Raw genomic sequence first — 57,671 nt, 5'->3', positions numbered from 1 at the left:
GCTGACCAATGTCAGTGACTCAATTGGTCAGATTGCCCTGCAGGGACCGAATTCCGAGGTTATTCTCGCCGGGTTGACCGATTATGAACTCGGGTCAATTAAATTTTATCATTTTGCCGAAGACAAGGTCGATGGAATAGCTTGTATTATCTCCCGGACTGGGTACACCGGAGAAGATGGTTTCGAACTTTATTGTCCGTCAACCGAAACAGCGAAACTCTGGAACCGATTGATGGAGGCCGGCAAGCAACATGGTCTCGTTCCGGTTGGCCTGGGAGCGCGCGACACCCTCAGACTGGAGAAGAAATATGCGCTATATGGGCATGAGCTTTCTCCGGATATCACTCCGCTGGAAGCCGGTCTAGGCTGGATTACCAAACTTGATAAGGATGACTTTGTCGGCCGGGATGCCTTGCTCGCCACAAAAGAGAAGGGGGTTCCGCGTAAACTGGTCGCGATAAAAATGAAGGTCCCCGGCATTCCGCGAGAAAATTACCCGGTCTTTGCCGGTGAGTCGGAGGTCGGTGTGGTGACCAGCGGAACCATGTCGCCGTCACTCAAGGTCGGAATTGCCCTGGCCCTGGTTCACCCCGAGCACTCAGCGGTCGGAACCGAACTGGAGATCGGCATTCGCGCCAAAAAAGTTAGTGCCGAAGTCGTCAAGCCGCCATTTGTTTGAAAAAAATGGCAGTCGGCAGAATACTAAAGACTGAAAACTTCAAATTTATTGATTATACTGGCTACCGGTGACTGATTAATTCTTAGCCATCCCCTGTAGGCTGTGCATAGTCTTTATGCAATTGTCTACAGGCTGTTTTTTGCAGTTCATTTTGCAAAGATTTTTTTTGATAAAAAAAGACTTTAAATCAAGAGGTTACAGCTTCTGTTCAGGCAGTACCCAAATTAGGCAGGGTCCTTGCTTTGTAGAAGTACGAATATTAACGGCCGGACTGCTTGCATTACCTGATCATTATCGATAAGGTCATGTCAGTCGGTTCCAAAACAAATAGCCGGGAGGTTAACAAGATGCGTAAGGTTGAGGCAATTATCAAACCGTTCAAGCTGGACGAAGTCAAGGAAGCGTTGAACGAGATCGGTATTCAAGGCATCACAGTCAGCGAAGTCAAGGGATTTGGTCTGCAGAAAGGCCACACCGAGCTTTATCGCGGTGCGGAATATGTCGTCGACTTTATTCCGAAGATCAAGATGGAAATCATCGTTGCTGATGACATGGCCACCAAGGTTGTCGAGGTTGTCGGCGAGGCCGCCAAAACCGGCCGGATCGGCGATGGCAAGATTTTCGTTACCGCGGTTGATGAAGTTCTGCGTATCCGCACGGGTGAAACCGGCGACGATGCCCTTTGATTTAATCAGTTTGTATTTCGACAATAACCGTAGTTAATAAGAAAAGTCTTGCCCTTTACAGGGTGGACGAAATGACAAAAGGAGATTGTACATGACACCGAAAGAAGTATTGGCTTTTGCCCAGGAAAACAACTGCCAGATGGTAGATTTCAAGTTCCTCGACTTTGTCGGGATCTGGCAACACTTTTCAACCCCGATGAGCGAATTCAGTGAAGAGACTTTTGAAGAAGGTATCGGTTTTGACGGTTCCTCGATCCGTGGGTGGCAACCGATTCATAATTCCGACATGCTGATCATGCCGGATCCGTCGACTGCCAAGGTCGATCCTTTCCCGGAAGTACCGACCCTCAGCCTGATCTGTAACATTATCGACCCGCTGACCCGCGAAGGCTATTCGCGCGACCCGCGCTTCATCGCCCAGAAGGCTGAAGCCTATCTTAAGTCTTCGGGTATCGGCGATACCGCTTTCTTCGGCCCGGAGCCGGAATTCTTTATCCTTGATGATGTCCGTTACGTACTGTCTCAGAACGAGTCGTTCTACAGCATCGATTCAGATGAGGGCATCTGGAACACCGGTCGTGACGAGTTTCCGAACCTCGGTTACAAACCGCGCAACAAGGAAGGTTATTTCCCCTGTGCACCGACCGATTCAATGATTGATCTGCGTAACGAGATGGTTCAGGTTCTGCAGAGCGTTGGGATGCGTATTGAAGCTGTTCACCACGAGGTTGCAACCGGTGGCCAGGCTGAAATCGATATGCGTTTCGATTCGCTGCTCAATATGGGTGATACCCTGCAGTGGTTCAAGTACATCATCAAGAACGTCGCTGTCCGTAACGGCAAGACCGTTACTTTTATGCCGAAGCCGATTTTTGACGACAACGGTTCCGGTATGCACTGTCACCAGTCGATCTGGAAAAATGGCGAAAATCTCTTCGCCGGCGACGGCTACGGCGGCCTTTCCAAGATGGCCATGTATTACATCGGCGGTATTATCAAGCATGCCGAGGCCCTCTGCGCCTTCACCAACCCGAGCACCATTTCCTACAAGCGTCTGGTTCCCGGTTTTGAAGCTCCGGTTAACCTTGCTTATTCGAACCGTAATCGTTCGGCTTCACTGCGGATTCCGTCGACTGACAATCCGAAATCGAAGCGTGTTGAATACCGGACTCCGGACCCGAGCTGCAACGGCTATCTTGCCTTTGCCGCTATGTTGATGGCCGGCCTTGACGGGATCGAAAACAAGATCGATCCAGGTCAGCCGCTCGACAAGGATATCTATGGTCTGTCGCCGGAAGAACTCAAAGACGTTCCGACTGTTGCCGGTTCTCTTGAAGATGCTCTTAAAGCTCTCAAGGAAGACCACGCATTCCTGCTTAAGGGCGATGTCTTCACCGAAGACGTTATCGAAATGTGGATTGACTACAAGATGGAAAACGAAGTTGATCCGGTTCGCATGCGTCCGACCCCGACCGAATTTGCTCTCTATTTCGATTGCTAATTCGTTCAGAATGTTACATGCAAAAGCCCCGGCCAATCGGCCGGGGTTTTTTTTGTGATGAGGGTCAAACTGCTCGAAAGTCGTTGGCCCGGTCTGTGAGTTCGCACCTAGATACTGTTCCGAGCCAGATAATCCTTGATGCTATGAATGTCGGCATTCAGCACTTCGCAGTGACTTGGTCGGGATTCAATGTCTTTAAGGGAGTCTGGTCTGGGTGGTTTTTCGCCGATGGCCTTTTCGACCGCACTGTCAAATTTTGCCGGGTGGGCAGTGGCCAGGCAGATGACCGGAATAGATCCGTCTGTTAACTCTTTTCCTGCATGGACACCGACGGCTGTATGTGGGTCGAGGATATAGCCAGATTCCTTGTAGAAACTGGAGATTGTGCTGATCGTTTGATCATCGTCGACCGATAGTGACAGGAAGTCTTCTGAAACCCGTTTGATTTCTTCAGGAGAAAATAACAATTTATCGCCGTCGGCGAATCTTTGCATGGCGGCTGCAACTTTGTGACAATCTTCATGGTAAAGATAGAACAGATAACGCTCGAAGTTACTCGCTTTTTGAATGTCCATTGACGGTGAAAGCGAAGGATGAACGTCTCCGATTGAGTAATCACCCGCCTGAATAAAGCGTGTCAGGATATTATTTTCATTAGTGGCCAGTATCAGTTTTTTGACCGGTAAACCCATTCGCATGGCGATATAGCCGGCAAAAATATCTCCGAAATTTCCAGTCGGAACCGAAAAATAGACCTCTTTGCAACCTGTTTCCTTTCGGATTCGGGCCCATGCATAAAAGTAGTAAACAATCTGCGCCAGTACGCGTGCCCAGTTGATTGAATTGACTGCGCCGAGAGCGTAGCGGCTCTTGAATGCCAGGTCGCCGAAGGCGTCCTTGACAATCTGTTGACCGTCATCAAAGGTCCCCTCGATGGCGATATTGAAAACATTCGGATCGGTCACCGTCGTCATCTGCAGTTCCTGAATTGGCGAGACCTTTTTGTGCGGGTGCAGAATGAAGATGTTGATGTTCTTCTTGCCGCGCACTCCGTAGATCGCTGCCGATCCGGTATCTCCACTGGTGGCGCCAAGTATATTCATTTTTTCGCCACGCTCGGCCAGCAGGTATTCGAACAGGTTGCCGAGAAACTGCAGGGCGACGTCCTTGAAGGCGAGAGTCGGTCCGTGGAAAAGCTCAAGGATATAAACACCATCCTTGTGGACAACCGGAGTGACCTCATCGTGGGTAAAGGTCGCGTACGATCGGTCAATTAAATCCTTGAGATCGGATGAAGGTATGTCGGTCGCATAGCTGGAGATGATCTGGAATGCGAGTTCCGGATATTCAAGGTGCCCTAAAGCATCGAGATCGCCTTCCGTCAACACCGGAATATCTTCCGGAATTATGAGGCCGCCGTCATCGGCAAGGCCCATCATCACCGCGTCCTTGAACGCAATATTTTTAACCCCGCCACGGGTACTGATATATTTCATAATAGTTCTCCTTGAAACCGGCATATCATATCAGGAACATTATTGCAGGGGAAGGGAAGAAAAGTCTATTTACCCCGGATCGAATATGGAATTTTACTCGTGCTGATCCTGTGATATATATGTCTCTGCTTTTTCGCTGGTTAAACGCTTTGCAAGGGAGATTTTCCTGTCCGGGACATGCCGGCCGTAAGGAATAAATATTCTGTCTGAGATGAAATCCACTTTTTCAGTTGTTACGTTGGGCTGCAAGACCAATCAGTTCGAATCGGTTTCGATGGAAGAGAAGCTTGCGGCCGCCGGTTATCGTCCTGTGCCATTTGAGGAAGGCGCTGATCTGGTGATCGTTAACACCTGTACCGTCACCGCGGCAACTGATTCACAGTCGCGCAACCTGATCCGCCGCGCCCGACGGCAGAATCTCGATTGTCGAATCATTGTTACCGGCTGCTATGCCCAGGTCGACCCGGAAGCGATTCGCACCATCCCTGGCGTCACGGTCGTGCTTGGCAACGATGATAAAAAGGATCTGATCCGCTATCTGGGAGCGGGCTCCGGCGATCCGGTTGTGGCCGTATCGGATATCCGTGGTGTTGCCGGGGCCGTACCGCATGAAATAAACAGCTTTTCCGAACGGAGCCGGGCCTTTGTTCAGATCCAGAATGGTTGTAACGCATTCTGTTCCTACTGCATTATCCCTTATGCGCGTGGCAGCAGCAGATCGGCACAACCTGCGCAGGTTGTCGAACAGGTACGGAGACTGGTTGGAAAAGGTTATCCTGAACTTGTATTGACCGGTATTCATATCGGCGCATATGGCTCAGATCTTGACCCCGTGGGCTCGCTTGTCGAATTATTGCAGCGAATCGAAAAGGAAACGGAGGTAAGGCGTTTGCGTCTCGGATCGATTGAACCGAATGAAATTACCGATGAACTGATTGACGCCATTGATCAATCCGCCATTATCTGTCCGCATCTGCATATTCCGTTGCAATCAGGAGACGATCAGGTCCTGCAACGGATGAATCGTCATTACAGTGCCAACGACTTTTATCGACTCATCGAAAAAATTCACGCACGTTTGCCCGATATCGCTTTCGGCTTTGATGTGATAACCGGTTTCCCCGTCGAGACAGAGGAAGAATTCAACAATACTCGTCGTCTTGTTGAGGCGCTGCCGGTCTCTTATCTGCATGTCTTTCCCTATAGTCGGCGTCCGGGAACACCGGCGGCCGATCTTTCTGGGCAGGTACCCGGGAATATTGCCAAAGAGAGAGCGGCAACACTGAGAATTATTGCTGATGAAAAAAATAGTCAGTTTGCTCGGCGCTTTATCGGCCAACAACTTGACGTGGTTGTTGAATCGGTCTCCCGGGAAGATAATGTCTGGAAAGGATTGACCCGCCATTATCTTCCGGTAAGCTTCAAAGGCACTGCTGAACTTGCTGGATCTCTGGCCGATATTGAAATAACCGGATGGCAAGCCGGACAACTCGTTGGTTCTTACGTCGGTAAATCGTCAAATTTTTAGTCCGGCTGTTTCTCAAAGGTTTTCCTGCTCCTTCTGGAGGGTCCGATTCCTTGAATTCATCTGCCTTTAAAAGCTCGTCGAAAAAGGGGTTGGGTGCTTTTGTCGGTGTGTTCACTCCGACGATTCTGACAATTCTCGGCGTTATCATGTACCTCCGTTTTGGCTGGGTTGTCGGCCAGGTCGGACTCTTGAAAACCCTTGTTATTGTCGCTATTGCTAATCTTATTACTCTGGCAACCTCTTTAAGCCTCTCTTCGATTGCGACCAATACACGGGTAGGCGGTGGTGGTGCCTATTTCATGATTTCCCGCAGCCTCGGACTCGAGATCGGTGGCGCTATCGGTTTGCCCCTGTTCCTGTCACAGGCATTTTCTGTAACTCTCTATGCCTATGGTCTGGCCGAGTCACTCCGTATCTTGTGGCCGAAACTCCCTTTACTGCCAGTCAGCTTGACCGTTATCGTTGCTGTCGCCCTGATATCTTACCGTGGTGCGTCTTTTGCCCTGAAAGCTCAGATTCCGATCATGATTCTGATCGGACTTTCCATTTTTGCTCTGGGTGCCGGAGCATTGACGTCGGCTCCGGCCTTAACCGTTGAAAAAATAACCGACTTTACGCCGGTGTCTTTCTGGCATGTATTTGCTGTATTTTTTCCGGCAGTGACCGGCATTATGGCCGGTTTGAGTTTGTCCGGTGATTTAGCCGATCCGCGCAAATCTCTCCCCCGCGGAACGCTGGCTGCAGTTTTATGCGGTTTTGTCGTTTATCTGGTGGTCCCGGTATTTTTAACCGTCGGTGCTGATTCTCAGACTTTGCGCACCGATTCTCTTGTCTGGACAAGAATATCGGTTTTCGGGCCATGGCTCATTCTTCCCGGCTTGTGGGGTGCTATCTTTTCTTCCGCCGTCGGTTCAATGCTTGGCGCTCCACGGACGTTGTCAGCATTGGCATCAGACAAACTCGTTGCAAAATTCCTGAAGCCGAAAGCTTCAGCTCACGGCAAGGAGTCGCTGGCCGGTTATGCCGTCACTCTGTTTTTGGCGTTAGCGGCTGCTCTTCTGGGCGATCTGAATACCGTCGCGACTGTGGTCACAATGTTTTTTCTCAGTGTGTACGGCCTGGTTAACCTGGTTGCCGCAATTGAAAGAATTGCCGGTAATCCATTCTGGCGGCCGACGCTGCATACGCCATGGTATATAAGTCTGCCGGCGGCATTTGCCTGTTTCGGTGTCATGCTTCTGATCCATTGGCCGGCAACTATTATCGCATTATCTGTAGAGTTTTTTCTCTGGCTCTTTTTTAAACAGAGAATTCGCAAAGAGAGTTGGGGTGACGTCCGTCGCGATCTTTATGAAGCGATGATTCGCTGGGCCCTGATCCGCCTTTCCAAAAGGCCGATGACAGCCCGCAACTGGCGGCCGCATATTCTGATTTTCACCAGTAACCTTGAAAAACGTCTCGACCTGGTGCAGTACGGCATCTGGTTCAGCGAGAATCGAGGCGTGGTAACCGCCTGCGAACTGGTCGAAGGCGATATTATGAAGATGGAGATCGATACAGCCGCGCGGCAACGTAAGCTTGAATCGGTTTTACAGGAAGAAGGGATTTGTGCTTTCGCAGAAGTCAACGTGGTCTGGAACGTAGAACGGGGAATCCTGGCGGTTTCCCAGGCCAACGGCCTGGCTGGCCTTGAGAGTAATACGATTCTGCTCGGGTGGCCGGATGATCCGGAAAGGCTTGCATCTTTTTTGCGACTGGGACGCCATCTGGTTCAATTTGAACGTAGTCTGGTGATCGGCAACCCCGGTTTTATCAAGCTGTCGCATGAAGGGCATACACGTTCTATCGATGTCTGGTGGGGAGGATTGAAAAGAAATGGCGACCTGATGTTGTTGCTTGCCTACCTGTTGTCGCAAAACCCGGAATGGCATAATGCCCGGATCAGAATCCTCAGCCTCGCTTCGAATGAATTGATGCACAGGAGTACCAGTCAGTTTCTCGAACAGTTGATCAGCGAAATTCGCATCGATGCCGATATTATTGTCAGTCTGAAACCGAAGGACAAAACAGTCTTCGAGGTGATGTGCGAAGAGAGTAAAGATGCCGATATCGTCCTGCTAGGCCTGGCATTGCCGGAAGAAGGCGAAGAGGGGCCCTATGTCGAACGAATGATCGAAATGGCTGAATGTTTGCCGAATTGTTTTTTCGTCAACAACGGGAGCTTGTTTATTGGTGACCTGGTGACGCCTGAACTTGCGGATGATGAAAAGGTTGAAGATGTGGACGATGATTCTGCAGATGAGGCGAGAAGCGCCGATTGAAGTCAATCGGCTTCCCAGGTTTTATGCCGCCTGTTGCCGACCCTGTTCGATATCGACCTTTGCCAGAATAAACGTGCCGATAATAAAAAATCCACTTAAAGCAAGGATGGAAAGTCTGGCTGATCCGGTCACGTCGGAGATGATAGCAAAGACCAATGGCCCGAATATAGAAGCAAACTTGCCGCTGACGGCATAGAAGCCGAAAAACTCGGCGCTTCTTGATTTCGGGACCATCGTGGCAAAGAGCGAACGGCTGATCGCCTGGCTGCCACCCAGAATCAGGGCGACAACAAAACCGAGAAACCAGAATTCAGCAGCAGAATCAATAATGAAAGCATAAACAGTCACCCCGACAAAAAGAAGCAGGCTGAGCATGACAGTTTTTTTTGCTCCGATCCGGGCGGCGAGGGCGGCAAAGATCAGAGCGCCGGGCATTGCAATGAACTGTATCATCAAAAAACAACCGAGGATTGAGGCCTGCGACATGCCGAGTTCGACACTTGCGAATATTGCCGAGACCGCTATAACTGTTTGAATGCCATCATTGTAAAACAGAAAAGCGACCAGGAAACGGAGCAGGTGCGGATAGTGTCTGATCCGGCTGAAGGTTTTAAAGTAGCCTTTCAGGCCATACAGCAGCGGTTCGGGGTCATGAATAAAAACCTCTTCGCGGATATGGCGAAATGCCGGTATGGCGAAACCGGCCCACCAGAGACCGGTTAGCAGAAAGCCGATCCGGGTTGCCGTTGCCCGGTCGGCCAGGCCAAACAACTGATATTGCTGAATCAGTATGAAAACAGCGAGCAGGGCGAGTCCGCCGCCGAGATAACCTGCGGCAAATCCACGTGCTGAGAGCCGATCGAGGTCGGAAGCTTCGGCCAGGGCCGGTAAGAAGGAATTGTAAAAAATATTGCCGGTGGCGAACCCGATATTGCCAATGATAAAGAGCCCGGCCGCCAAAAGGTATTGCCCCGGTCCGGTAACGCTGAGCATGGCCGTCGCGGTGGCTCCAATAAGGCAGCAGAGAATAAGAGAGCGGCGGCGCGCGCGGTGAGCATCGGCCCGGGCTCCGATGTAAGGTGCGAGCAGGGCAACGGCAAGCATCGACAATGAGATGACATAACCCCAGAGGGCCGTTGCCGGCATCCGGTGCTTCATGCCGAAGAATGTGAGTTCCGCTCCATCCGCAGGAACCAGTGAGGCAAAATAGACCGTGAGAACGGCGGCGAGAATCACCGTAGCGAAGGCCGAGTTGGCCCAGTCATAAAGACACCAGCCCCGCCAGGCTTTTCTGAGGTTTGCGTTTGTCCCGGTTTGGTTCAATTGTCGGGGTCCCTTCCGGGGCGTTGTCGGATATGTTCAACATAAGCACAGTCTTCCGGCAGCCAGATAGCATTTTTAACGACATCCGGCGTCAATTTGATGCACTCTTCACCGGTTTCAAACCGTTTGTGGTAAACCTTGCATGAGCGATCCGCCATGTCGAAGTACCGGCACGGAATCGGTGTCGCATATACCGTTCCATCATCTTCAATGATTTTATTGAAACAACACTAGCCGCAACGGCGACAGATGCTATCCCACAGTTGATCATCCATGCTCAACACTCCGGCGAATAGACCGTTTTGATGGTTTTATACTCAGGTAGCGTAATCATTGATTAACGATAGCCAACTTCCTCGCTCAGCTTGAGTCGGCTCGGCATGAAACTGCCGTTGCCGGTTGCAACGAGGCGGTTCTTTTGATCGAAAATTTCACCTGAAGCGAAACGGACATTTCGAGTGGTCGCATTGACCTGTGCCCTGACCAGCATAATACCAGAGGTGACTGGTGCAATGAACTGGATGTTGAAATTCGAGGTGACCAGAAAACACTCCTTTTCAATGGATTGACAGGCAAAATAGCAGGCATCATCAAGCATCTTGAAATAGACTGAACAGTGTACGGTTCGTCAGGAATGGAAGAACTTCGGGTTGACCTCGATTGTTATTTCGGCACAGTTTTCGGAAACGGTTATTTCCGGATTGAAAAATGTGTTGATTGCAGCGGTCCGAAACATGTTTTCGAGTTTTGTGTAATGACTCCGGTCTGTCATTGTTCTGTTTCTTGTCCTTTCGAGATAAGGATTTCGGTAAAAGATCCGATGTGAAATCGGGCTTAAACTAACGGTTGCACACCCGGTGGATCCCCGTAACGACTGGCGTACAGATGACCCGATGCCGCAAGGTGGGGAGGTGACTGCCGGTGCCGGTACTGTTGAGACTCTCTGTGTCTAATTATTGAAGGGGAATCTCCTGTTCGGTCAGGACGATACCATTGTTATCGATAACCTGAACTTTCAGCATGCCTGGAGTCAAATGCCATACCTGCTTGGTAGACCAGGTCCGCCAGCGGTCATCTCCGATTCTCAGCGGGACCTCGGCAATCGGAACATTATTGTAAAACCACTTGTGTGTCAGTAACTGATCTTTACCGTTACGGACTTCGGTAAAGAAATAGACCGTCTGCTCGCCAACACTGATTTTTTCAGGACTGTTGATCGGTTCGTGGTCACTGATTCCGGTGCAGAATGTCGCTCTGGAGATTTGTGCCGGATTGGCAGCAATCAGCAACGTCGGTGAGGCCATAATGGTGAGGGCCAGGAGGATTGCGATAATATACTTCATAGTATTTTCTCCTCATTGTGTTTTCATTAAATGTAACAGAATGAATGATGAACGCAAAAAGTAAATCAATTACGATCGGAGATGAGTTCTCCTCCGACGGCAACCTGGTCCGGGCTGTTTTCCCGTATCAGAATGATGATTTTTTCCTTTGCCATGCCGTAGGTTCGGGCAGCAGCAGTGGTGATCGCCTCAACCATATCGCGTCTCTGTTTAATATCTTCCACAGGTGGCCCTTCAATCGTAATAACAGGCATTTACTCCTCCTTGTCAAGGTAGAATGTCAGCCATCGACTTTCCAATAAAATCAGCCGCCAATATGTAAACTGATCCCGAGAATTAACATGAAACTGATCTGGTCAGACGAGTGCCGCCGAGAAAAGAAAGAAGGATCTTGCGGGCCGGTGCAGCTGATAGCGGATCCCGCGGTATTACGCCAACGTTAACTGCCGAACATCTGGCGGCGAAGGTTCGACTTCATCAATGAAAACAAAATCACCTTCTTCGTACCCTCAGTTGTTGCTGCTCGCCAAATTCAAAACTCGATCTTCCAGCTCATTAAGGCGGGTTGTGGGCTCCTGCTCATGTTGAGTGATAAAGTCTCCACCAGTGCGTATTACTTTTTTTGTACTGGCCGGTTACTCAGGCGCTTTGCCGGATTGATGTAGGAAATAGTTGTTTCCTCTGGCTGCGATGTTGTGCTTATAAAACCCTGCCCGTTTTTGTTGATGCTGAGTGTCAGTGGACCATTGCCGGATGTTGATTTGACTTCACAGCTGTCGATATTGTGTCCCTGGATACTTACCGGATTCATTCTGCCGTCGGCGCTGTAGAGTTCGACGCGCAGCAACGAACTGTTGCCGATATTGATATCACACCACCCGACAAATTCGGCCTGACTGTCCGAACCTCCATTCACTGATATCTCGAATGTATTGGAGCGATAGGCATGACCGGCAGATACAATAATGAAGACGAGAAAAAGCAGTATGGACGCAGGTCTTATTACGGTTTTATTGACCATTTTTTTTCTGCCCATTCCAGGTAGCGATCAATAGTCGGTTTTTCGGAGTAATATCGGCCGGAATGATTCCGGTCCAGACATTGTAGCCGGCCGTCTGCAGCCTGGCAACACGCATTACATCGACAGCCAGGGTCGGCTCCATCCATCCTTCGAGTTGACCGGTTGCCGATTGCTTCAGGTCGTGGCAGCAGGGGAGCAGGGCAAGTGCTGCGTTATTATCAACAGCCAGATCAATCACCTGGTCGGTTAACGCCCCGCAGGCATGGACTGAAACCAACAGGTCTTCACTGGAAACGGTCGCCTTGTCCATATTTGTCTCCTGGAAACTGACTCTGCCAGCCAGTGCCGGCCACTTCACGGTCAGTACTGACGATAGTCTGGCCGCCGAAGGAGGAATCGTTCGGTCGATGGCCGTAGCGGCCGGAATTGAACTGTCGAGCAGCAGGAGGATATGGGAAAGGAGGGCGTGACCACAGGCGAGTTCAACGATATTCCGACCTTTTATCCGACGATGAATACGCCGGGCGACCTCCCAGGATTCGAAAAATTCCTTGCGCGGCAGGCACTCGGCTTCGCAGACGGTGCGGGCAAGGCGGCTGAACAGATTTTGTTGCGGGAAAAGCTCGAGATGTCGTCTGTTCAGTCGATTACGAGAAGATCGCTTCATTGTCGGCTACTCATCGTGATCCGAATTGTTCTGGTGCATCATCTCGGGGAAGGCATCCATCAACCGCGTAAATCCGAGCAGCAGCATGTAAAAAACCACGCAGATTGGCAGGAGCATGACAACCGATACCAGGATGCCTCGACCGCCAAAGAAATCGATAATCCCTTCATGAAGAAAAAGGCAGGACGCTATCCAGAGGAGGGTGAGAAATGTGCCGCCGACTGCCTTGATGATCTCGATGTAGATGATGAAAATTTTGAGCCCGATACCGCAGCCGCGGTAAAGCTTGAAATGGCGAGAAATATTGTCCCCAAACAGCAGGATAGCTGCCAGGATGCCGAGGTAAATGATGATTTCCGTCCATTCCATCACGATTGTTGATCCCTGACTTTGCCACGTAGAGACTTGGTCCTGCCGCGCCGCGATTTTTTATCAAGTCGACGCTCTTTTGAGGCGGTGGTTGGCCTGGTCGGCCTCCGTTTCTTGCGTGGTGTCGCGACACTCTTGACCAGTTGCTTCAACCGTTCGAGAGCAGCCGACCGGTTCTGTTCCTGCGAACGCGTCGATTGCGCCTTGATAACAAGGACGCCTTCGGCGTTGATCCGTTGATCGGCGAGGGCGAGCAGACGTTCTTTCAACGGTTCGGGTAATGATGAATTCTTGATGTCAAAACGGAGGTGCGCTGCAGTGGCAACCTTGTTCACATTCTGGCCTCCGGCGCCCTGGGCCGTGACATACGAAAGTTCGATTTCGCTCAGTGGGATCGAAATATGACGAGTGATCTGCAACATTGAGCAACCGGATTAATCAGGCAGCGGGATGAATTCGGTTTCACCCGGTACGCCGGGAAATTTGTTGTCCTGCCAGTCCTGTTTGGCCTGTTCGATCCGTTCCGGACGACTCGAGACAAAATTCCAGTAGATCTTGCGCACGCCGAGAGGCTCTCCGCCGATGATGACCAGTCGGGTTGTTTCAACTGCCTCGAGTTCAATTTCTGCCGATTGATCGAATACATACATCTGCTCGGGCTGCAGAAGATGTTTTCCGGTTCTGACCTGCCCGGAGATGATATAAAGCCCGCGTTCATTGGTATCGTTCGGCAATTGCAGGCGGGCATTTTCTGCCATGGTCGCTTCGATATACAGGGTTGGAGAAAATGTCCGGACCGGTGATTTAAGGCCGTATGCTGCGCCGATCATGAGTCGCAGTGAAACGCCATCTTCTTCCAGTGTCGGCAACTCGTCGCTTTCGTAATGGTGAAAGGAGGGGTCCGTCTCTTCATCTTTTTCAGGCAGGGCTATCCAGAGTTGAAGGGCATGCAGAGTGTGTCCTCCCGAGCGGATTTGCGGGGGCGTTCGCTCGGAATGGACGATCCCTTTACCGGCAATCATCAGGTTGATTTCACCCGGCCGGATCGATTGAACCATACCGAGATTGTCCCGATGCAGGATTTCTCCTGAAAACAGGTAGGTGATCGTTGCCAGGTTGATATGAGGGTGCGGCCTGACGTCAATCCCCTCGCCGGATGCAAAAGTCGCCGGTCCGGCATGATCGAAAAAAATAAAAGGGCCGATCATCTTTCGTTCCGGCGCCGGAAGGCAACGGCGAACGGTGAAACCTCCGAGGTCCTTCTCGTGTGGTTCGATGATCATCTCGATTGCCTTACAGGGGTTGTGCGTACATTTTTCGTCCATTGCATTTTTGAGCAGATCACTCATTATTCCCCCAAAGTCATTTGAATTGTTTAAATTGTAATTTCGACAGGCTGAAAGATATCATTGTCGATGTCCATTCATGTGATCATATCAGATTAAATGGCAGCTCATTGTCATTTTCAATGATTGGTCAATTATTAATGTCTACCGACTGCGTCGGCCAGCATTTCGTTGAGCCGAGGTGTGCAGCGACGGCCGCCGCAAGGACCGGAGCCGGCGCCGGTTGCTTTACGCAACTCCTCGATGGTTTTTTTTCCGTCGGCGATCAGCTCCTTGAAAACTTTCTTTTTGATCCCTTTGCAGATGCAGATTGTTTTCAGTCCGTCGATAATTTCCTGTTCGTCCATGGCTGTTCCTGTTCAGTTTGGATTTTATTGTACAATCACGGTGTAAGGCATTATAGCGCCAGCGGAGGTTCTTGCAAAGCCCCAAGCTGTTCGCGGAGCTGGAGAATCTGCTCACCCCAGTACTGAACGGTATTGAACCAGGGGAAGGCAACCGGGAAGGCCGGGTCATCCCAACGTTTGGCAAGCCAAGCCGAAAAATAGAGCATCCGCAGGGTCCGGAGCGATTCGATCAGCTTCAATTCGCTAATGTTGAATTCGCAAAACTGTTCGTATCCTTCGAGGATGATGTCGAGTTGTCGGGTCTGGCGTGCCCGATTACCGGAAAGCAGCATCCAGAGGTCCTGAACGGCCGGGCCCATCCGCGAATCGTCAAAGTCGACAAAATGCGGATTGTCGTCCCGCCAGAGCATGTTTCCGGAGTGGCAATCACCATGGATCCGGATATTCCTGAGCTCGGCTGCTTCGGAGAAGATACGGCCTATGGTCTGCAGCAGTTGCGTTGTCAGCACCTCATAACTTTCAAGATATTCAGCCGGAATGAAGCTTTCACGGATCAGGCTGACCGATTCATGACCGTACTGCTCAATACTGATTGCCGGTCGATGAATGAAGGTTCGCTGGCGGCCGATTTGATGCATCCGCCCGAGCAGGCGGCCGATAATCAACAGGTTGTCGTCATTGTCGAACTCTGGGGCATGACCGCCCTTTCTCGGAAACAGGGCAAACTGGAAACCCCGGTATGCAAAGACCGATCGGTTGTCTCCGCCGGTGAGTGGGGCTACGACCGGCAGTTCCTGTTCGATCAGCTCATAGCAAAACTGGTGCTCCTCGATAATCTGCTCTACGGTCCATCGGTCCGGACGGTAAAACTTGGCAATGAGCGGTTCGCCCTCCTCGATACCGATTTGGTAGACCCGGTTTTCATAACTGTTGAGGGCGAGGGTCCGGCAATCGCACCTGTAGCCGACACTTTCAACCGCATCCATGATGAAATCGGGGGTCAGCCGCTCAAAAGGATGGCGGGAATTTTCCATCGGCTACTGGCCCTGTTCCCGGCCAAGCATCTCCAGAATCCGGTTGCTCCGGTCGAGGAATGCTTCCATCTGTTTACGGTCGAAACCCCGGTGTGAAAGCATCGCCAGGTCATATACCTGCTCGGCGATAACTGCAGCGTCTTCGTCCCGTCCCTGACTCTGCATCTCGAGCAGGCTCTTGATCACCGGATTCGAAAGATTAACCAGCATGGTATGCTCGCTCGGCAGATCAATCTTTTCCTGGCCCATGCTCCGGGCCATTTCCTGAAAACGTCGGGACTGTTCGGACAGCAGGATCATCCCCGGAACCGACGTGTCCTTGAGGTTTTCGACCCGAATGGTCAGATCCTTTTTGCCGGTACATTTCTCGAAGAGATTACGAACCCGTTCCTCGCGGCTTTTCTCATCCTTGCCCTCGACGATTTGACTGCTTTTGTCGTCTTCAACCAGGTTTTGCGTCAGGTCCGCATCGACCCGCTGGAACTTGAGGTCATTGTTTTTCATTTCGAGAAATGAGATGAAGTGACTGTCGATCACCTGGTCAAGAATGATGACTTCATTCCCCTGGCTTTTGAACAGTTTCAGATAGGTGGCCTGCAGCGATTCGTCGTTGGCATAGTATATTGTGTTCTCGTGTTTCTCCTTAGCTCTTTCGAGGTAGGCGTCAAGGGTCGTATGGCCCGATTCTTCGGTTGTTCGATAAAGTATCTGGTCCTTGACCTTGTCGTAAAACTTGTCATCGCGCATGCAGCCGTACTTGACGAAGGTATGAATGTCATCCCAGATCGGGGTGAAAGTTTCTTTGTCCTTTTTTGCCAGGTCAACAACCTTGCCGGCGACCCGCCCGGAGAGGACCTCATTGATTTTACGGACCTGTGGCTCGTTCTGCAGATAGGATCTTGAGACGTTAAGCGGCAGGTCTGGTGCATCGAGGCAACCCTGCAGCGGGGTCAGGAATTCAGGGATCAGTTCCGGGCAATTGTCGGAAACAAAAACCTGGTTGCAGAAGAGCTTGATATGGCTCTTGGTGACATCGAATTCGGTCGTCAGTTTCGGAAAATAGACGATTCCCTTGAGATTGAAGGGGTAGTCAATATTGAGATGAATCCAGAACAGCGGTTCAGGGGAGAACGGGTAGAGTTTCTTGTAGAACTCTTTGTATTCGTCATCCGTGACTTCACCCGGTGAGCGGGTCCAGAGCGGCTTGCTGTCGTTGACAACGTCGCCTTCCAGTCTGATTGCAACCGGCAGGAAATTGCAGTAACGGACCAGGACCTCGCGCAGGCGGTCGGCCTCGAGAAACTCTTTTTCATCTTCGGAGAGGTGCAGGATGATTTCAGTGCCGCGCTTCTCCAGGTCGATTCCCTCAAGTTCATATTCGGTGCTGCCGGAGCACTTCCAGTGTACTCCCCTGGCGTCCTTCTGCCACGAGAAGGTGCGGATTTCAACCGTGTCAGCGACCATGAACGCTGAATAGAACCCGAGCCCGAAGTGACCGATGATCTGTTGTTCATCATCATCTTTTTTGTACTTTTCCAGGAACTCTTCGGCTGAGGAAAAGGCGATCTGGTTGATGTAGCTACGGACTTCTTCGTCGGTCATGCCGATACCGTTGTCGGCGATGGTCAGTGTGCCGGCCTCTTTGTCGATTGAAATGTCGACCGCATACGAGTCCGAGATTTTAAGGCCCTCGACCAGGTTAACGTGCTGGAACTTGTGAATTGCATCAACGGCATTGCTGACCAGTTCCCGCAGGAAAATCTCCTTGTCGCTGTAAAGCCACTTTTTGATAATCGGAAATATGTTTTCAGTGTGGATGGATATCGAGCCTTTTTCGACGCCCTTGTTCTTTTTTGCCATTTCTCATTCCTTCTGTGACCGAGTTGATAATATTGTGCTTACGTGGTGAAACTAGTCAGCAAATATGGAATTGTCAAGAAGTCAGTTCTGGATGTCAAGGAAATGGCCGCAAGTTTGCGGACCTTGGGAATAGATTCCTGGAAGGGAAGGTGATGGAGATAAGTCGTGATCTGTCAGGATATAAATTTTTCAACAAGGTGCAAAAAGATTGGCCAGCCAATCAGAATTGCGCCGATGATTACTGCCAGACCAATGAGGCTGGAGATGAGTACGATCCAGGCGTTTAAAAAGAATTTTTTATGAGTATCAACCTGTTGTCCGGTTTTGTAGGCCATGATGAACTCCCTTCAGTCGCCCGTAGCAGACTTAATGAAGTCTGCTACGGGATAATGTTACGCCATAAACTTTGATGCCAGGTGAGCAATGATCGGCCAGCCGACCATAACTGCTGTGCAGAGGATTGTCATGCCGACGATAAGTGACAATGTCAACAGCCAGAAGTTTGTGATTGCTTTTGATTGTCCGGCTTCACTTGGTGAAACGATTGCTTTGGTGTTCATTTGTTTCTCCTTTTATGCTTATGAGTTTGTGGTAGCCATTACTTTTTTATCCAGTGAATTTAGCTGCAAGGTGCGAAATGATCGGCCAGCCAACCAATACTGAAGTGACGATAACGGTCAGGCCAACGATCAGGGCGAGAACGATCAACCAAATATTGGTCAGGACGCTTGTGGTAGTTGAGGTGTTTTCAGTTTTTATAATGTTTGTGTTCATGATTGGTCCCCTTTCATGTTTTTGTTTGTTTAGTCTTTTTTAATCCAATCTTCATGCCAACTTTATTAAATTTCACCAATTTCCTGAAAATGCAACAATTACAGTTGCTTAATCAAGAAAAATATCTGCAATTTCATAAATTCAAATCAGTAATTCAATGTTGCAAATGTAACATCGATTAGCTTGAATTAATTTTATAAAACTAATTATTTATTTTTTATAAAACGACTTAAATCGTAATAGTTCAATAAAAACAGTTGGTTTGCCGGGTAGATGTTTACTGAATGTCGGGTCGATGTTGCATTTAGTGTTGCGAGATCTGAGGGTGCAACGCAATGCAACTTAATTTGGGGCAGGTTATGATTGCAGAAATGTTAGGCAGGAGGTTCAGTGTATTGTTAAAAAGAACTTTTCAGACTTGATACCGGATATTGACTCACGGTATCGGGAGCAAAGAATCATAGATCAACACCTGATTTACATAAGAATTATACAATAAATGAAATAGAAGACAAAAAATCAGTGAGAGAGACTGGGGGGCGTCCGTAGGTTGTAAAAGAGATGCCGGTGGCAAAATCATGTGAAATAATATCGATGCCAGCGTTTCCAGAATGGATAGCCAGCAGAGCCGGCAGTGTACTCTCCCGGATTCGTTATTCTGGTAAAACCGGCATGATCAATCGTAAAAGAACTGCTGCAATGCACAGAATGATTGTTGCGATGATGGTGTTCTTGCCGGTGTTCGGTCTGATCTTGTCAACGAAAAGAACTTTGAGATAGTAAATCGGAACAGCACCAAAAGAGAGATAAAGGAGTTCAACGATATTTCCGAGACTTTGCGGCCCGATACCGCTCATTGCCAGTATTACCCAGATGATCAAAGCCGGTACCGCATAGCTCAGTGACCAGGGTGTCGCTTCGTAGCGTTTGCGGGCAATCAGCCAGCCTGGTAGATTGAAAATGATCGGTACAAGCACAACAATCGGCAGCAAAAGGGTCATTGACCAGATCCTTTCAAACGAAAACAGGGACAACTGATATCAGCATGTCCCTGTTTTCGTGGCAAGAAGCGGTGAGCAATCAGGCGCACTCGGAGAAGCCGCAGGCTCGACAGACACAGCAACCACCCTCATGCTCAACCGGACCACCGCAATCGGGGCAGGCACCGCCGGTTTCAACGTGGGCATTCACATCTTCACCCTGGGCAAGCATATGTTGCTGGATTGCCTTGGCCACGGCATCAGAACAGGAGGTAATCCGGTTCTCGCCGAAACCGGCCGGTTTGTGACAGGTGATGCCGATCAGTTGCTTGACCGCCTGCCGTGCCTGTACGCCGGAACGCCAGGCGAGGGAGACGAGACGACCGATCGCTTCGCATTGGGACGCGGCACAGCCACCAGCCTTGCCCATGGTCGTGAAGAGTTCAAAGGCGCCATGGTTGTCCTCGTTGATGGTGACATAGAGTGGTCCGCATCCGGTTTCCATCTGGTACGTCGAGCCACGCAGCGCCCGTGGCCGTTCACGTTTACGGCCCGACTTGCCCGATTCCATCGGCACAACCTTTTCCGGCTGTTCTTCTTTCTTGACCGAGAGGACCTGCATGTCGCGGGAACCATCCCGATAGATGGTGACGCCCTTGCAGCCAAGTTTGTAGGCGAGACGGTAAACCGTTTCAACATCGTCACGACTTGCGTCGTGGCAGAAATTGACGGTTTTGGAGACGGCATTGTCGGTGTATTTCTGAAAGGCAGCCTGCATCCGGACATGATCTTCCGGGGTGATATCGTGCGAAGTCAAAAAAACCGATCGAATTTCTTCCGGGATTTCATCCATATCCTGAATGGTGCCGTGTTCGGCGATCTTTTTCATCAATTCATCCGAGTAGAAGCCCATTTCTTTGGCAATCTGTTCAAAGAGCGGGTGGACTTCGACGAGGACGTCATTATCCATAACCTGGCGAACGTACGAGACGGCAAAGAGGGGTTCAACGCCACTCGAAGTATTGGCAATGATTGATATGGTGCCGGTCGGAGCGATGGTCGAACAGGTTGCGTTGCGGACCGGTTTGGCGTTCGGCTTGTCGAAAATAGAACCTTTGAAATTGGGGAATGCACCCCTCTCCTCGGCCAGTTCTATCGACATCTGGCGTGATTCGTCGGTGATAAATTGCATAATCTTCTCACCGAGTTCGCAGGCCCGTTCGGAATTGTATGGAATGCCGAGTAGAATCAACATGTCGGCCCAGCCCATAACGCCGAGACCAATTTTGCGGTTGGCACGGGTCATTTCATCTATTTCCGGGATTGGATAGTTGTTCACTTCAATGACATTGTCGAGGAAGCGGGTCGCGTTGCGGATCACATCACGCAGTTGGTCCCAGTCGACCTTGTTGCCATCGACGAAATTAACCAGGTTGATTGAGCCGAGATTGCAGGATTCATAAGGCAGCAGTGGCTGCTCGCCACAGGGGTTGGTCGATTCAATCTCGCCGACCTCCGGGGTCGGGTTGTCGCGATTAAGGCGGTCGAGGAAGATAATGCCCGGCTCACCGTTGGTCCAGGCCATTTCAACGACGTGGTTGAAAACCTTGCGGGCCGGTAATTGTCCCTGGACTTTGCCGTCGCGTGGATTGAGAATGTCGTACTCCTCGTCCTTCTCTACCGCTTCCATGAACGTCTCGGTCAGCCCGACCGAAATATTGAAGTTGGTCAGAACCGTCTGGTCCTGTTTGCACATAATGAAGTCCATAATGTCGGGATGATCGACCCGCAAAATGCCCATGTTGGCACCGCGCCGGGTACCGCCCTGCTTGATCGTCTCGGTCGCGGCATCGAAGACCGACATGAAGGAGAGGGGACCGGATGATACGCCCTTGGTGGAGAGGACGACATCGTTGGCCGGGCGGATTCGTGAGAAGGAGAAGCCGGTACCGCCGCCACTTTTGTGAATAAGGGCGGTATTTTTAATTGACTCGAAGATCTCTTCCATTGAGTCGCCGACCGGCAGGACAAAGCAGGCCGAAAGCTGTCCGAGTTCCCGTCCGGCGTTCATCAGGGTGGGGGAGTTCGGCATGAAGTCGAGTTCGGTCATCATCCGGTAGAAATCGTCAGACAGTGCTTTGCTGTCAACGCCGGTACCGAGTTTGTCTTCGGCCGATGCGATGGTATCTGCCACCCTTTTGAACATATCTTCGGCCGTTTCGAGTACCTTGCCCTCGTTGTTACGTTTAAGGTAACGCCTTTCAAGCACTGTCAGGGCATTCTCTGATAGTGGGAGGGTTGATTTGGTTTGGATTTCCTTCTTCTTCGCTGCACTTGTCGCCATGTCGATGCCTCTGATAGATGATTTAATTGGTCATGAATAGGATGAGTCACATACGCAGTTCCGAGTGTTGATGATCTATTTGCGTGGTGTACTCTATATTGTGCGTGAGAGAAAAATAAACCACAACATATCGTATGTGTCAAGCATTTCTCTCAGGGTAATTTTATTGCTGTGTATTTTCGGATGCTTATGGGTACGGGCAGGATTGAACATCTTGAAATGTGTATATACAACTCCTGAAAATAGATGGGGAAACAAGTTTACAGAAGGTCTCAGAAATGCTAAATAAATTGATCCTCGTATAATCTGTAGGCAGACAGGTGAATCAGATGGCTGAGAATCAGTCAAATCAATTTGAAAACACGGAAATAGTCGAAGAACTCAGGGAACTGAAGGATATTCTGACGGTTGCCCAGGTTGTCGTCTCGTCACTCGATCTCGATGAGGTCCTGCAGAATATCCTGATCAGTGCCATGGCGATTATGGAGATTCCGGCCGGCAGTATAGCGCTCTTTGATGAAGAGACATCCCGGCTCGAATTACATGCCCATGCCGGCTTGAGTGAGGCGTTTACCAACAAGCAACGCTGGCTGGTCAAGGCGGGCGGCCTGACCCATGAAATCCTTGAGCGGGGAGAACTTTTTGTTATAGAGGATACGAATGAAGCTGATTTTTTCAACAATCCACTGGCTTTAAATGAGGGAATCCGGTCACTGATTGCCGTTCCCCTGAAGATCCAGGATAAAATTGTCGGCGTACTGTATGTTGATGATTTTGTGCCGCGTGAATACCCCGAAAGCCGTCTCAGAATACTCAATATCCTCGGTTCTTTTGCTTCTATGAGCATCGATAATGCGCGCCTGCACGAACAGACCCAGGAACTCGCCTGTACCGATGGCTTGACCGGCCTGTACAATCATCGCCAGTTCAAAATTCTGTTCAAGGAGGAGATAGCGAGAGCCCGCCGTTATAATAAAAAACTTGGAGTCGTCATGTTCGATATCGACAACTTCAAACATTTTAACGACACTTATGGCCATCCGAACGGCGACCAGGTGTTGACGGTCATCAGTAAGATTCTTAAAGAAACATTGCGCGATAGTGATATCTCATTTCGCTATGGTGGTGAAGAATTTATCGTTTTACTTCCTGAAGTCGGGATTACCCAGACTTTGAAAGCCGCCAGACGGATTCTTGATGCGGTTAATTCAGATTCACAGCGTGCGCTCAGCGCTATTTGTGACCATGGAATCACCATCAGTGCCGGTGCCGCCTCCTTTCCTCGCGATGGCGAAAACGAAACGGATCTTCTCAAAGTCGTTGATGATATGTTGTACAAGGCCAAAGCGTTGGGTAAAAATCGCGTATGCTACGTTCAGGGCTGCTGAATTATGGCCGGCGAGAAAATTCTTATAGTCGATGATGAGGCCGGGATGCGTAAGCTCCTGGGCCGGGTGTTGACCAAGTACGGTTATGATCCGGTAGCGGCCGCCAGCGGAGTCGAGGCTTTGCGCTTTGCCGAGTCCGAGCAGTTCGACCTGGTTATTACCGACATTAAAATGCCGGAAATGGACGGCCTCCAGCTGTTGCAGGCACTCAAGGAGTTCAATCCGGATCTGCCGATCATTGTGATCACTGCCTACGGAACTGTTGAGAGCGCGGTTCAGGCCTTGCGCGCCGGTGCCTACGATTATATCACCAAACCGTTCGAGAACGACGAGATTCGACTGACCGTTGCCAAGGCATTCGAAAGAGAGCGGCTGCTTGCCGAGAATCGATACCTGCACCAGGAGCTTGAAGGTCGGTACAGGTTTTCCGGGATCGTTGGTCAGTCGGAACGGATGCAGGCTGTTTTCGATATGGCATCTTCGGTCGCTGTTTCGAATGCCAATGTGATGATTACCGGCGAAAGTGGTACCGGCAAGGAACTGATTGCCCGTTCCGTTCATTATAATTCGGCGCGCAAGGACAATCCGTTTATCGTACTGAATTGCGCAGCCCTGCCCGAGAATCTGATCGAAAGTGAACTGTTCGGTCATGAAAAAGGGGCTTTTACCGGTGCGATGAATGCGAAAAAGGGTCGCTTTGAACTGGCGGATGGCGGCACCCTGTTTATCGATGAGGTCGGCGAGATGACTCCATCGTCCCAGGTCAAGCTGCTCAGGGTGATTCAGGAACAGGAATTTGAGCGGGTCGGCGGTTCCCGAACAATTCGTTGTGATGTCCGGATTGTCGCCGCAACCAACAAGGATCTCGAGCGGGAAGTCAAGGAAGGGAATTTCCGGGACGACCTCTACTACCGGCTGAATGTTGTTAATATTCACATGCCGCCGCTACGCAATCGGCGTGAGGATATCGAAGGTCTGGCCCGGCATTTTCTTGATGTCTACTCGGCTGATACCGGAAAAAAGATCAATGATCTTTCGCCCCGGGCCATCAGTTGTCTGCTCGCCTATGACTGGCCGGGAAACGTCCGCGAGCTGCAGAACGTGATTGAACGGGCGGTTGTTCTGGCAAAAGGGGAAACCCTGACGCCACACGACTTTCCGCAATCCCTGCAGGGGGATGAAAAGATTTGTGTCGATATTCCTGATCGTGATGGAAACCTGACCGAACTGCTTGAGGATCTTGAGCGGCAGCTCATTCTGCAGACGTTAAGGCGTCATGAAAATTCGCAGACGAGGGCCGCAGATGCTCTCGGTATCAAGCGGACTACTCTACGGTATAAAATGGAAAAATACGGTCTCGTTTAAGACCGGATTGACAAAAACTTGTCTAAATTTACATGCAGGTCACCGCAAGTGTCGTATTTTGCGGTTTTTTTTATTTTTGACACTGGTACGCAATTTGCTCTTTGATCTTGTCTTGATATGAGACTTTTGCGTAGAAATGATACAGGTCGAAAGATTCTGTCGGGTTTGTTCCTTGCTCTTTTGGCCGGCGTCGGTTTTCTGCTGATCGGTTCGACCGGTTGCCGTGAAGTGCCGGTTGATCGGCTATACGCTCTGCAACTTGACCATGCGCCGACCGAAAATGACTGGATGACAGCGTTGCCGCGCCAGGTTGCGGTACGCGGCGGTTTTCGCAATATGCCGTCGCGGCTTGGCGCTATTGATGAAGATACGGTTCACACCTCGACCGCATCCTGTCATCACGGGGCAGCGCTCCCCGATCCGGTTGTCGTTGACTTGCGGGCTTTTTATACCGCTCGAGATCTTTATATTCGATTGTCGTGGAGTGATCCGACACGTGATGATCATCTACGCCAGTGGCAGTACGATGGTAAAGACTGGTCAGCCCGACCTGGATTTGAGGATGGTTTTGGGATGATGTGGGATGCCCAGGGTTCGTTCCCGCAGTTTTCCTGCTCCTACGCCTGCCATATTGAGGATTTTGGCGTCTCCGGTGCCAATTTCCACGCCCGCAATCGGATGCGGCTGGCCCGTGAGAACAGTCTTGTTGATCTCTGGAACTGGAAAGCAGACCGGACTGGCCGGGCCGGTTTTGTCGATGATCGCTATCTCACCATGAAATCAATGGAGCCGGATGTTCCGGGTGATATATTCCATCCGAACTCGGTGTATGCGCAATCAGGCAGGGAACCTTTTGTCCAAGGAGATGCACCTCTTTACGATTATGATGAGCAGCCGATTGCATCCGCTTTCCGCCTTTCCGGATCGGTTGCTCCGGGATATCTCGTTGATCCTCCGGTTGCCGGTCGCGCCGATATCCGGGCAACATCAGAATATCGTGACGGCGGCTGGACTGTCGTGCTGAGACGGGCTCTCGATACCGGCGACCGGCGTGATGTTGTATTTGTCCCCGGAGATGAGCAAGGTGTCTCCTACGGGTTGTCGATTATGGATAATACACTTGATCAGCATTATGCTTCTTCAACCGAAGAAAAACTTGTACTGATGGCAAAAACACAACTTCCCAGGGGGGATGTTAAATGAAAATGAACAGGCTGTTTGTTCCGGTATTAATTCTTGTTGCTATTACCCTTGTCTCTTGTAGCGATTCCGGCAGTTCAGGCGTCACTGACAACACCGGATTGAAAAAGGTTCAGGGGCAGATCTTGGCTCCGCTCGAAGGAACTTATCTGTACATTTATGAAAAAGGGATGGATCTGTACGGTCCTGCTTTTGCCGTGTCACCGGCAACCGGTCCGGACGGCCACTTCGATCTGTCGCTGCCTCCCGGTGAGTATGTCGTTGTTGCCAGGAAACGGCAGGAGGGCCAGGCGAACGGACCGGTTGTGTCAGGTGATAACCGGAGTGAATTTATCAATCTGAAGGTCGAGGATAACCTGTCGTCCCTGACGATTGTCGCACCGGTCAAGGTCGGAGATTCGCGGCGATTGAGTGAACAGCTGGAGGCGGGCAAGACCGGTATCTCCGGAACGATTTTTGATAGCGACGGCAACCCGCTTGAGGGGACCCGGGTTCATGTCTATGACCATGTCCAGATGTCCGAGCGTCCGAAATACGTGTCCGAAAAGACAACACCCGACGGCAAGTATCTTATTTACCTGCCGAAAGGCGGGACCTACTATCTAGCGGCTCGCGACAAATTCGGGGGGCCACCGAAACTGGGTGATCTCTATGGCCGCTACGATCAGGGGACAATTGAACCTTCAGCGGTCATTGTCAAGGAAGGCGAAATCCTGCAGGATGTCAATATTACGGTAACCAAGGTCTGGTAATGCGATTGTTTCAGATAATTATCTGTTTTCTCTTGATGCTTATCCTGGTCGCCTGTCAGCAGCAGGGGCCAATCGATCTGGATGCGTATGTTGAAAAGGCCCGAATGGGAGATGCCGAAGCCTCTCGACAGCTGGTTGAAATGCTCGGTGTCGATAAAAACCGCCTTGGAGAGAAGGTTTATCCGATGATCGTCGATATCGGAAAGCCGATGATTGATGCTCTGCTGACTTCGGTACAGACCGACAATCGGGCCCAGCGTGAACGTATCATTGCGGCCCTTGGGACACTGCGCGTTGAAAAAGCGGTTCAACCGATTTCCGCAGTATTGCGCAATAAGGAGCTGAAAAGACGATATGTTGCGGCCTGGGCGCTTGGTGAAATTCGGCAAGAGGACGCCATCGAACACCTGCTGCACGCCCTCGGAGATCCGGAAGCTGTGGTCCGCCATTATGCGACCGGGGCCCTGATCAAGTTCAACCGGTCTGCGGTTGAGCCACTGATCGCTTTTATTCCCGCGGCAGGCCATGTGGCGGCTGGGGCGGCGATCCGGGCTCTTGGCGATATTGGTGATAAACGGTCACTCGATGTCCTGCTCAATCAGGTCGAGGGTCCGAACCGAAAGGATGCTATTCTCGCTCTCGGCAAGCTGCGCGATGCCCGGGCTGAAAAGGCGTTGATAGACGGGTTGAACGACGAAGATTGGGAGGTTCGCATGAATGCCGCCATGGCACTTGGTCCGATCGGGACTCAGCGTTCGGTCGCCGTGCTCGAGAAGGCACTGAATGATGAAATTATGGTTGTTCGCGAATGGTCGGCCCGTTCACTGTCGGTTATCCAGGGAACAACAGTTTTCTACCGTGATGCCCACGGAGAAATGGTCGAACCATACAGCGTGTATCATTAAAACAGGATCGAGATGGATAATCTTTTACGCATAAAATACATTGGCCCGGTTTTAAAGTCGGTGTGGACATGGCGTCTGCTCCGATCGACCTGTCTTGTCCTGCTTGTCGCAATGGCCGCCTGGGGCTGGCATCAGCACCGGATTGCCGGACTCGAGGTTCGTGATCCGTTGATGTACACCAACCTGACCAATCATCTTTTCTGGGTCTGGTGGATTATGGGCGTGGTCTTTATCGCGATGCTGTTTGGCCGTGGCTGGTGTGCTGTCTGTCCGCTCGGCTGGCTGAACGGATTAACCTCCCGTCTCGGTTTCCGCCTGGCGTTGCCCGGATGGTTGCGGAACTTTATCCCGGTAACACTTGTACTGATTGTTTTGCAGTTGATGATTTATTTCCTGGCGATACATCGTTATCCCGATTATACGGCTACTCTGCTTGCGTTATGTATTGTTCTGGCCGCCGGCATCGGCCTGTTTTTCCGGGAACGGGCATTTTGCACTCTGTTGTGTCCGGCCGGCGCTGTTTTCGGCCTCTACGCCCGGATCGCACCGTTTCAACTGAGAGTCGTCAATCGCGACGTCTGTGGCGGCTGTGCTTCGCAGCGGTGTATTTCCGAACCGACCGAATGGCAGCAGCATCGACTCGGCTCGACGGTTGTCTATCGTCACCGGCGGCTCGATGGCTGTCCGGTCAATCTCGTTCCTTCCGAAATCGCTGACAGTGCCGACTGTACTCTCTGCCTCACCTGCCTGCAGAATTGCGACAAGGATAATGTCAAAGTCGGTTTCCGGCCCTGGCTTTCCGATCTCTATTCGACGGGGCTGCGTCCGGGTGAAACCTTCTTCTTTGTCGCTCTGCTCGGCCTGTTGACTGCCAATTTCAGCAAGGTCTACGTTGAATTGCGCGATCTCGTTTACTGGTTGCCGGAACAGACCGCCCGGATGCTCGGTTGGCAGGAGAGTGGATTTTATGTTCTGGCGGTTATCTGGATTGCCCTGATCATGCCGTTGCTGCTGATGCTGCCCGGTTATCTCGTTTACCGTTTTGGTCAGATCCGATCGACATTTCAGACCGGCGTGGAGCCGCAGCCAGGCCTCCCGGCACCGGTTGAGGAACGTTTCTGGAAGAATCTTGGTCGCCTTGCTTTGTCATACATCCCGTTGATTCTGGCGGCTCATGCGGTCCTGGCATTGGTCAAGATTAACGCCAAGGCCGGTTATCTTGGATTGGCCTTAAGTGACCCGAGTGGTATAAAATCGTTTCTGGCAATAAATGTCACCCAGACGGTTTCGGCTCCGGGCGTCTTGTTGCCGCTTGATGTTCTCAAGTGGATCATCCTGCTGGTGCTGCTGGTTGGACTCCTTGTCTCCGGCGTGGTCAGTTTCAAGTCATCGCAGCGGTCTGACGGAACAACCGACAACGCTTATTTTACAGCCTCACTCGTCGGTGTATCTCTACTCTTTTCAATTTATCTGGCAACGGTATTCGAATGGCTGTTCGTACGCTGAAAATATTTCTTATTCTTCTTGTCTTTTGTCTGGCAGCCGGAACGGTCAGTGCCTGCTTCGGGCCAAAGCTTTTCCTGGGGGTCCCGGAAGATGCGAACGGGCGGGTTCTGACATCAATCGTTTCAATTTATATCAAGGAGAAAACCGGGGTCGAGACCGAGCGGGTCGACCTTGCCGGCAAGGATCTCATCGCGGAAATAAGCGCTGAACGACTCGATTACGGATTTGCCGAGCGATCAGAACCGGACATCAACGTCGTTATGGAGGTAACGGGTTTGCCTTATCTTGTTTCCGGACCCCGCATCCTCGATAATATCCAATTTACGACGGTTGCTCCGGCGCTGACAAAATTGCAGCGTCTGTTAACACCGGATATCGTTCAAAACATGCGTCGCAAGGTCGAAGCAGGTGAACCGCCAATGGTCGTCGCCCGGCGTTTCATGATGCAGCAGAGGTGGATATGAAGCGCTTGGCAACAGCCTTGATCTGTGTCTTTGTCCTTGCCGGCTGCGGACATCTGGTGCGCGGCGGCAGTGCCGATGCGCCGCTCGAAATTGCTGGCGTTTTAGCCGGCCACAACAACTTCCGCGGTTATCTTCTTGTTTCATCCGACTTGCTGGTCCCGAAAGGGAGTACATTGACTTTCGAACCCGGAACCACTGTGCTAGTCCGTGATTCACAGAGTACAAAGATCGACCCGGAATGCCTCTCGCCACTGACTGAAATCATCGTTCGGGGGACGTTGATCGTCAACGGCGAGCCGCAGTCACCGGTCAGATTTATCCCGGAGAGGGCTTTTGATGTGCGCGAGCCAGGCTGGGCCGGAATTATTCTCGATCGCACAACAGGTTCGATTGTGCACAATTCGGAGATTCTTGCCGCTGAGACCGGTGTTTACATTATCGATTCATCACCTGAGATCATTGGCAATAAAATCAGTGGAAGCCGCTACGGCATCATTTCGCAGGGTGGGGCAGCCAAAATCCTCGATAATGAAATTATGCACGGCGAAGGGGGTGTCTTTTGCTGGAATGATTGTCGTGCGTACCTGAAAAGCAATACGATCGTCGACAATGATGAGGAAGGCATTGTAGTTGATTCCAGCAGTCGCCCCTATATCGATCGTAACATCGTGAGTGGTAATGATATCGGTCTTGTTGTGCCTGCAGCGATCCCGTATGACCCGACCGTGATCAAAGGTAATCATCGCGACGTGCTTCTGCTCAAGAATCCTGGTGGAGAGCGGCGATGAGAATATTAATGCTTGTGTTATCTCTGGTTATTCTATTGCCGCTGACACCTAACGCTCAAACCCTTTACACGGGCGAGCAGACACTCTGGCAGGACACGATCTGGGAAGGTGACATCCTGATTGATGGTATTGTAACGGTGGCACCCGACGTGACGTTGCAGGTCCGGCCCGGTACGATTGTCCGATTTACCCGCAGGGACAGCAATAACGATGGAATCGGTACGCATGAGCTTTTTGTTCAGGGCCGATTCCTGGCGCTCGGCACTGCTGAACGGCCAATAATCTTCACGTCGGCTGAAGCAGATCCGGTTCCGGGTGACTGGGGTGCAATCAACATGATGGCTTCGAACGATGAAAACCGTTTTGAACATTGTCTTTTCGAATATGGTTATCGCGGTTTCCATGCTCATTTCGCCAGAGCCCGATTGGCACATTCGCAGTTCCGTTACAATCAGCGCGGCGCTCAGTTCCAGGAGTCGACGGTTTCTCTTGTCAATTGTCGGTTCGAAGACAATTTCAACGGCATCCAGTTCCGCGATTCTTCTGTAGAACTCGATACGATCGAGATCCGGGGTGGATACTGGGGTCTGCGTTGCGTTTACAGCACATTGCAGATGAGTCATTCGATTATTGAAAACAATCTGGTCAATGGTGCCAACTTCCGTGATTCAGAGATTACCTTAACCGACAATGTGGTGCGTGATAATCGACGGGGCGTTTACCTGCAGCGGACCCGGGGAAGTTTCATGCACAATCTTGTAGAGAACAATCGGGAACACGGGCTCTATCTCGAGGAATCACCTGTTTCCATTAAGCTGAACAGGATCGTTGCCAACGGCAGGGCCGGGCTGCGCGTTATTAATTCGCAGGCGATTGTTGCTGATAACGAGATTATTGATAACGGCGAATACGGATTGATCAATGATGGCGACCGCGATTTTACGGTTGAGGCCAACTGGTGGGGGACTTCTGACAAGGATGTTCTTTCGGCCATGATACGGGACGGTGATGATCGTCAAGGGCTCGGCCGGGTCATGATCAATGGCCTGCTCGAAGAACCGCTTGCCCAATGAAAGGTTAATGTATGTGCGGAATATTACGGAGAGCCAGCTGGCTGGTTCCGGCCCTGTTTCTGTTCGTCTCGGTGGGATGCGACCAGGTGAAGGAACGCCCGGTGATGCGCATCGGTTATATGAACTGCAACAGTGAGGTCGAGACGGTTGCACGTTTCTCACCGTTGACCGCTTACCTGTCGGAACAGCTCGATATCGATTTCAAGGTTGTACCGGTCGATACCCAGGATTTCTCCGAACGGTTCGCGGCCGGGGAATTCGAGTTCGGCCACAGCAATTCGTTGCTGTACATCATGCTCAAGGAAAACCGGCAGATGCAATTAATCGCCACCGAGAAGCGTGGCCAGTACGGTGCCCGGACAGCCGGAACAATCATCTCAAGAAAAGGGAGCGGCATCAAAAGGATCGAAGACCTTAAAGGGAAGCGGATGGTGTTCGGCCCGCAGCTGGCGCCGTCAGGGTATCTAGCCCAGTATGATCTGATGCTGAATGCCGGTTTCGATCCCGAAATTGATCTTGAGTATTACGCGATTCCGCATGGTTCGTTCAAACATGAAAAGGTCGTCTACGGCGTTTATTTCGGTGAATATGACGTTGCCGCAGCACCGGCCCTTGATCTTGAACTGATGGCCCGGGATGGTCGGATTTCGCCGGATGATTTCAATATCGTTGCCCAGAGTGAGGTCATCCCTTATTGCACATTTGGCGCTGCCAGTTCGATTCCGGAGGAAATGGTCAGCCGTTTCCGCAAAGCTCTGCTTGCCATCACCCCGGAAACAACTGTTAAGTATAATGGTGAGACGCTCAAGGTGCTCGATTCAGCCTGGATCAGTGGTTTTGAACAGCTGAGTGACAGTGATTATGACCCGATCCGGCGTATGGCCAGAAACGCCAACATGCCGCCATATCAGGAGTTCTGATTGTTTAAAGATCTGTTTGATAAATTGATACTGCTCGGACTTGCCGCCTGCCTGGTCGGTATCGGGCTGCTGCTCGGAGGTTTTATCGGTTCCGATGACTCCATGTCACTGCCGAAACAGAATCTGGCTGTTGAGCGGGCGATGCAGGAACGGGCGCGGTCGGCTTTCCTGATCGACTCTTTTCAGCCGGTGGAGAGCTTGATGCAGGCCGGACGCTATCCGGAAGCGCTTTTGAAATTGCAGGATTTGGAAAAGGAATTTCCCGGGGAGCCGCATATCTTCATTCTGCGTGGATCAATTCTGGTCAGTCAGGGCGTCCTGAACGAAGGTATCGCCCAGTATGCAAAAGCTGTCAAGATGAACGGCGACTATGTCGATGCCAACAGCAGTCTGAACCGCCGTGAACAGATTGGGCGGCTGGTCGAGTCGGCGATCCCGGCCATTAAATCATCAATGCAGAACAACCGGACATCGGGTCTTGAAAAAGCATTGAAGGAAACCTATTACCTGCAAAGCCGCCTGGCCGGAGGGTGTGAATAATATGCCGGTATTTGATCGCCATTTCTGGATGATAACATTGTCGGGCGGTTTGCTTGGACTGCTCGGGGTCATGCTCGCGGTCTGGGGGAATCCTGACAATTCCGGGGTCTGTGTCTCCTGTTTTGTTGAAAACAGCGCCGGGGCGATCGGTCTGCATGACAATGTGAGGATGCAGTACCTCCGGCCCGAATTGACCGGTTTTATTTTTGGCGCTGTTATCAGTTCGCGGCTGCTCGGTGAATTCCGTTCCAGGGGTGGCAGCGCGGCATTGCCCCGATTCGTTTCCGGAGTCTTTTTGATTGTCGGCTGTGCGGTTTTTATCGGCTGCCCGATCAAGCTTTTTCTCCGCCTGACCGCCGGCGACCTGACCGCTTTTTCCGGACTCGCCGGCCTGGCAGCCGGCGTCTGGCTCGGAATCAGGGCCCTGACTGCCGGCGTTCATCTCGGCCGCGCCCGGGAGCAGCGCGGAGGTAGCGGCTTATGGATTCCCGGCCTGTTTCTGCTTCTGTTCTTTTTTTCCATATTTCAGCCCGGTTTTATCCGGAATTCAGTCACCGGGAGTGGTTCCTTGCATGCGCCACTGCTTATTTCCCTCGGGGCCGGTCTTCTGCTCGGTTTTCTCGCTCAGCGGAGCCGTTTCTGTATCACGGCGAGCATCCGTGATCTGTTTCTGATGGGGCCACGCGCGCCTCTCGCGTGGGGTCTGCTGGCATTCTTTGTTGTCGCGGTTTCAACAAGCGTTCTTTCCGGCGGTTTCAATTTGGGGTATTACGGTCAACCGGGAGCTCACCAGGAATTTGTATGGGGCTTTCTGGGGATGCTTCTTGTCGGCTGGTTGTCGGTTGTTATTGGCGGTTGTCCGTTCCGGCAGATGATAAAGGCGGGTGAGGGCGACAGTGACGCCGGGATGGTCGTTGTCGGCATGCTTGTTGGTGGCGGCCTTGTTCAGGCCTGGGGAATAGCAGCGACTGCTGCCGGTGTCGGAATTTATGGCAAAATTGCTGTTCTTGCCGGTCTGGCCTTTATTCTGCTGAACACACTTGTATACCGTGAACGGGTTCCGCTTTGACGGACCCGGTTGAATCGAAAGGCATGACATTGAAAAATATTGTACGGGATCCCAAAATTGTCTGGCGGACCGAAGCCAAACGGGAGGCTGAGGTTATAGCCGCTCTTGAAGCGGGTGAAGATGTAGACGAGCAGGGGACGGTGATTCTGGTCGTTGCCGGAACGATGCATCAGCTCAATTATGTTGGTGGCTCAATCTGGCAGATGTGTGACGGGACGCGTAATCGTGATGCGATTGCCGATACCCTGGCCGCAGAATTTAGTGTGGATCGCAATGAGCTTGTTGCTGATGTCGATGCGTTTATCAAAGATCTCGTTGAAAGGGGATGGCTGAATTATGTCGACTGATATTACCGAACTCTTTTCGGCGCCGCTGACCTTTAACTGGACGCTCTCATTTCGCTGTAATTTCAGTTGTATCCACTGTTACAGCCGCGATGAATCGGTCCCGGAGGTCACGACGGCCGAGAATAAAAGAATCGTTGAAATTCTTGCCGAAAAACAGGTTCCGTTCATTAATTTTGGCGGCGGCGAACCGTTGATCCGGGAAGATCTCTTCGAATTAACTACCTATGCCTCGTCAAAAGGTCTCAACGTCTCGATGAATTCCAACGGATGGCTTCTCGATGATACGGCCGCCGCCCGGATAAAGGATTCGGGGTTCAAGAGTGTCGGCATCAGTGTCGACAGCGTTGACGCGGCATTGCACGACGACTTCCGCTGTATGGCCGGTTCTTTCGACCGGGCGACGGGTGCTCTTGACGCGCTGCGTCGGGCCGGTGTCCGAACGACGATGAGCTCGGTCATCTCCCGCATCAACTACCGGGATTTTAGAGGACTGCTTGATCTGGCACGGGAACATGGTGTCGACCAGGTCTATCTGCACAATTTCAAGTGTTCGGGGCGCGGCTTCAAAAACCGGGAAGATCTTGATCTGTCACCGGAAGAGTGGAAGGCTTTTTATGTCGAGGCGCTGCAGGTTAAGGCCGAAACCGATGACCTTGATATCTCATTTGACGATCCGGTCATCGCGTCACTGCCGGAATACAGTGAAAACCCGTTGGTCAAGGGGAGCAGCTGTGGTAAGCTTTCACTTCATCTGAGACCGAATGGCGATATCACGCCTTGTGGCTTTATTCCGCTCGTGGTCGGGAATATCCTGACGGACGATTTTGATGAGCTTTGGTATCATTCACCGATCCTCAACAAGATGCGCAACAAGGAAGCTAAAGGGAAATGTGGCGATTGCGGTTCATTTGAATCCTGTATGGGCGGCTGCACAGCCAGGGCTTTTGCAACGACCGGTGATTTCAGCGAACCCGACCCGCACTGCTGGAAATAAACCATTCGTTAACCGTTAAAAAGGAGGCATAAGATGAGGAAATATCAGAAACCGCGAGTAGTTGGTTCATCGAACGTCCATCCCTGCTGATTTTACAGGGGGTAGCGACTTGCTGCCCCTTGTTTTGTTTTGGCCATGACATTAGGAAGTCTTGAAAACCCGATCAGGGTAACCTGGGATCTGTTCGGTTCCGGCTACGCCGCTGCGGATGAAACTGTCACGACCGTTTTGCAGCGTTTGATCGAGGCCCGACCTTTTTTTGTTCTGCTCGAAGAACAGCCGTTGCTGCATCCGCAGATATTCAAGATTGCCGCTCAACTCAGTGCCCATGGCTGCGGGTTGACATTAATGCTTGATGGCACTCCGGATGAAATCTTCGTTCTTTCCGACCATTCCTTGCATGGTGCTGAGTTGTTGCTTCGGGCCGAACCTTTCTGTACCGACGGCCAACCTGATGAGCAGGCTATTGAAAACGTCATCCGGGAAGTGCGTGACGCCGGGTTCAATCCAGGGCTGTCCCTGGTTCCGGGTCGTAATAATATTGAATTTCTGTTGTCGCTTTACGAGCTATGTTGCAACCTGGAACTTCCCCGGTTTAAATTGCCTAATGTCAGAATTGATAATAATTTCCAGGCCCTTTCCGACCGGGCGCTGCGACCGGATGATCTTGAAAACTTCAGACAAGAAATCTCCGCAAAAGGACATGAAAAGGGTGCTTGTCAGCTTGAAATTCACGATCTTTTTCTCTGGGAGTTGCTGGCCCCGGAACGTTCGGAGAGCCGCAGCGAATATGGTGGCTGCCAGGCCGGCAACAGCCTCGCCCATATCCGTTTCGACGGCGCTGTCTGGCCCTGTATAACCTGGCCAAGTCGTCTCGGTTCGCTGCTCGACTCATCTTTCGCAACGATCTGGGCATCCGCCAAGCGTGCCGGGATTCGTCGAGCGGTGGCCGCGGAACCGGCAGGATGCTCCGGCTGCCAGGATTACGGGATATGTTTTGGTGGTTGCCGTGGTCTGTCTCAAGTTCTCGATATTGCCGGCGGGATCGATCCGATGTGTAAGGGTCCTCGATAATTTATGTCAATCTATCTTGATAATTCTGCAACCTCATTTCCAAAGCCGGAGGCGGTATACCGCGCCGTGGATCATGCTTTTCGTAATTATGGTGCCAATCCTGGTCGCGGTGGTCATCGCATGTCGGTTGAATCGGCCAGAATGGTATTCGACGCCCGGGAAGCACTGGCAGATTTTTTTGCAGTTGATGATTCCGCCCGGATCATCTTGACCTCGGGGGCGACCGAATCGATCAATCTTGCGTTGTTCGGGTTACTTGGCAGCGGTGACCGGGTCGTCACGACGACGATGGAACATAATTCAGTGCTCAGACCGCTGCATGCATTGCAGGACCGGGGTGTCGTAGTCGAGAAAGTATCGGCAGACCCGTCCGGGACTATAGCTGCCGCCGATATTATCGCCGCCTGCCGGAAACCGACCCGGCTTGTTGTGATGACCCATTGCTCCAATGTGACCGGTTCGGTTCAGCCGGTTGAGCAGGTCGCCGCATACTGTCGTGACAATGATATTCTTCTTCTGGTCGATGCGGCGCAGAGTGCCGGTCTGTTGCCGATTTCGCTAAGGGAATCGGGGATAGACCTCCTCGCAACCGCCGGCCACAAGGGATTGATGGGTCCACCCGGGGTTGGCGTTTTGTACGTAAAACCGGGGCTTCAGCTTGAGCCGCTGATCTACGGTGGTACCGGTACGCTGTCGCAGTCAGGGGCGCAGCCTGCAGAAATGCCGGAGCGGTTTGAAAGTGGGACGTTGAATACGCCCGGGATCGCTGGTTTACTGGCTGGTGTTCAGTATCTTAATGAGATCGGACTGGCATCCGTCCGGGAACATGAACAATCTCTTTTGCAGCTGCTGCTTGATGGTCTGGGTTCGCTGGATGATGTCGCTATTTACGGTTCGAGTGATGTTGCCAATCATGGTGGTGCCGTCTCGTTTAATTGTAAAAATTTCGATCCTGCTGAAATTGGTTTCCGTCTTGATAATGAATACGATATTATGGTCAGGGTTGGTCTGCATTGTGCTCCGGATGCGCACCGTACAATCGGGTCGTTTCCGCGTGGTACGGTCAGGGTCAGCCCCGGCTATTACAACAGTACGGACGATATTGAAAAACTTGTTGATGCCCTTGGGCAAATTACGCGATAGAAATGTCATCCTGATCATGGAGGAGATGATGAAGAAATTCGTTTTATCAGTTCTGGTGCTTGTTTTTGCTTTAGCCGCATGTGCCTTGCCGCCGGAAAAGGCAGTGACGCGCGAAGATCTGATGCGCACCGGTATTTACCAGAAATTTATTATCGAAGAGTCACCGGAACAGATTGTTGACATGCTGAATACTTATGGCGAAGCTATTCTTCAAGGTAAACGGAATGTTCCGGGCAAAGATTATCCGGTTAATATTAAAATGCTGGCGACCGCTGAGGGGATTGAGCTCCTCGATTATGATCGATAGACGGGTGCCTTTTTGATATGAAAAAAATTTATGTGCTCGATACAAACGTGTTGTTGCATGATCCGCAGGCTCTGTTCAAGTTTGAGGATAATGATGTCGTTATTCCGATCACCGTGATCGAGGAAATCGACCGTTTCAAAAAGGATCAGAGTGAGACCGGACGCAATGCCCGGCATGTCTCCCGTTTCCTCGATGGTTTACGGAAGAAATCACGTCTTTTTGAAGGGGTCAGGATCGAATCGGGTGGTATTCTGCGGGTACTTCTTTTTACTGAAAATTCGCTGAAGCGCCTTCCGCCGGAATTGCAGGATGATCGCGGTGACAATCGGATTCTGGCGGTCGCGCTCGACCTCAAGGCTGAAGGTGGCAAGGGTATTGTCTTTGTTACCAAGGATACAAACCTCAGGATCAAGGCAGATGCTCTTGGCCTGATCGCCGAGGATTACGAATCGGACAAGGTTTCGATCGATGAACTATATTCCGGCACGAAAGATGTTCTCGTCGATAAAGATGCGATCGACCGTTTTTACAATGACGGTTTTATTGATCTGGATGGTGACTATCTGCCCAACCAGTGTCTGACCCTGGCCGATGCGGCCAATCCGTCACACACGGCTCTCGGGCGTTTTGATGCCACGATGCGGCGCGTTGTGGCCCTGATCAAGGTGCCGAAAGAGGGCGTCTGGGGAATCCACCCGCGTAATCGAGAACAACAGTTCGCCATGGACATGCTGTTGAATGAGGATATTCAGCTGGTAACTCTGGTCGGCAAGGCCGGGACCGGGAAAACTCTTTTGGCGATTGCTGCCGGACTGCTCAAGTCGGCGGACGATGGCCAATACAACCGGCTCCTGGTTTCGCGCCCCGTTTTTCCTCTCGGCAAGGACCTCGGTTTCCTTCCCGGAGATGTTGAAGAGAAACTTGCGCCGTGGATGCAGCCGATTTTCGATAATGTCGAATTACTGCTCGGTTCGGTTGATGAGCAAGGTAAAAGAAAACGGGGCTACCGGGAACTGGTCGAGCTTGGTCTCCTCGAAATTGAAGCATTGACCTATATTCGCGGGCGCTCGATTCCGATGCAGTATCTGATTGTTGATGAAGCTCAGAACCTGACGCCACATGAAATCAAGACCATTATCACCCGGGCCGGTGAAGGGACGAAGATTGTTCTGACCGGTGATCCTTACCAGATTGACAACCCTTATGTTGACTCATCGAGCAACGGCCTGACTTATGTTGTTGAAAAATTCAAAGAACAGGACATCGCCGGGCATGTTATTTTGAGCAAAGGAGAACGCTCCTGCCTTGCAGAACTTGCGGCGAATCTCCTTTGATTTAATGGAGTTGCGACCCAGGTCGTGAAATTACATCAGCTTTTATGCTTGTATTGACGATTGAATCTTCATGTGATGAAACGGCTGCGGCTGTCGTAAAGGACGGTCGACGGGTCCTTTCGAATATTGTCTCCTCCCAGATCGACATTCATTCCCGCTTCGGCGGGGTAGTCCCCGAACTGGCCTCTCGGTGCCATGTCGAATCAATTACCCTGGTCATTGACCAAGCGCTTGAAAAGGCGGGATTGACGATCAATGATATTGAAGGTATCGGCATGACCCGTGGTCCGGGGCTAATTGGCGCCCTGCTCGTTGGCCTTTCGGCTGGCAAGGCGATAGCTTTAGCGAAAAAGCTCCCTTTTGTCGGTTTGCATCATATGGAAGGGCACATTCTGGCCGCATTGCTGGAACATGAAATCGTGTTTCCCTTTCTTGCTCTTGCAGTCTCCGGTGGTCATACTCACCTCTACCGGGTTGACGGGATAGGTCAGTATCGCACCCTTGCCCGGACCAGAGATGATGCGGCTGGCGAAGCGTTTGACAAGGTTGCCAAGCTCCTTGGGCTCGGTTACCCGGGTGGTGCCAGGATAGATGAATTGTCTGCCGGGGGGAACCCTGAGGCAATCAACTTCCCGCGACCGATGCTGCACAAGGGGCTTGATTTCAGCTTCAGCGGCATCAAAACAGCAGTCAGAAATTTTGTCGTTTCGCAACCGGTGAAGAATGAGCAACAGCTTCAGGATCTCGCCGCATCGTTCCAGACTGCGGTTATTGATGTCCTGGTCGCCAAGACCTTCCGGGCGGCCAAGGAGCATCAGCTTGAACGGATTGTCGTCTGCGGCGGCGTTGCCTGCAACCGCGGCTTACGTCATCGGATGCAGGCAACTGCAGAGCAAAGTTCTTGTTTAGTCTATTTCCCGTCACCGGCTCTTTGTGCCGATAACGCTGCAATGCTAGGAGTTGCTGCCGATCATTATCTGGAAAACGGAGCCATCGGTGATTTAGGCATGAATGCCGTTGCCAATTGGCCGCTTGATCAGGCTGGTCAGTAAACGGAGGTCGTTTATCGATGTGGCGTCGCTGGTCGCTGGTGCGACAGACAAAATTGAATCTGCTCCGCTTTATCCGGCTCCACGGTACCCCTGAGGAGATCGCCAAGGGCTTTGCTCTCGGGATTTTTATCGGCATGACCCCAACCTTTGGCGTGCAGATGCCGATCGGTTTCTTCTGTGCCTGGCTTTTTCGCGAAAATAAACTGGCCGCCGTTCTCGGTGTCTGGATCACAAACCCTTTGACCGCTCCATTCATCTATGCCGCCGAATACGAATTCGGACGACTGTTGCTCGGAATGGAGCGCCTGACTCTGCCGACGGAATACAGTTTCGATACACTCAGTCAGGTTAGTTGGGATATTTTGCTGCCTCTGCTGGTCGGCAGTATTCTGTTTGCGATTCTTTTCGGTTCGATCTCCTATGCCCTGACCATCCGTTTTATTCCCTACATCAAAACGATCAGAATTTCCCGTTGGCCGCGTAAAAAAAAGGCGGGTCAATAAAATACAATGGATACGTTTTACCGGACCAAAAAGAAATTCGGTCAGCATTTCCTGCACGAAAGGAAATATATCGACGATATCCTGAATGCTGCTGATATCAAAAAAGAAGAATCGGTGCTGGAAGTCGGTCCCGGGCTTGGTGCACTGACCGATCATCTTCTTGCCGGGGCCGACCGCGTGGAGGTCATGGAACTCGATCGTGACCTGATCGAACGTCTCGAATTACGCCGGGATGAAAACCTGATTATTCATGCCGGAGATGCTCTGGCTTTTGACTGGAAAGCAGTTCTCAAGGCCCCGCCGTATGTTTTCGTTGCGAACCTGCCTTACAATATCTCGAGCCAGATCCTTTTTAAACTTCTCGACCACCGCGAGTTCATTGATCGCGCCGTTCTGATGTTTCAGAAAGAGGTCGGAGCCCGGATCTGTGCCGACCCGGGGACGCGTGATTATGGAATCCTTTCGGTTCTTTGTCAGATGTACTATTCAGTGAAACCGGTTGTCGTTATTCCCGCCGGCGCATTTCGGCCGCCGCCAAAGGTCGACTCAATTGTTGTTTTTTTCAAGCGTCGCGATAAACCCTGTTATCCGATTGCGGATGAACTGTTTTTTCGCCGGATTGTCAAAGCTGCCTTTGCCCAACGCCGGAAAACCCTGAGAAATACCATGAAAGTGACCGGATTCAGTCGTGAGCAGATCGAAGCCGCCTGTCTGAGCAATCATATCGATCCGTCCCGTCGGGGCGAGACGCTGTCTCTTGCCGAATTTGCCGGGTTGGCCAATGACCTTGATATACTTACAAGCGATAAGGGAGATTGTAATGCCTGACCTCGTTGCCAGAGTTAATGGAACTGAAATCAAACGGAGTGATCTTGAGAATGCCGTCCAGGGATATGCCATTGAACAGTTGCATAAAACGGTCGATCAACTGTCCGACCAGGAGCTGAAAGAGTTGCGTGAGCTGGCAATGGAGAAATTACTGGCCCGCGAACTGATCTACCAGGAAGCTTTGCTTTATGGAATTGTTGCTACAGAGGAGATGATCGACGAGGAAAAGTACAAAATCATCGCGAATTTTCCGAGTGAAGACGAGTTTTATGCGACCCTTGAAAAGGCCGGAATTGATGCGATGACTTATCACCGGATGTTGCGCCAGGATATATCGGTCAACCTGCTGACTGATAAGAAAATCGGCGATCTGCCTGATCCTCCGGAAGAAAAAATCGATGAAATCTATCGACAACACCCGGACAAAATGATCCGACGCGGCCGCATCCGGACTTGCCATATACTCGCCAAACTGATCGATGGGAATGAACAGAAAGCTTTGGAGAAAATCCGGAAAATAGAAAAAGAGGTGACCCCGGAGAATTTTTCAGAAATTGCGCGCGCACATTCCGATTGTCCCAGTTCGACAGCCGGTGGCGATCTCGGCTGGTCCCGCAAGGGTGATATGGTGAAACAGTTCGAAGATGTCGCGTTTTCGCTCAAGGTTGGTGAAGTCAGCAATATTGTTGCCACCCAGTTCGGCTTTCATCTGATTCGACTGGATGCGCGCGAGGAAGACGTACCACTCACTATCGATGAAGCACGCCCGCAGATTATCAAATTTATCAAGGATGAGTCGTCCGCCAAAATGCTTCAGAACTGGGTCGCCGAACTAAAAAACCTGGCAAACATTGAGTTTTTTGACAATTAGCAGCAACACCTGGTTGCGGTATCAGAGCTCATGCCTTAACCTGTTTGAGAACAGTTAGTATTTGCTATTCAAGATGATCTATTCAGGAGGCTGCAATGAAATTGATCGTGACATCGAGTGATCGCCGGTCAGCTCAGGAGGATCTGTCGAAAAAAAGGGCGGCAACCCTGGCTCTTCTCGATGAAAAATATCCGGCTGATAAACGGCCGATTGTCCGGACGCTTGCCGATATGCTTGCGTCCCAGACTCCGATTTACTACCTGGCCAGGCCAGAGGCTTCCGAGCAGGCCGACTGGGTCTCTGCGCTGTTCGATTTCCTGAACGGCCGCAATGAGGATGTTGCGGTTGCTCTGCTTCCCCTGGGAGGTCGTGATGGTTCACTTCTCGTGACCAATTGTGCCGACGCTCCTTATCTGGTTCATACGATCCAGATGTGCCTGAATCGGCGCCACATTCATTTCAGGGTTGTGACTCATCCCATTTTCAATGTCGAGCGTGAACAGGAGGGGGTAACAGCAATTCACTCGACCAGTGGACCCGGTAAGACAGAATCGATGATCGTCATCGAACTCGACAAGTCTCCTGCCGAGAACATGGCCGGCCTTGAGGATGAGATTGCTCAGGTCATGCGGGATGTACTGGGCATCAGAGACGACAGTGCAGCAATTGTCGAACGACTGAAGATGCTGGCCGAATGTGATCAGTGTTCCAGTTTCGCCGATTTTTTCAAATGGTTCGGTGAAGATAACTCGGCTCTGTTCGCGTATCGATGTTTACGGATCAGTCCGGAAAAGGATGGTGATCGGCTGGTCGTACCGGAAGAGGGTCTCTCCCTCGGCCTTTATGAAAAGCTGTTTCTCAATTATAAAAGCAAGGTTCGCCCGATTTCCGAGTTCAATCCCCGTTTTCAACAACTGTTGCTGCGTCGGGAGCAGATTGGCATCGAAGTGCTTGAACGGGTCAGCCCGATTTTGCGAGCCGAACAACTGGTTTATCTCGGCGCCCGCCAGGAACTTGAAGACGGAACCTGGCTTGAACATGGTTTCATCGGACTTCCGTCGGAGAGTGCGCTCAGTGACCAGACCCTCAGCGTTCCGGTTCTGCGACAGAAGATCGAGGCCGCCCTGAACAGTCTCGGGGTACCGAAAGGTTCGCATGACTACCGCAAAATAATCGAAATCCTCAATACCTATCCGAAGATCGAGCTCTTCTTCATGGATCAGGCGGAAATCGTTGAAACCGTAAGAACCTTTGCTCTGCTCTACCGGCATGGGATGGTCCGGGTTATTCCGACCAAGGGCCTGGCGATCCGCGGGGTTACGCTGTTGCTGATCATGCCGAAAGATTTTTACAGCGACGACAATCTCGCGCGGATTGAGAGTTTCCTGTGCCGCCACTTCCGGGTTGAACAGGTTTTTACCCGAATCATACATCTTTCACCTGATTACATGTCACTGCACGTTAACCTCCAGCCTGATCGCGATGAAGTTGTTGTCGACATTGACAAGATTGAGCGGGGATTGACTCATATCACCCAGCCGTGGAGCCAGAAGCTTCATCAATTACTGGAGAAAACACTCGGTGATTCCGAAGGCAGCCAACTCTGGGAAAAATATCGTCATTCGTTTGCGATTGATTACAGAGCCCTCATTCATCCGCGGTTCGCCGTGCGGGATATTAAAAACATTGAACGACTGTTAGGGGGCGAAAATGATGTCATTGATCTCTGGGGGCCATTCAGCGGCAAGGAGCAGTACTATCGTCTTCAGTTCTACAGCTGCCGGGAAACTTACCTCAATGAGCTGATGCCATTTCTGGAAAACCTTTATCTGACAGTCATTGATGAAACTGATTTTACGGTACAGATCGACGCGACCACCGTCTATATCAAGTCTTTTTCGATCCGCAACCGGGTCGACCATGCCCTGCCGCTCTCTGAAGTCCGGGAAAACATGCTCGAGACATTGATGGCCCTTCGAACGGGCCAGGTCGAAAATGATTACCTGCACCATCTGTTGGTACTGACAGGTCTTGACTGGCGTCAGGTCGACGTGTTCCGCGGTTATCGAAACTACTATTTCCAGCTCGTGTCACCCTTCACCAAAAAAAGGGTCGCTTTTGCCTTTATCAATAACCCCGAGGTTACTGCCCAGCTTTACCGTTACTTTGCGGCCCGTTTTGAACCGCGGCCGGAATGGGCCTCGATGTCGGAACGTGAAGAGCAGGGATTGATGCCCATACGCATGGCTCTGTCCGCGGCGCTGGAAGCTGTTTCGGATATCAATGAAGACCAGATTCTGCGAGCTTTTTTTAATCTTATCGACTCAACGATTCGAACCAATTTTTTTATTCGTCGGGATTCCGCCGAATACTTTTTTTCATTTAAAATCAGCGCAATCGGCATTATCGAAATGCCGGCACCGCGACCGATGTATGAAGTCTATGTACACTCGGCACTTATGGAAGGTATCCATCTGCGCGGTGGCAAGGTCGCCCGGGGCGGTATCCGCTGGTCGGACCGGCCTGATGACTTCCGAACTGAAGTACTTGGTTTGATGAAAACGCAAATGACCAAGAACACCCTGATTGTCCCGGTCGGTTCAAAAGGCGGTTTTGTTGTCAAAACGCCATTTACAACACGCGAAGAGGGGGCCGAGTTATCGAAAGAAGCCTATAAAACCCTGATGCGCGGCCTCCTTGATTTAACCGATAATCGGATTCATGATGAAATAGTCACGCCGGACCAACTGGTTGCCTATGATGATGTTGATCCATACCTCGTCGTGGCCGCTGACAAAGGGACGGCGCATCTGCCTGACACCGCAAACAGTGTCTCCGCTGAATATGACTTCTTGCTGGATGATGCTTTTGCCAGCGGCGGTTCGGCCGGATACGATCACAAGAAACTCGCTATTACGGCTCGCGGCGCCTGGGTTTCGGTGCAGCGTCATTTTCGCGAAATCGGGATCAATGTACAGACCGACCCGGTGACGGTTATCGGAATCGGTGATATGGGTGGGGATGTCTTTGGCAACGGCATGCTGCAGTCGAGAAGCATCAAGCTGATCGCTGCCTTTAATCACATGCATATCTTTATCGATCCCGATCCGGACCCTGAAAAAACATGGCATGAAAGAAAGAGGCTGTTTGACTTGCCGCGTTCTTCCTGGGCCGATTATGATCAGTCGTTGATATCGGCCGGCGGCGGCGTCTTTGAGCGGGCCGCCAAGGATATTCCTTTGTCCGATCAAATCCGGGAGTGGCTCGGCATCCGCCATGCTTCCCTCGATGGTCAGACCCTGATCCGCTACATCCTGGCGGCCAAAGCCGACCTCCTCTGGAATGGCGGCATCGGCACCTACGTGAAATCTTCAACCGAAAACAATGAAAACGCCGGTGATCGGGCTAACGATCCGGTTCGCATTGATTCCTCACAACTCAGGGTAAAGGTAGTCGGGGAAGGGGGGAATCTCGGAATGACCCAACTCGCACGGATTGAATACGCACTGGCCGGTGGCCGGATCAATACCGATGCGATCGACAATTCCGGCGGTGTCGATTGTTCCGACCATGAAGTTAATCTCAAGATATTGATGGGGCAACTTGCCAAAAATGGGAAAGTCGAATCTCGTCAGGAACGGGATAAAATCCTGTTGTCCGTTACCGATGAGGTTTGCGATGATGTCCTTGCCAACAACTATAGCCAGTCCCTGGCCCTGTCGCTCGACCTGGTTCGCTCCGAAGATGATATTGAGCCTTTCATTACCCTTCTCGATCGCCTGAGTCGGGCTGGTATCCTTGATCGCCGCAGCGAATATCTGCCGTCGGCCAGAGAGATCAATACCCGTACTGATTCCCGTTTGGTAAAACCTGAGCTCGCTATCCTTCTCGCCTACAGCAAGATGCATCTTTACCAGTCTTTGCTTGAAGGTGAACTGGCTTCAGCCGATGTCGTACAGGGATTTCTGCTCGATTATTTTCCGAATGCCATCCAGCAAGATTTCAGGGAAGACCTGTTGCACCATCCCCTGGCACCGGAAATAGTCGCTACGGTTTTGACCAATTACATCGTTGATCAGGCCGGGTGCTGTTTTGTTATGAGCCAGAGTGAACGGACCGGCCGCACTCCCGAAGTGGTTGCGGCAGTCTACTTACTGCTCGATTTGGCAATCGAGAGCTCCGAAATGAGGTCGGCTGTCTTTGCACTCGATAACCGGATGTCGGCCGGGAAACAGCATCAATTGCTGCTGCGGCTCGAAAATACTCTCGACTTTTTGACCGAAGGGTCCCTCTCTGCCACAGTCATTCCGGAATTGAAAACTGAAGTGATCCGGGGGGTGCGTAGCGATTTAGATCAATTTACCGCAACGTTATCTTCCGTGCTCGACTCCGGGACCTGCGAGGCCATGGATGAAGAGGTCGGGCAGCTTGTCGGGCTTGGTATGGAAGAGGCTATGGCCCGTCGCTTTGTCAAGCTGGACGTCCTGAAAGATTTTCTGCCGGTTATGAAGCTCGTTGAGCTGACCGGGAAAGACCTGTTTTCGGTTTTTACGACCTACCGTGATCTCAGGGCATCCCTTGAATTCGACCGGTTGTTCAATCTCCTGTCCGGGATTCACCTGCCGGGCCGTTGGGACAAGCAGGCCCGGCATGCACTGGAACGTCAGTTCGAGTCGATATTCTTTCGGTTGGCACAGGAAATCTGTGTTGGCAACGATTGCAATTGCAATACATTTTTATCCCGGCACCGTTCTACTGCGCGTAAATGGCAAACGCTCTGTCATGAACTGCAGGCGTCGCCACCGGTCAATCTGAACCCTTTTAATGTTCTGGTTGAATTACTGGAGTCAATGACGACTTAATATCAATCTATCGGAGCAGGTATGAAAAAAGAGAGACTCGGCCCGTGCGTAACTTTTTTCCCACAGCCGACAACGATGATTTCAACAGTTGCTGCCGACGGCACGGTTAACGTTATGACTGCGTCGTGGGCCGGCATAGTCAGCAAGACGCCGCCGACCATGGCCGTATCATTGCACTATGGGCGCAAAACCTATGAAAACATCAAGTCCGGTGGCGACTTTGTCGTCAATATGACTCCGGTTTCACTTGCGCTCGCCGCTGATTTTTGTGGCATCCGGAGCGGTCGTGAACAGGATAAGCTGAATATGACCGGACTGACAACCGAGCCGGCTGCCATCGTCAAGTCCCCACTGATTGCCGAATCACCGCTGTCGGTCGAATGTAAATTTCAACTCGAACTGCCGCTCGGTGATTATCGCCTTGTAATTGGAGAAATTGTTGAAATTCATGCCGTTGCCGGAGCGCTCTCCGGCGACGATGCTCCCGATGTTTCAATGTTCGACCCGTTGGTTTATCTCGGTGGCATCAGAGAATACTGGTCGCTTGGCGAGAAGCAGGCAGATGCCTATAAAGATGGATTATCGTTAGAGAAATAGCCAGTTTTGTCTGGACACCCTCCGGACCCTGTGCTATAGAATTACCTCGTTTTTCAAGGTCAGGGTCATGGCCCGTAACCCGTAGCGGAGCCAATATACGACCAGACCAAAATGCATACCGCCTGGATCCTCGGACCGGGACGGAAGGCGATAGCAAAACCGGACAGCACTTTTGTGCCGTCGTCTGTTTATCACGCCTTTCGGGTCCTGTCCTGGAAGGCGTTTTTTATTCTCAAGATATTGAGGAAAGTATGAGTCAAAGAAAATCTGTTCATGATATCCGGGGTATGAAAGAGACCGGAGATAAAATTGCCGTTCTTACCGCCTACGATTACCCTTTTGCCCGACTGATGGATGGCGAAGGGATAGACATTATCCTGATCGGCGATTCGGCCGGATCGGTGGTTGCCGGCTACGATACGACCTTGCCGGTGACCATGGACGAAATGATCTACCATACCAAGGCGGTGGTGCGTGGTAGCGAGCAGGCTCTGATTGTTGCCGATCTGCCCTTTCTCTCTTACCAGACCTCTCGACGCGACGCCCGTCTGAATGCCGGACGTTTGGTCAAGGAGGCCGGGGCCAATGCCGTCAAGCTCGAAGGCGGTGAGAATGTCGCAACAACCATCCGGGCGATTGTCGACATGGATATTCCGGTCATGGCCCATATCGGCCTGACGCCGCAGTCGATTCATCGTATGGGCGGATACAAGGTCCAGGGGCGGGAGGAAGCGCAAGCCTGTCAACTTCTGGCCGATGCCAGAGCGGTACAGGATGCCGGTGCTTTTGCTGTTGTCCTTGAAGGGATTCCGGCAACACTGGCGCGCGAGATTACCGGGTCACTCACAATCCCGACGATCGGTATCGGTGCCGGAATAGCCTGCGACGGGCAGGTCCTGGTGATCCATGATATCCTTGGTCTTTGCGAAAAATATTCACCAAAATTCGTTAAAAAATACGCCGATGTCGCGCCTGTGATCCGGCAAGGTATCAGCGACTATATTAAAGAGGTCAAGCAGGGTGAGTTCCCGACAGATGAGCACAGCTTCAAGTAATTCCGCTCCGCAAGTGATCCACGATATCGGTCGGATGCAGCATTATTGTCTGAAAATGCGTCAAGCCGGGAAAAAGATCGGTTTTGTTCCGACTATGGGCTACCTGCATGAAGGGCATCTTTCACTGCTCCGTGAGGCTCGTCGCCGTAGTGAAATCCTGATCCTTTCAATTTTCATTAATCCGACTCAGTTCGGTGCCAACGAAGACCTTGATTCCTATCCGCGCGATCTCGATCGCGATCTTGAACTTGCTGCTTCCTGCGAAACCGACCTTGTTTTTGCCCCGCTGCCACAGGATGTCTATCCGGGTGGCTATGCGACGTACGTCAATGTTGAGGGTTTGACTGAAACTCTCTGCGGAGCAAGCCGGCCCGACCATTTTCGCGGCGTCACTACGGTTGTCAATAAATTGTTTAATATTGTCCAGCCTGATTCAGCTTATTTCGGTGAGAAAGATTTTCAGCAACTGGCCGTTATCCGTAGAATGGTTCTCGATCTCAATATGCCGGTCGAAGTCATCGGATTGCCGATCGTACGTGAAGCCGATGGTCTGGCGATGAGTTCACGCAATGTTTACCTGTCGCCGGAACAGCGACAACAGGCGCTAGTCCTTTCACGCGCCCTGAATCGGGCTCGTACTCTGGCAGCTGGCGGTGAATTGAATGGTTCAGTTATTTTGAAAGAAATTTCAGAAATGATCGAAAGAGAGCCCGAGGCCCGCATCGATTACCTTAAAATCTGCCACCGGGACTCACTTCGGGAACAGCAGAATGTTGATGCCGATTCTGTCCTGCTCCTTGCGGTTTTTATTGGTAATACCCGTCTGATCGACAACAGTTTCATTCTCCAGGGATAAAAATATGCCAAAGAACAGGGATGCGGCCCGCGCCAATCTGGAAAACCTGTACCGGATATTTACTGTCCCGGAGGCCCCTGATACAACTCTCGGCGCTGTTGATCAGGCGATCACCGAAAACGTCGCGGATTTTCTGCAGACCCATATCGTTGCCCTTGAACGGAGTCTGGAAGAGATCGAGGTCGATTTTTCAAACACCGTGATTCCGGAAGAACCGACTTATGTGTCAGAGTACACCGGTTTCGTCAAGGAAAAGCTGGTTGCCCAATCAGTCCATACCGCCGCTCCCGGTTTTGTCGGTCACATGACTTCGGCGCTGCCATATTTCATGCTGCCGTTGTCGCGCATCATGACTGCCCTGAATCAGAACCTGGTCAAAGTTGAGACCTCAAAAGCTTTTACGCCGATGGAGCGTCAGGTTCTGGCAATGTTGCACCGACTTGTTTTTAGTGCCAATGACTCTTTTTACCGCCAATGGATTCATAACAGCGATAATGCTCTTGGCGCCTTTTGCTCAGGCGGTACTATTGCCAATGTGACGGCGCTCTGGGCCGCCCGGAATCGCCTGTTCGCTCCCTATGGAGATTTTCGCGGAATTGCCCGGGAAGGACTGGCCCGCTCACTTGAATTTCTCGGATGCCGCGATCTGGCCGTACTGGTTTCACGGCGCGGTCATTATTCTCTTGGCAAAGCAGTTGACTTGCTCGGACTCGGTCGAGACAACCTGGTTCTGATCGAGACGGACGCTGACAACAAACTCGACATGGAACATCTACGCCAGGAGACCGCGCGGCTGAAAAATGAAGGAATACGTCCGCTGGCCCTTGTCGGTATCGCCGGGACGACCGAAACCGGTAATGTTGACCCGCTCTCCGAGATGGCTGATTTCGCCGCAAAGGTTGGCTGCCATTTTCATGTCGATGCCGCCTGGGGCGGGCCAACGCTCTTTTCCGACAAGTACCGTCACATCATGAAAGGTATCGAACGGGCCGACTCGGTCACTCTCGATGCACACAAGCAACTTTACGTTCCGATGGGAGTCGGAATGGTTGTTTTCAGGGATCCGACAACACTTACCGCGATCGAACATCACGCCGCCTATATCCTGCGTGAAGGTTCGAAAGATCTGGGCAGTCACACCCTGGAAGGCTCTCGCCCCGGTAAATCAATGCTGGTCCATGCCGGACTTTCCATTATCGGCCGCAAGGGATACGAACTGCTGATCGATACCGGCATAGAAAAGGCCCGTCGGTTCGCTGAAATGATCAAGATGCATGACGAATTCCAGTTAACCAGTGAGCCTGAGCTCAATATTCTGACCTACCTATATTGTCCGCTACCGGTCCAGGATGCATTGTTGAAGGCGACTGTTGCGCAGCGCTGCCGTATTAACGGTCTTCTCGACCAGGTCAACCGTCTGATTCAGAAAGCTCAACGCGAGGCCGGTAAAACCTTTGTTTCGAGAACGCGTTTGCAATTGCCGGCGACCAACCGGAAACTCGTGACAGTGATGCGGGTAGTCCTGGCCAATCCGCTCACAACCGATGAAATACTGGCGGCCGTGCTCGAGGAGCAGACCCGAATTGTGATGCACCCGGAGACCCAGGCGATGATGGCAGAGATCGAGAATATCCGTATGGAAATCGAAGGCATTCCGACAACTTCAGTGTTGTCAGACATGACTCGCTGAGTCGGCAGACCGATGTCCGAACAAATTTATTGCAGTCAATATATCCTGCCGATGACCGCCGCGCCGATTGAGGGCGGGGCGATGCTCGTCAGGGATGGTCGTATCGTAGCCATCGGTTCGGCTGGACAATTGTGCGATGTCGCCCCGGACGCCGAAGTCATCGATTTCGGCGCAGCGATCATCATGCCGCCGCTGGTTAATGCCCATACCCACCTCGAACTAACCGATTTCCCGGAGTGGTTCCAGCATCGTAACTCGGGGGCCTCAACATGCGATTAAGATCAGGGGAGAGATGGGTTCGTCGACTGGATTCTCGAATTAATCCGGATCAAGCATAGTCTCGAACCGGACGATTTGCAGGCTTCGATTCAACACGGAATAAAGACATTGCTGCAGTCAGGGACCGGAGCGGTATGCGATATCCTGTCAGTCCATCTGCTCGATGCAACTTTCCGGGAAACGCCACTTTATGGATGGCTCTGTTTTGAGCTGATCGGTCTCGATGAGGGGATGGGCGCCGTTCTGCCGATGATGGCCAATGACTGGTTGCAGGGTGGCGATTTGCATCGTCTGCAGCGCGGTTTGTCGCCGCATTCACCGTATACGGTCGGACCTCAAACTCTGGGCAAGGTTTCCGAACTGGCTCGCAAGCACAACCGTTTAACAACGATCCATGTTGCCGAATCGGAAGATGAAGCGACTTTTCTTCTTGAATCCGCCGGTCCGATCGCCGCGCATCTCTATCCGGCGGTTGGCTGGCATAAGCCGATGCCGCCGTATCAACGCGGCAGTCTTGAGTATCTCGAGAAAAGTGAAGTGCTATCGCCGCCGGCACTACTCGTTCACGGAGTCCAGTTTGATGATGCTGCCATCAGGGCTCTTGCCCGGGCCGGGGCTTCGGTTGTTCTTTGCCCCCGTTCCAACGCGCGGCTCGGGGTCGGGCGGGCGCCGGTTGAATCGTATCTTTGCCAGGGTGTCAACCTGGCTCTAGGTACCGACAGTATGGCAAGTAATGCAAGTCTTTCGCTCTGGGACGAGATGGAATATGCGCGCGATGTTTATGGTCCGGCTATCGATCCGCTTCAGCTGTTGATAATGGCGACGGTCAACGGCGCACGCGCCCTGCGGATTGATGATCGGATCGGGACGCTGACCGAAGGCAAGGAGGCAAGTTTTCTGGTTTTACAGCCGGCTGAATTGCCGCCGATAGAGCAATTGCCAGATTTTCTCTGTCGCGGCGAGCGGGGCGGCGAGGTGACCCGTCTCTATCTCGACAATATCGATGTTCTCGGCGAAGGAAATCTATAAATGCTGCTTTAACCTTTTACGGAGAGACGAGAGAAGGCAGGATCAAAGTCTGAATCTACTTGATAATAAACCGGCAAAAAAAATCCTGATCAGGTTTATCTTCGGTAAATCGACTGTGTTATAGTTTCTTTATGATTGAAGAAGTGGGGCATGTTATTGAACTCAAGGATAAGGCTGTCGCAGTCGTTCTCTGCCAGAAGAGCAGCTTTTGTGAAAACTGTGCCGCAGAAGGTGTTTGTCATGTCGGTGAAGACAATAGCAGTAAAGCGGTTGAAGTTCATAATCGGCTCAATGCCGGAATTGGTGACCGGGTCAGAATTGCGACCACGACCAGATCTTTTCTCCAGTCTTCTTTCCTTTTATATATCGTTCCCCTGGTCTGTCTGGTTGTTGGCGCGATCGCCGGGCAGTTGCTGGCTGAAAATTTAATCAGCGGCAGCGACCCCGATCTGCTCGCCGCGATATCCGGGACTACTTTTATGACCGCTTCTTTTATAGCCCTCCGCTTTGCCAGCCGATATCTGACGAAAGAGGAGTATATGCCGGTTATTGTTGAAATCGTGGACGCCCAGAGCTCCGGCTGAAATTCGTTTTTTTTCTGCTGTATTCTCACTTCCGTCTGCTGTATCCTGCGCTTTATGAAAATCATCGCCAACAACAAAAAAGCGTATCATGACTATTTTATCGAGGACACCTATGAAGCGGGACTGGTTCTGACCGGGACCGAAATCAAGTCGATCCGGGCCGGGAAGGTCAGCCTCAAGGAATCTTTCTGCAAGATTCGTGGTGGCGAAATTTTTATCGATAATATGAATATCAGTCCCTACGAGCAGGGGAATCGTTTTAATCATGATCCGACCCGCTCACGCAAACTGCTACTCAATCGGGAAGAGATCAACAAAATAACCAAACGGGTCGACGAACGTGGATATACTCTGATCGCGACCAAACTCTATCTCAAGAATGGTCGGGCCAAAGTAGAGGTCGGTATTGGCAAGGGTAAGCATCACCACGATAAGCGTGAGACACTGAAGCGCAAACAGGCTGAACGTGAATCGCAACGCGCGATGCGCGACCACAATTACTGATCTGGATCTTTTCAGTTAGTCGATAGAAAAAGCCCCGCTGTTTCCAGCGGGGCTTTTTGCTGAGTAAAAATAAAGACTTACAGGCCGAGTTTCTTGAAGAAATCGTTGCCCTTGTTGTCGACAAGGATAAACGCCGGGAAGTCGACAACCTCGATCTTCCAGACCGCCTCCATGCCGAGTTCCGGGAAATCGATGCATTCGACCTTCTTGATGTTCTCTTCGGCCAGAACGGCAGCCGGGCCGCCGATCGATCCGAGATAGAAGCCGCCATGTTTGTTGCAGGCGTCGGTAACCTGTTGAGAGCGGTTCCCCTTGGCAATCATCACCATCGATCCGCCGTTTTCCTGAAGCAGGTCGACATAACTGTCCATTCGGCCGGCTGTGGTCGGACCGAAGGACCCTGAGGGTTTGCCGGGCGGAGTCTTGGCCGGTCCGGCGTAGTAGATCGGGTGGTTCTTCAGGTATTCCGGCAGAGGTTTGCCGGAGTCAAGGATCTCCTTGAACTTGGCATGCGCAATATCGCGGCCAACCACGATGGTTCCCTGCAGCAGCAGCGGCGCGCCGACTTCGAGCTTGTCGAGTTCAGCCAGGATCTCGCTCATCGGCTTATCGAGGTCGATCGAGGTGCCGTGGCTGTGCTTGCCGCGGTATTGCTCGGGAATCAATCGTCCCGGGTTGGTGTCCATCTCCTCGACAAACAGGCCGTCTTTGGTGATTTTTGCCTTGATGTTGCGGTCGGCCGAGCAGGAGACTGCCATACCGACCGGGCAGGAGGCACCGTGGCGGGGCAGGCGGATGACGCGAACGTCGTGAGTGAAATACTTGCCACCGAACTGGGCACCGATGCCGAGATCGCGTGCCGCCTGTTGGAGCTTCTTTTCAAGCTCGATGTCGCGGAAGGCCTGGCCGTGGTCATTGCCCTCGGTCGGCAGGCCGTCGAGTTCCTTGGCTGTGGCGAGCTTGACCGTCTTCATGCAGGCATCGGCCGAGGTGCCACCGATCACGAAAGCGAGATGGTAAGGGGGGCAGGCGGCGGTGCCGAGAGTTTTCATCTTGCTGACCAGGAAGTCGAAAAGCTTGTCCGGGTTGAGCAGCGCCTTGGTTTCCTGGAACAGCATCGTCTTGTTGGCTGAGCCGCCACCTTTGGCCATGAACAGGAGCTTGTAGACATCGCCATCGGTCGCCATGATGTCGATCTGCGCCGGCAGATTGGTGCCGGTGTTCTTTTCGGTATACATATCGGTCGCGATTGTCTGGCTGTAGCGCAGGTTCTCCTCGGTGTAGGTTTGGAAAATGCCCTTGGAGATCATTTCTTCATCCTTGACGCCGGTCCAGACCATCTGGCCTTTTTTACCGATAACGGTGGCGGTACCGGTGTCCTGGCAGATCGGCAGCTCAAAGTTGGCCGAGATCTCGGCGTTGCGCAGGAAGGCCATGGCGACGCCACGGTCGTTCGGCGAGGCTTCCGGGTCGCGCAGGATGGCGGCGACCTGCTCGTTGTGTTCCGGACGCAACATGAACGATACGTCGCGCATCGCTTCGTTGGCGAGTGTGGTCAGCGCCTCTGGATCAACCTTGAGGACCTGCTGGCCGTCAAAGTCGGCGGTGCTGACATATTTTTCGGAACCGTCAATCTTGCGATATTTGGTTTCGTCCTTACCAACCGGAAACGGGTCTTGATAGACAAAATCAGGCATGTTCTCTCTCCTTAAGTTCAAGTAAAAGTAGTGCAGGTAGCTGAAGATATTGAATGTTCTTGAAGAACTATTTAAACAGCGTGGTATTATATAAAAAATGGCATCTGATGTCGATAACAAGTTAACGAAATCTTATTTGCTTGCTGAGGGAGATACCATGTCTGATTCCAGTCAACGTGTTGCCGTGGTTGGCGGTATGCGTACCCCATTTGTCAAAGCTGGAGCCCAATTCCGAAATCATGACCAGCTGGACCTTTCAAGTCACGCTGTAAAGGGTCTTGTCGAGAAATATATTTCCGATCCTGAAAAAATTGACGGGTTGGTCTGGGGCCGGGTCCTGCATGATCCCCGTATCTCGAACCTTGCCCGGGAGGTCGTGTTCGATGTCGGCCTGCCGAAAGATATCCACGCCTTGATGGTCTCTAATAACTGTATCACCAGTCTGCACGCCATGGTCGATGTCGCCGATGCCATCAGGGCCGGACGGATGTCGTTAGGCATCGCCGGCGGTGTCGAGTCGATGTCGACGGTACCGATCCTGTTTGGCCGGGAAGCCTCGGCTATTCTGATGGAAGCAGGCATGGCGAAGACACTTGGAGACCGATTCAAGGCAATGAGCCGATTGCGGTTTCGCCATTTCAAGCCGAAACCGCTCTCATTCAAGGAACCGTCGACTGGCCTGACCATGGGGCAACATGCCGAGTTGACTGTTCAGCAGTGGGGTATCGGCCAGGACGCTCAGGATCGGATTGCCTTCAATAGTCACATTAATGCAGCAGCCGCAACGGCAGATGGTCGCCTTAAAGAAGAAATCAGTCCACTGGATGGAGTTGATCACGATACGATCGTGCGTGGTGATACGACCTTGGAAAAACTCTCAACCCTCAAGTCGGTTTTCGCACCGCAACCGGCCGGCACGATCACCGCTGGTAATTCCAGTCCTTTGACCGATGGTGCTGCAGCCATCTTGTTGGCGTCGGAAGAGGCTTTGCTGGAAAATGGTCTCGAAGCGGCGGCCTGGATCCGGGATGTCGAGTTTGCGGCCATCGATCCGGATGAGGGTTTGTTGATGGCTCCAGCTATTGCCGTACCGCGCCTGCTCAAGCGGACCGGCTTGTCCATAGATGATATAGATATCGTTGAAATTCACGAGGCTTTTGGCGCCCAGGTTGTGACCAATCTGGCGGCCTGGGAGCAAGGCTGGAAGGAAGAGCCGATCGGTAAAATTCCGATGGAGAAGATCAATCCGCTTGGCAGTTCGATTTCGGTTGGTCATCCTTTCGCGGCAACCGGTGCCCGGATCGCGACGACCTTGGCGAATGAGATGAAGCGTCAAGATGCGAAATACGGGCTGATCTCGGTCTGTGCGGCCGGTGGAATGGCCTGTGCGATGATCCTCGAACGCTGATAGTTTTTTTAAAAATCCGGAAAATGAAATGCGGTGACGGAACCGGTAAATTGTGTTAGAACCGACATGACCGATTCTTCAACCGGAACCTATTTCTATGCAATCCCTGATCAAAAAAATACTGACCTCCCGTGTTTACGAAGCGGCCATAGAAACCCCTCTGGAGGAATCAGCCTGGCTATCCCGCAGATTAAATAACCGGGTCCTGCTTAAACGTGAAGACCTGCAACCGGTCTTTTCCTATAAACTGCGCGGCGCTTATAACCGTATTGCTCACCTCTCTGAACAGGAGTTATCGCATGGCGTGATCGCTGCTTCGGCCGGAAATCATGCTCAGGGTGTTGCTTATTCGGCCCGCCAGCTCGGTATTCCGGCAGTCATCGTCATGCCGGTAACAACACCGCAGATCAAGGCTGCAGCCGTTGAGGCACTCGGCGCCGAAGTTGTCATGGTTGGTGACAGCTATTCCGAGGCAGCCGATCATTGCTCTGAACTCGTAAAGCAGCGCGGCATGTCATTTATTCATCCCTTTGATGATGAACTGGTGATCGCCGGTCAGGGAACCGTTGCTGATGAGCTGCTTCGTCAATCATCCGGACGGATCGACGCAGTTTTTGTTCCGGTCGGTGGTGGTGGTCTGATAGCCGGCATCGGCGCCTACATCAAGGAGTTGCGTCCGGAGATTAAAGTTATCGGGGTCGAGCCGGTGGATAGTGACGCCATGGACCAGTCCCTGAAGGCCGGGAAGCGGGTTCAGCTCGATTCGGTCGGGATTTTTGCCGATGGAGTCGCCGTTCGCGAGGTCGGTGAACGGACATTTTCTATTGCTCGTGATGTGGTCGACGACATCGTTCTGGTTGACACCGATGCGATCTGCAGCGCCATCAAGGATATCTTCCAGGCAACCCGTTCAATTGTTGAACCGGCCGGGGCTTTAGCGGTCGCCGGAATAAAAAAATACATTCGTGAGAACAAATGGGCAGGTCAGTCCCTGGTTGCAATTAACACCGGGGCCAATATGAATTTCGAACGGCTGCGCTATGTCGCCGAGCGAACCATGAGCGGTGA

54 protein-coding genes (2 of these 54 cut by a window edge) are annotated in these 57,671 nt (G+C 51.7%); 38 read left to right on the top strand and 16 right to left on the bottom strand.

Annotated elements, in window-relative coordinates:
* The 3 genes from gcvT to glnA all read left to right on the top strand — a co-directional run.
* On the top strand, positions 1-679 hold the 3' portion of the coding sequence (gcvT, locus tag C0623_12615) for a glycine cleavage system protein T (GenBank protein ID PLX98510.1). 422 nt of this gene lie to the left of the window's left edge; 679 of the gene's 1,101 nt are visible here — the last part of the coding sequence; its start codon lies beyond the left edge, outside the window; its stop codon occupies positions 677-679.
* 347 nt (positions 680-1,026) lie between these two features.
* On the top strand, positions 1,027-1,365 hold the full coding sequence (locus C0623_12610) for a transcriptional regulator (GenBank protein ID PLX98529.1): 339 nt from the start codon (positions 1,027-1,029) through the stop codon (positions 1,363-1,365).
* A 91-nt stretch (positions 1,366-1,456) separates the two neighbouring features.
* Complete coding sequence (gene glnA / locus C0623_12605; protein ID PLX98509.1) at positions 1,457-2,866, top strand: type I glutamate--ammonia ligase; 1,410 nt, start codon at positions 1,457-1,459, stop codon at positions 2,864-2,866.
* Positions 2,867-2,973: 107 nt separating this feature from the next.
* Here glnA and C0623_12600 read toward each other — a convergent pair whose 3' ends face one another.
* Positions 2,974-4,362: a threonine synthase gene (locus tag C0623_12600; GenBank protein PLX98508.1), complete on the bottom strand. Its 1,389-nt coding sequence runs from the start codon at positions 4,360-4,362 to the stop codon at positions 2,974-2,976.
* A gap of 211 nt (positions 4,363-4,573) precedes the next feature.
* On the opposite strand from C0623_12600, the gene C0623_12595 reads away from it, so the two are divergent.
* Both C0623_12595 and C0623_12590 read left to right on the top strand, forming a co-directional pair.
* Positions 4,574-5,890, top strand: coding sequence for a tRNA (N(6)-L-threonylcarbamoyladenosine(37)-C(2))-methylthiotransferase MtaB (locus C0623_12595; GenBank protein ID PLX98507.1), 1,317 nt, complete (start codon positions 4,574-4,576; stop codon positions 5,888-5,890).
* A gap of 50 nt (positions 5,891-5,940) precedes the next feature.
* On the top strand, positions 5,941-8,211 hold the full coding sequence (locus tag C0623_12590) for a Na-K-Cl cotransporter (GenBank protein ID PLX98506.1): 2,271 nt from the start codon (positions 5,941-5,943) through the stop codon (positions 8,209-8,211).
* 21 nt (positions 8,212-8,232) lie between these two features.
* Here C0623_12590 and C0623_12585 read toward each other — a convergent pair whose 3' ends face one another.
* From C0623_12585 to C0623_12520, 14 genes are all read right to left on the bottom strand, one after another.
* The gene (locus C0623_12585) at positions 8,233-9,534 is read right to left on the bottom strand and encodes an MFS transporter (protein PLX98505.1); all 1,302 of its coding nucleotides are present in this window, start codon (positions 9,532-9,534) and stop codon (positions 8,233-8,235) included.
* A gap of 337 nt (positions 9,535-9,871) precedes the next feature.
* Positions 9,872-10,132, bottom strand: coding sequence for a hypothetical protein (locus tag C0623_12580; protein ID PLX98504.1), 261 nt, complete (start codon positions 10,130-10,132; stop codon positions 9,872-9,874).
* Between the two features lie 355 nt (positions 10,133-10,487).
* A complete protein-coding gene (locus C0623_12575; protein ID PLX98503.1) occupies positions 10,488-10,877 on the bottom strand; it encodes a hypothetical protein in 390 nt (129 codons plus the stop codon).
* 65 nt (positions 10,878-10,942) lie between these two features.
* Positions 10,943-11,131 (bottom strand): 4-oxalocrotonate tautomerase, encoded by a 189-nt coding sequence (locus C0623_12570; GenBank protein ID PLX98502.1) that lies wholly within the window; start codon positions 11,129-11,131, stop codon positions 10,943-10,945.
* 359 nt (positions 11,132-11,490) lie between these two features.
* Positions 11,491-11,898, bottom strand: a complete 408-nt coding sequence (locus C0623_12565) for a hypothetical protein (protein PLX98501.1) — start codon at positions 11,896-11,898, stop codon at positions 11,491-11,493.
* Positions 11,888-12,565: a methyltransferase domain-containing protein gene (locus C0623_12560; protein ID PLX98500.1), complete on the bottom strand. Its 678-nt coding sequence runs from the start codon at positions 12,563-12,565 to the stop codon at positions 11,888-11,890. Before C0623_12560 ends, C0623_12565 begins: the two co-directional genes overlap by 11 nt.
* Positions 12,566-12,571: 6 nt before the next feature.
* Complete coding sequence (locus tag C0623_12555; GenBank protein ID PLX98499.1) at positions 12,572-12,934, bottom strand: hypothetical protein; 363 nt, start codon at positions 12,932-12,934, stop codon at positions 12,572-12,574.
* The gene (locus tag C0623_12550) at positions 12,934-13,356 is read right to left on the bottom strand and encodes an aminoacyl-tRNA hydrolase (GenBank protein PLX98498.1); all 423 of its coding nucleotides are present in this window, start codon (positions 13,354-13,356) and stop codon (positions 12,934-12,936) included. The genes C0623_12555 and C0623_12550 overlap by 1 nt, the downstream gene beginning before the upstream one ends.
* A gap of 12 nt (positions 13,357-13,368) precedes the next feature.
* Positions 13,369-14,283: a hypothetical protein gene (locus C0623_12545; GenBank protein PLX98497.1), complete on the bottom strand. Its 915-nt coding sequence runs from the start codon at positions 14,281-14,283 to the stop codon at positions 13,369-13,371.
* Positions 14,284-14,417: 134 nt separating this feature from the next.
* On the bottom strand, positions 14,418-14,627 hold the full coding sequence (locus C0623_12540) for a (2Fe-2S)-binding protein (GenBank protein ID PLX98496.1): 210 nt from the start codon (positions 14,625-14,627) through the stop codon (positions 14,418-14,420).
* A 50-nt stretch (positions 14,628-14,677) separates the two neighbouring features.
* Complete coding sequence (locus C0623_12535; protein ID PLX98495.1) at positions 14,678-15,661, bottom strand: serine/threonine protein kinase; 984 nt, start codon at positions 15,659-15,661, stop codon at positions 14,678-14,680.
* A 3-nt stretch (positions 15,662-15,664) separates the two neighbouring features.
* Positions 15,665-17,521, bottom strand: a complete 1,857-nt coding sequence (locus C0623_12530; protein ID PLX98494.1) for a molecular chaperone HtpG — start codon at positions 17,519-17,521, stop codon at positions 15,665-15,667.
* 1,427 nt (positions 17,522-18,948) lie between these two features.
* A complete protein-coding gene (locus tag C0623_12525; protein ID PLX98493.1) occupies positions 18,949-19,296 on the bottom strand; it encodes a hypothetical protein in 348 nt (115 codons plus the stop codon).
* A 79-nt stretch (positions 19,297-19,375) separates the two neighbouring features.
* Positions 19,376-21,619 (bottom strand): ribonucleoside-diphosphate reductase, adenosylcobalamin-dependent, encoded by a 2,244-nt coding sequence (locus C0623_12520; protein PLX98492.1) that lies wholly within the window; start codon positions 21,617-21,619, stop codon positions 19,376-19,378.
* Positions 21,620-21,948: 329 nt separating this feature from the next.
* On the opposite strand from C0623_12520, the gene C0623_12515 reads away from it, so the two are divergent.
* The 31 genes from C0623_12515 to C0623_12365 all read left to right on the top strand — a co-directional run bounded on the left by C0623_12515 (position 21,949) and on the right by C0623_12365 (position 53,498).
* Positions 21,949-23,007, top strand: a complete 1,059-nt coding sequence (locus C0623_12515) for a GGDEF domain-containing protein (protein PLX98491.1) — start codon at positions 21,949-21,951, stop codon at positions 23,005-23,007.
* Between the two features lie 3 nt (positions 23,008-23,010).
* The gene (locus C0623_12510; protein ID PLX98490.1) at positions 23,011-24,372 is read left to right on the top strand and encodes a DNA-binding response regulator; all 1,362 of its coding nucleotides are present in this window, start codon (positions 23,011-23,013) and stop codon (positions 24,370-24,372) included.
* Between the two features lie 117 nt (positions 24,373-24,489).
* Positions 24,490-25,575, top strand: coding sequence for a hypothetical protein (locus C0623_12505; GenBank protein PLX98489.1), 1,086 nt, complete (start codon positions 24,490-24,492; stop codon positions 25,573-25,575).
* The gene (locus tag C0623_12500) at positions 25,572-26,324 is read left to right on the top strand and encodes a hypothetical protein (GenBank protein ID PLX98488.1); all 753 of its coding nucleotides are present in this window, start codon (positions 25,572-25,574) and stop codon (positions 26,322-26,324) included. Before C0623_12505 ends, C0623_12500 begins: the two co-directional genes overlap by 4 nt.
* Complete coding sequence (locus tag C0623_12495) at positions 26,324-27,229, top strand: hypothetical protein (protein PLX98487.1); 906 nt, start codon at positions 26,324-26,326, stop codon at positions 27,227-27,229. Before C0623_12500 ends, C0623_12495 begins: the two co-directional genes overlap by 1 nt.
* 12 nt (positions 27,230-27,241) lie before the next feature.
* Positions 27,242-28,735, top strand: a complete 1,494-nt coding sequence (locus tag C0623_12490) for a hypothetical protein (GenBank protein PLX98486.1) — start codon at positions 27,242-27,244, stop codon at positions 28,733-28,735.
* Positions 28,717-29,199 carry a hypothetical protein gene (locus C0623_12485; protein ID PLX98485.1) on the top strand — a complete coding sequence of 161 codons (483 nt, stop codon included), beginning with the start codon at positions 28,717-28,719 and terminating at the stop codon, positions 29,197-29,199. Before C0623_12490 ends, C0623_12485 begins: the two co-directional genes overlap by 19 nt.
* Entirely contained in the window at positions 29,196-29,987 is a 792-nt protein-coding gene (locus C0623_12480) for a hypothetical protein (protein ID PLX98484.1), read from the top strand. Before C0623_12485 ends, C0623_12480 begins: the two co-directional genes overlap by 4 nt.
* Positions 29,984-31,060 (top strand): hypothetical protein, encoded by a 1,077-nt coding sequence (locus C0623_12475; protein PLX98483.1) that lies wholly within the window; start codon positions 29,984-29,986, stop codon positions 31,058-31,060. Before C0623_12480 ends, C0623_12475 begins: the two co-directional genes overlap by 4 nt.
* Positions 31,061-31,071: 11 nt before the next feature.
* Positions 31,072-31,980 carry an ABC transporter substrate-binding protein gene (locus C0623_12470; protein ID PLX98482.1) on the top strand — a complete coding sequence of 303 codons (909 nt, stop codon included), beginning with the start codon at positions 31,072-31,074 and terminating at the stop codon, positions 31,978-31,980.
* A complete protein-coding gene (locus C0623_12465; GenBank protein PLX98481.1) occupies positions 31,981-32,520 on the top strand; it encodes a hypothetical protein in 540 nt (179 codons plus the stop codon).
* Between the two features lies 1 nt (position 32,521).
* Positions 32,522-33,589: a YedE-related selenium metabolism membrane protein gene (locus C0623_12460; GenBank protein PLX98480.1), complete on the top strand. Its 1,068-nt coding sequence runs from the start codon at positions 32,522-32,524 to the stop codon at positions 33,587-33,589.
* Positions 33,586-33,936, top strand: a complete 351-nt coding sequence (pqqD, locus tag C0623_12455; protein PLX98479.1) for a pyrroloquinoline quinone biosynthesis peptide chaperone PqqD — start codon at positions 33,586-33,588, stop codon at positions 33,934-33,936. The genes C0623_12460 and pqqD overlap by 4 nt, the downstream gene beginning before the upstream one ends.
* A complete protein-coding gene (locus C0623_12450) occupies positions 33,926-34,930 on the top strand; it encodes a GeoRSP system radical SAM/SPASM protein (GenBank protein ID PLX98478.1) in 1,005 nt (334 codons plus the stop codon). The genes pqqD and C0623_12450 overlap by 11 nt, the downstream gene beginning before the upstream one ends.
* Positions 34,931-35,065: 135 nt before the next feature.
* Positions 35,066-36,004 carry a hypothetical protein gene (locus C0623_12445; protein PLX98477.1) on the top strand — a complete coding sequence of 313 codons (939 nt, stop codon included), beginning with the start codon at positions 35,066-35,068 and terminating at the stop codon, positions 36,002-36,004.
* A 3-nt stretch (positions 36,005-36,007) separates the two neighbouring features.
* Positions 36,008-37,147 carry a cysteine desulfurase gene (locus C0623_12440; protein PLX98476.1) on the top strand — a complete coding sequence of 380 codons (1,140 nt, stop codon included), beginning with the start codon at positions 36,008-36,010 and terminating at the stop codon, positions 37,145-37,147.
* A 28-nt stretch (positions 37,148-37,175) separates the two neighbouring features.
* Positions 37,176-37,454 (top strand): hypothetical protein, encoded by a 279-nt coding sequence (locus tag C0623_12435; protein ID PLX98475.1) that lies wholly within the window; start codon positions 37,176-37,178, stop codon positions 37,452-37,454.
* A 17-nt stretch (positions 37,455-37,471) separates the two neighbouring features.
* Positions 37,472-38,788 carry a phosphate starvation-inducible protein PhoH gene (locus C0623_12430; GenBank protein PLX98474.1) on the top strand — a complete coding sequence of 439 codons (1,317 nt, stop codon included), beginning with the start codon at positions 37,472-37,474 and terminating at the stop codon, positions 38,786-38,788.
* Positions 38,789-38,832: 44 nt separating this feature from the next.
* Entirely contained in the window at positions 38,833-39,840 is a 1,008-nt protein-coding gene (gene tsaD / locus C0623_12425) for a tRNA (adenosine(37)-N6)-threonylcarbamoyltransferase complex transferase subunit TsaD (GenBank protein ID PLX98473.1), read from the top strand.
* Between the two features lie 17 nt (positions 39,841-39,857).
* The gene (locus tag C0623_12420; GenBank protein PLX98472.1) at positions 39,858-40,343 is read left to right on the top strand and encodes a DUF2062 domain-containing protein; all 486 of its coding nucleotides are present in this window, start codon (positions 39,858-39,860) and stop codon (positions 40,341-40,343) included.
* A gap of 6 nt (positions 40,344-40,349) precedes the next feature.
* Entirely contained in the window at positions 40,350-41,171 is an 822-nt protein-coding gene (locus tag C0623_12415) for a ribosomal RNA small subunit methyltransferase A (protein ID PLX98471.1), read from the top strand.
* Positions 41,125-42,042 carry a hypothetical protein gene (locus C0623_12410; protein PLX98470.1) on the top strand — a complete coding sequence of 306 codons (918 nt, stop codon included), beginning with the start codon at positions 41,125-41,127 and terminating at the stop codon, positions 42,040-42,042. The genes C0623_12415 and C0623_12410 overlap by 47 nt, the downstream gene beginning before the upstream one ends.
* Positions 42,043-42,137: 95 nt before the next feature.
* A complete protein-coding gene (locus C0623_12405; GenBank protein PLX98469.1) occupies positions 42,138-46,904 on the top strand; it encodes an NAD-glutamate dehydrogenase in 4,767 nt (1,588 codons plus the stop codon).
* A 21-nt stretch (positions 46,905-46,925) separates the two neighbouring features.
* Positions 46,926-47,501 (top strand): hypothetical protein, encoded by a 576-nt coding sequence (locus tag C0623_12400; protein ID PLX98468.1) that lies wholly within the window; start codon positions 46,926-46,928, stop codon positions 47,499-47,501.
* A 251-nt stretch (positions 47,502-47,752) separates the two neighbouring features.
* On the top strand, positions 47,753-48,556 hold the full coding sequence (gene panB / locus C0623_12395) for a 3-methyl-2-oxobutanoate hydroxymethyltransferase (protein PLX98467.1): 804 nt from the start codon (positions 47,753-47,755) through the stop codon (positions 48,554-48,556).
* Positions 48,537-49,412 carry a pantoate--beta-alanine ligase gene (locus C0623_12390; protein ID PLX98466.1) on the top strand — a complete coding sequence of 292 codons (876 nt, stop codon included), beginning with the start codon at positions 48,537-48,539 and terminating at the stop codon, positions 49,410-49,412. Before panB ends, C0623_12390 begins: the two co-directional genes overlap by 20 nt.
* A 4-nt stretch (positions 49,413-49,416) precedes the next feature.
* Entirely contained in the window at positions 49,417-51,102 is a 1,686-nt protein-coding gene (gene panP / locus C0623_12385; protein PLX98465.1) for a putative pyridoxal-dependent aspartate 1-decarboxylase, read from the top strand.
* A 12-nt stretch (positions 51,103-51,114) separates the two neighbouring features.
* Positions 51,115-51,381 (top strand): hypothetical protein, encoded by a 267-nt coding sequence (locus C0623_12380; protein PLX98464.1) that lies wholly within the window; start codon positions 51,115-51,117, stop codon positions 51,379-51,381.
* A gap of 30 nt (positions 51,382-51,411) precedes the next feature.
* Positions 51,412-52,410, top strand: a complete 999-nt coding sequence (locus C0623_12375; protein ID PLX98463.1) for a hypothetical protein — start codon at positions 51,412-51,414, stop codon at positions 52,408-52,410.
* A gap of 131 nt (positions 52,411-52,541) precedes the next feature.
* Complete coding sequence (locus tag C0623_12370; protein PLX98462.1) at positions 52,542-52,994, top strand: hypothetical protein; 453 nt, start codon at positions 52,542-52,544, stop codon at positions 52,992-52,994.
* 54 nt (positions 52,995-53,048) lie between these two features.
* Complete coding sequence (locus tag C0623_12365) at positions 53,049-53,498, top strand: SsrA-binding protein (GenBank protein PLX98461.1); 450 nt, start codon at positions 53,049-53,051, stop codon at positions 53,496-53,498.
* A 77-nt stretch (positions 53,499-53,575) separates the two neighbouring features.
* On the opposite strand, the gene C0623_12360 is transcribed toward C0623_12365, so the two are convergent.
* On the bottom strand, positions 53,576-55,195 hold the full coding sequence (locus tag C0623_12360; GenBank protein PLX98460.1) for a fumarate hydratase: 1,620 nt from the start codon (positions 55,193-55,195) through the stop codon (positions 53,576-53,578).
* A gap of 97 nt (positions 55,196-55,292) precedes the next feature.
* On the opposite strand from C0623_12360, the gene C0623_12355 reads away from it, so the two are divergent.
* Together C0623_12355 and ilvA are read left to right on the top strand one after the other, a co-directional pair.
* A complete protein-coding gene (locus C0623_12355; GenBank protein PLX98459.1) occupies positions 55,293-56,603 on the top strand; it encodes an acetyl-CoA C-acyltransferase in 1,311 nt (436 codons plus the stop codon).
* Positions 56,604-56,700: 97 nt separating this feature from the next.
* Positions 56,701-57,671 carry the 5' portion of a threonine ammonia-lyase, biosynthetic gene (ilvA, locus tag C0623_12350; GenBank protein ID PLX98458.1) on the top strand. It continues 538 nt past the right edge of the window, so 971 of the gene's 1,509 nt are visible here — the first part of the coding sequence; it begins with the start codon at positions 56,701-56,703; the stop codon falls past the right edge of the window.

The sequence above is a fragment of the Desulfuromonas sp. genome, from assembly GCA_002869615.1.
In the GTDB taxonomy this organism is placed as follows: domain Bacteria; phylum Desulfobacterota; class Desulfuromonadia; order Desulfuromonadales; family UBA2294; genus BM707.
The sequence above is the reverse complement of the archived record's forward strand: the minus strand, read 5'-3'. Positions and strand labels throughout refer to the sequence as shown.

What these genes read in the sequence shown, in the direction of transcription:
- C0623_12565 (PLX98501.1), bottom strand. Translation starts at nt 11,898, where the DNA reads ATGGTCAATAAAACCGTAATAAGACCTGCGTCCATACTGCTTTTTCTC.
- C0623_12365 (PLX98461.1), top strand. Translation starts at nt 53,049, where the DNA reads ATGAAAATCATCGCCAACAACAAAAAAGCGTATCATGACTATTTTATC.
- C0623_12555 (PLX98499.1), bottom strand. Translation starts at nt 12,934, where the DNA reads ATGGAATGGACGGAAATCATCATTTACCTCGGCATCCTGGCAGCTATC.
- C0623_12360 (PLX98460.1), bottom strand. Translation starts at nt 55,195, where the DNA reads ATGCCTGATTTTGTCTATCAAGACCCGTTTCCGGTTGGTAAGGACGAA.
- C0623_12400 (PLX98468.1), top strand. Translation starts at nt 46,926, where the DNA reads ATGAAAAAAGAGAGACTCGGCCCGTGCGTAACTTTTTTCCCACAGCCG.
- C0623_12475 (PLX98483.1), top strand. Translation starts at nt 29,984, where the DNA reads ATGAGAATATTAATGCTTGTGTTATCTCTGGTTATTCTATTGCCGCTG.
- C0623_12435 (PLX98475.1), top strand. Translation starts at nt 37,176, where the DNA reads ATGAAGAAATTCGTTTTATCAGTTCTGGTGCTTGTTTTTGCTTTAGCC.
- C0623_12595 (PLX98507.1), top strand. Translation starts at nt 4,574, where the DNA reads ATGAAATCCACTTTTTCAGTTGTTACGTTGGGCTGCAAGACCAATCAG.
- C0623_12505 (PLX98489.1), top strand. Translation starts at nt 24,490, where the DNA reads ATGAGACTTTTGCGTAGAAATGATACAGGTCGAAAGATTCTGTCGGGT.
- C0623_12480 (PLX98484.1), top strand. Translation starts at nt 29,196, where the DNA reads ATGAAGCGCTTGGCAACAGCCTTGATCTGTGTCTTTGTCCTTGCCGGC.
- C0623_12430 (PLX98474.1), top strand. Translation starts at nt 37,472, where the DNA reads ATGAAAAAAATTTATGTGCTCGATACAAACGTGTTGTTGCATGATCCG.
- C0623_12530 (PLX98494.1), bottom strand. Translation starts at nt 17,521, where the DNA reads ATGGCAAAAAAGAACAAGGGCGTCGAAAAAGGCTCGATATCCATCCAC.
- C0623_12495 (PLX98487.1), top strand. Translation starts at nt 26,324, where the DNA reads ATGCGATTGTTTCAGATAATTATCTGTTTTCTCTTGATGCTTATCCTG.
- panB (PLX98467.1), top strand. Translation starts at nt 47,753, where the DNA reads ATGAGTCAAAGAAAATCTGTTCATGATATCCGGGGTATGAAAGAGACC.
- C0623_12380 (PLX98464.1), top strand. Translation starts at nt 51,115, where the DNA reads ATGTCCGAACAAATTTATTGCAGTCAATATATCCTGCCGATGACCGCC.
- C0623_12460 (PLX98480.1), top strand. Translation starts at nt 32,522, where the DNA reads ATGCCGGTATTTGATCGCCATTTCTGGATGATAACATTGTCGGGCGGT.
- C0623_12610 (PLX98529.1), top strand. Translation starts at nt 1,027, where the DNA reads ATGCGTAAGGTTGAGGCAATTATCAAACCGTTCAAGCTGGACGAAGTC.
- C0623_12420 (PLX98472.1), top strand. Translation starts at nt 39,858, where the DNA reads ATGTGGCGTCGCTGGTCGCTGGTGCGACAGACAAAATTGAATCTGCTC.
- C0623_12370 (PLX98462.1), top strand. Translation starts at nt 52,542, where the DNA reads ATGATTGAAGAAGTGGGGCATGTTATTGAACTCAAGGATAAGGCTGTC.
- C0623_12390 (PLX98466.1), top strand. Translation starts at nt 48,537, where the DNA reads ATGAGCACAGCTTCAAGTAATTCCGCTCCGCAAGTGATCCACGATATC.
- C0623_12445 (PLX98477.1), top strand. Translation starts at nt 35,066, where the DNA reads ATGACATTAGGAAGTCTTGAAAACCCGATCAGGGTAACCTGGGATCTG.
- C0623_12560 (PLX98500.1), bottom strand. Translation starts at nt 12,565, where the DNA reads ATGAAGCGATCTTCTCGTAATCGACTGAACAGACGACATCTCGAGCTT.
- C0623_12415 (PLX98471.1), top strand. Translation starts at nt 40,350, where the DNA reads ATGGATACGTTTTACCGGACCAAAAAGAAATTCGGTCAGCATTTCCTG.
- C0623_12545 (PLX98497.1), bottom strand. Translation starts at nt 14,283, where the DNA reads ATGAGTGATCTGCTCAAAAATGCAATGGACGAAAAATGTACGCACAAC.
- C0623_12485 (PLX98485.1), top strand. Translation starts at nt 28,717, where the DNA reads ATGGCTGTTCGTACGCTGAAAATATTTCTTATTCTTCTTGTCTTTTGT.
- C0623_12515 (PLX98491.1), top strand. Translation starts at nt 21,949, where the DNA reads ATGGCTGAGAATCAGTCAAATCAATTTGAAAACACGGAAATAGTCGAA.
- C0623_12520 (PLX98492.1), bottom strand. Translation starts at nt 21,619, where the DNA reads ATGGCGACAAGTGCAGCGAAGAAGAAGGAAATCCAAACCAAATCAACC.
- C0623_12405 (PLX98469.1), top strand. Translation starts at nt 42,138, where the DNA reads ATGAAATTGATCGTGACATCGAGTGATCGCCGGTCAGCTCAGGAGGAT.
- panP (PLX98465.1), top strand. Translation starts at nt 49,417, where the DNA reads ATGCCAAAGAACAGGGATGCGGCCCGCGCCAATCTGGAAAACCTGTAC.
- C0623_12450 (PLX98478.1), top strand. Translation starts at nt 33,926, where the DNA reads ATGTCGACTGATATTACCGAACTCTTTTCGGCGCCGCTGACCTTTAAC.
- C0623_12600 (PLX98508.1), bottom strand. Translation starts at nt 4,362, where the DNA reads ATGAAATATATCAGTACCCGTGGCGGGGTTAAAAATATTGCGTTCAAG.
- C0623_12490 (PLX98486.1), top strand. Translation starts at nt 27,242, where the DNA reads ATGGATAATCTTTTACGCATAAAATACATTGGCCCGGTTTTAAAGTCG.
- C0623_12355 (PLX98459.1), top strand. Translation starts at nt 55,293, where the DNA reads ATGGCATCTGATGTCGATAACAAGTTAACGAAATCTTATTTGCTTGCT.
- tsaD (PLX98473.1), top strand. Translation starts at nt 38,833, where the DNA reads ATGCTTGTATTGACGATTGAATCTTCATGTGATGAAACGGCTGCGGCT.
- C0623_12540 (PLX98496.1), bottom strand. Translation starts at nt 14,627, where the DNA reads ATGGACGAACAGGAAATTATCGACGGACTGAAAACAATCTGCATCTGC.
- C0623_12580 (PLX98504.1), bottom strand. Translation starts at nt 10,132, where the DNA reads ATGCTTGATGATGCCTGCTATTTTGCCTGTCAATCCATTGAAAAGGAG.
- C0623_12525 (PLX98493.1), bottom strand. Translation starts at nt 19,296, where the DNA reads ATGACCCTTTTGCTGCCGATTGTTGTGCTTGTACCGATCATTTTCAAT.
- C0623_12440 (PLX98476.1), top strand. Translation starts at nt 36,008, where the DNA reads ATGTCAATCTATCTTGATAATTCTGCAACCTCATTTCCAAAGCCGGAG.
- glnA (PLX98509.1), top strand. Translation starts at nt 1,457, where the DNA reads ATGACACCGAAAGAAGTATTGGCTTTTGCCCAGGAAAACAACTGCCAG.
- C0623_12470 (PLX98482.1), top strand. Translation starts at nt 31,072, where the DNA reads ATGTGCGGAATATTACGGAGAGCCAGCTGGCTGGTTCCGGCCCTGTTT.
- C0623_12575 (PLX98503.1), bottom strand. Translation starts at nt 10,877, where the DNA reads ATGAAGTATATTATCGCAATCCTCCTGGCCCTCACCATTATGGCCTCA.
- C0623_12510 (PLX98490.1), top strand. Translation starts at nt 23,011, where the DNA reads ATGGCCGGCGAGAAAATTCTTATAGTCGATGATGAGGCCGGGATGCGT.
- C0623_12500 (PLX98488.1), top strand. Translation starts at nt 25,572, where the DNA reads ATGAAAATGAACAGGCTGTTTGTTCCGGTATTAATTCTTGTTGCTATT.
- C0623_12410 (PLX98470.1), top strand. Translation starts at nt 41,125, where the DNA reads ATGACCTTGATATACTTACAAGCGATAAGGGAGATTGTAATGCCTGAC.
- C0623_12535 (PLX98495.1), bottom strand. Translation starts at nt 15,661, where the DNA reads ATGGAAAATTCCCGCCATCCTTTTGAGCGGCTGACCCCCGATTTCATC.
- C0623_12570 (PLX98502.1), bottom strand. Translation starts at nt 11,131, where the DNA reads ATGCCTGTTATTACGATTGAAGGGCCACCTGTGGAAGATATTAAACAG.
- C0623_12550 (PLX98498.1), bottom strand. Translation starts at nt 13,356, where the DNA reads ATGTTGCAGATCACTCGTCATATTTCGATCCCACTGAGCGAAATCGAA.